We start from the raw sequence: 57,343 nt of genomic DNA, 5'->3' as shown, positions 1-57,343 counted from the left end.
AGGCAATTACACGCTGATCACCAGTCGCGCCGCGAACAGACTGTGGCTGGCATCCGGCAGCGTCTATACCGTCGGCACGGCTCCCAGTGACGTGGGAACCGGCGACCTGAACGGCGACGGGCAGCTGGACGCCTTCACCAGCAACGCGGGCAGCGGGGATGTCTCGGTCCTGCTGGGCAACGGGGACGGCACGCTGCAACCCGCCACGAGTGTCGCGGTGGGGGCCGGGCCGGAAAGTATCGACCGGGCCGACCTGAACGGCGACGGGCAGCTGGACCTGATCACCGCCAACCGCACGGCCAACACCGTGTCGGTGCTGCTGAACAGCGGCGGCACCTTCAGCGCGCAGCCTGCGGTCAGCATGGGCGCGCAGCCGTCCGATGCGGTCACGGCAGACGTGAACGGCGACGGGCGCATGGACCTGCTGGTCGCCGCGACCGGCGGGAACGCCGTGAACGTGCGCCTGGGCGCCGGGAACGGCACCTTCAGCGCGGCCGCCGACATCCCGGTCACGGCCCCGATCCGCGTGGCGAGCGGGGACTTCAATAACGACGGGCGTGAGGACGTGGCGGCCCTGAGCAGCGCCGGGGTGCACGTGGCGCTGGGGAACGGGGACGGCGCCTTCGCCGCGCCGACCACCCTGAGCGTGGGCAGCGACCCGCGCGACCTGCTGGTCGGGGACACGAACGGGGACGGCTGGCTGGACGTGCTAACCGCCGATCACGGCAGCAGTTCCCTGAGCGTGCTGCTGGGCGGCGCAGGTGGTTTCACCGCGCAGGCTCCCATGCCGCTGACGAAGGCTCCGAACCGACTGGCTCAGCTTGGAGGCTATTACTACTACGGCAATCGCCTGACCCCCTTCACGCTCGGCGACGACACGTACACGCAACTCACCCCCCAGTGACCACCGCAGTGACCGGCCCCCACCAGGGCAAAGGACCATGCATGAAACGACCCCTTCCGTTCCTGCTGACCACGGCGCTGCTGCTCGGCGCATGTGCTCAGCCCGCCCACACCAGTACTCCCCCACCGCCCACCGCCAGCAACCCCGGCGGTCCCGTGACGCCCGCCGGGGCAGCGTTCACGCTGCGCTTCAGCGGGCTGGGCACCCCGGACTTCGCAGCCAGCATTGAGCCCACGCTGGGTGCTCAGGCCCTGACCAGCGAGCAGGGTAACGTGACGCCCGTACGGGTCGTCTCGCGCGGCACCATGGACGTCCTGCCCGCAGCGGGCCGCCCCCGCACCGAGGGCTACCGGTACATCTACGCGGTCGTGTCGGTCACCAGTCCGGGCGCGCTGGAGAACGTGTCGTTCCTGGGCGTGCGGACGCCCGGCACGCTGCCCGCCGCCACGCACGACACGGCCATCAGCACCTTCGTGCGGGCGCCCGGCGGGGCCGCGTACACGGCCGCCGAACTGGACGCCCTGGCGCTGAGCGTGCGGCCCGCGCAGGCCAGCGCCCTGAACACGGGCACCCTGCGTGTTCACACCATTCCCGGCAGTGACGACAGCGTGCAGTTCCTGCCGGAAGACGAACTGACCTTCACGCCGCCCGGTTTCGTGGGTCTGCTCCCATACGGGTTCACGGTCATGAATCCGCAGGGGGGCCGCACGCTGGCGACCGGCACGGAAGCGAACCGCATGATCGTCGGGATGCGCCTGCCCCTGCAGGCCACCCCGCAGGACGACCCGTACGGGTTTGCGTTCACGGCCGTGCCCGTGCGCGACAGCACCCGCCGCGTGACGCAGACGCCCGAGGGACTGCGCAGCGGCAACAGCCTGAACGTGCGGCAACTGGCCGCCAGCCTGAACGCCACGTTGCAGGTGCAGCCGTTCAGCCCCGTGCCGGGCGACCCCATGTGCAGCGTGCGTAGCGCAGGCAGCGCCGCCGCGCCCACCGGCCTGGTGTTCACCGCGCCGCCCCTGGCCGTGCCGGGCGCGAACGGGCACGCGGTAGGCCTCACCGACACCCTGACCGCCCGTTTCTGCGGCGTGACCCTGGACTCCGCCAGCGCGCAGGCGACCAGCGTCAGCGTGCGCCCCAGCCAGAGTGCCCCGGCGGCCAGCACGCCCAGCGCCAGCGGCGACCGCCTGCTGATTCCCGCCCGGACCGGCGGGTACCACGCGGGCGAACAGGTCGAGGTGACGCTGCACAACACCCTGACAGCCGGGGGGAGCGCCGCGCCGGGAACGCCGTTCGTGTTCTCGTTCCGCGCCGCGACCGCGCCCGCCACCGCGACCTTCACCGCGCAGACCGAACGGGCTGCTGGGCAGGACGTGCGCGACCTGCTGACCGCCGACGTGAACGAGGACGGCAAACTGGACGCAATCAGTACCGACAGCAGCGCCAACACCGTCAGCGTGTTCCTCGGGAACGGCGACGGCACCCTGCAGGCCCGCACCGCGTACACCGCCGGAACAGGCCAGGCCCCGACCGACCTGGCGGCCGCCGACCTGAACGGCGACGGGCGACTGGACCTGACTGTGCGCCGCAACGACAGCACGCTGGGCATCCTGATCAACAAGGGCCTGGGCAAGTTCAACCCCATGACCAGCCTGGAGATTGAAGCAGGTGTGACGGACCTCAGCGGGTACACCCTGAAGGACGTGAACGGCGACGGGAAGCCCGATCTGGTTGCCTGGATACGCGACGCCAGTTACGCCAACTACGGTCTGCGCACACGCCTGGGGAACGGGGACGGCACGTTCGCACCTGCCATCGATGCCCTGCCCAATCTGATCAACCCGCTGTACTACTACGCCAGTAACTCAGCGCCTCCACTGGCCGACCTGAACCACGACGGTCGCCTGGACTTCGCGGCGTCTTCAGACCGGCTGTACGTCATGTCCGGCAACGGCGACGGAACGTTCGCCGCAGAGGTGGCCGCCACTGGGCCAGCAAATCTGTACTACTCCGATCTGATCCCAGCGGATGTCAACGAGGACGGGCACGTGGACCTGTACTCGCGTCAAACCTACACGCTGCTGCTCGGCAACGGGCAACTGGGCTTCACGGTCACGCAGCTGGACTCCGGCGGCTCCGCCCTGGCAGATCTGGACGGCGACGGGCACCTGGACCTGATCAACAGCGGACAACTGATGCGGGGCTTCGGGAACGGCACCTTCGACCGCACGCCAGCCAACACGAACTTCTACAGCGGTTACACCACTCCTCAGAACAAGGCCCTCGGGGATTTCAACGGAGACGGCAAGCTTGACGGTCTCAACAACTACTACTCCTACACCCTGAACAGCCCCACCGTATCGGTCGCCCTCAACCAGTAAGCCTCTCCTCTCTCTGCATGTACAGGAGCGCACCATGAAACGAACGGCACTGATCATCACCGCCCTGCTGGGCCTGTCCGCCGCCGCCCACGCGCAGGAAGTCATTCCCACGCCCGTCGGCATGACCCTGACCTCCGCCGACGAAGGCAAGATCGTGATCGTCCGCAACGGGCAACTGGTCCTGATCGACCCGCGCACCGCGCCCGAACTGAAAGTCATCCAGGGGCCAGCCGGTCCTGCTGGTCCCGCCGGTCCGAAGGGTGATACGGGCGCAGCCGGTCCCGCTGGACCTGCGGGAGCCAAGGGCGACACCGGCGCCGCAGGGGCCGCCGGACCCGCAGGCGCGAAAGGTGAGGTCGGCGCGACTGGTCCTGCCGGAGCTAAAGGTGACAAGGGCGACACCGGCGCCGCAGGTGCTGCCGGACCCGCAGGCGCGAAAGGTGAGGTCGGCGCGACTGGTCCTGCCGGAGCTAAAGGTGACAAAGGCGACACCGGCGCCGCAGGTGCTGCCGGACCCGCAGGTGCGAAAGGCGACATCGGTCCCGCTGGTCCTGCCGGAGCTAAAGGTGACAAAGGCGACACCGGCGCCGCAGGTGCTGCCGGACCCGCAGGCGCGAAAGGTGACATCGGTCCCGCTGGTCCTGCCGGAGCTAAAGGCGACAAGGGCGACACCGGCGCCGCAGGTGCTGCCGGACCCGCAGGCGCGAAAGGTGAGGTCGGCGCGACTGGCCCTATCGGCCTGACGGGACCGGCCGGACCGCAGGGCGTGAAAGGCGACAAGGGTGAAGTCGGCGCCGTTGGCCCCATCGGCCTGACTGGTCCCGCTGGTCCCATCGGTCCGCAGGGCATCAAGGGCGAGGTCGGCGCGGTCGGGCCTCAAGGGCCCATCGGCCTGACCGGCCCCGCTGGTCCCATCGGACCGCAGGGCATCAAGGGTGAAGTCGGCGCGGTCGGCCCGATCGGTCTGACTGGTCCTGCTGGTCCTATCGGTCCGCAGGGCATCAAGGGCGAGGTCGGCGCGGTCGGACCCGCCGGGGCAACCGGACCTGCCGGGGAGAAGGGTGACGCCGGACCTCAAGGGCCGCAGGGCGTAAAGGGTGAGGTCGGCGCGACCGGCCCGATCGGCCAGACGGGACCGGCCGGGCCGCAGGGCGTGAAGGGCGACAAGGGTGACACCGGATCGGTGGGACCGGCCGGGGCGACCGGACCTGCCGGGGAGAAGGGTGACGCCGGACCTCAGGGGCCGCAGGGCGCGAAGGGGGACAAGGGCGACAAGGGCGATACCGGCCCGACCGGCCCGCAGGGGCCGCAGGGACCCCAGGGACCTCAGGGGCCGGCTGGCCCGTCCGTGATTCCGCTGACGGAACGCCGTGAGCAGGAGATGACCGGCCTGATCTGAACCCACGTCCGGTCACGAACAGAGGACCGCACGCTCCGGCTGGAGGTGCGGTCCTCTGCCCTGTCAGCGCAGGACCCGTGATCGGCAGTAGCTGACCGTGCTATTTCAGGTGGGTTACTTCAGGGTGCGCAGCGCGTCCCGCATGATCTCCAGGCCCGTCGCCGCTTCCTCACGCGTGAGGATCAGGGGCGGGCTGATGCGGATGACGGCCTCGCCGCAGTCGAGGTTCAGCAGGCCGCGTTCGAACATCGCCATGCTGGCCGCGTCACGCAGCTTCCCGTCGGGGCTGCCGTCGGGCTTGATGAACTCGATGCCGATGAACATGCCCGCGCCGCGCACGTCCCCGATGAACGGGAATTCCACCTGCATGGCCTTCAGTTCGGCCATGATGAACTCACCGACCTGCGCGGCGTTCTCCATCAGGCTGTCGCCGCAGCCGGGGTGCTTGACGACGCCTTCCAGCAGGTCCAGCGTCGCGTGCGCCGCCGCCGCCGCCACGGGGTTCCCGCCGTACGTGCTGCCGTGCGACCCGACCGGCCACGTCATCACGCTCTCCTTGGCCAGCATCGCGCTGATCGGCATGCCGGACGCGATGCCCTTGGCGACCGTGATGATGTCCGGCTGGCAGTTCATGCCGTTCTGCCCGTCGAAGTGCTGGAAGGAGTACATCTTCCCGCTGCGGCCCATCCCGGCCTGCACCTCGTCGAAGATCAGCATGATGCCGTGCCGGTCGCACAGTGAGCGCAGCTTCGGCAGGAAATCGGCCGGCGGCACGATGTACCCGCCCTCGCCCTGCATCGGCTCGATGATGATCGCCGCCACCTCGTCCGCCGGAATGATCGTCTGGAACAGCCCCTCGATGTGATCGATCACGGCCTGACCGCACGTCCCGGCCGTCGCGCCCAGCGGCGGACGGAACGGGTTCGGGTACGGCACGTGCGACACGTTCGGCAGCAGCGGCCCGAACCCCCGCTTGTACTTCGTCTTGCTGCCCGTCAGCGTGATCGCCCCATACGTCCTCCCGTGGAACGACCCGATGGTGCTGATGATGTGCGACCGCCCCGTGTGATTCCGGGCCAGTTTCACGGCCGCCTCGACCGCCTCCGCGCCGCTGTTCCCGAAGAACACCCGCCACTTCTCACCGGGCTTCTCCACGTGCCTGACCATGCGCTCGGCGAGGCTGGTCGTGATCTCCTGCGGGTAGTCGGTGAGGCACACGTGCGTGAACCGCGTGACCTGCTCCTGCACGGCCCGCACCACATGCGGATGCGCGTGCCCGGTCGTGCTGACCGCAATCCCCGCGAAGAAATCCAGCATGGTGTTACCGTCCACGTCGGTCAGCCACACGCCCTCACCGTGATCCGGCACGAACGGATAAGGCCGCATGTACGAGGTCGAGAGGTGCTGCGAGTCGCGCTCCATGATCGCGGCGGTCTTCGGGCCGGGGAGCGAGGTCTTGAGTTCGGGTTGGCGGGGTTTAGGAAGGATAGTCATAGGAGTTCTCCTGGGGGAGGGACGGCAGAGTCGCGGACGACCCCTCCGCCCCTTCGGGGCACCTCCCCTCAAGGGGAGGCGTGATTTCTGGCTCCCCTTGAGGGGGAGCTGGCCGCCCAGCGGACTGGCTGGTATCCCTGCGAAGCAGGGGGGTCGCCTTTCGCTCAGTCGCCGCTGACGGGTTGCGCGGCCTGCACCATGCCGTCGGGCGCGGTGTCGGTCACGGTCACGTCCAGGCCGATGCCGTGGGCGGCCCATTTGTCTTCGCGGCTGTTGAGGCGGTGTTTGGTCGCGCCGGGGCGGTTGCGGCTTTCGCTGAATTCTTTGGGTTCGATGCTGATGCGTTCGCCTTCCATCAGGCCGTAGATGCCGCTCTGGCCGGGTTCCTTGCGTTGCCACTCCTGGGGCACGAGCATGTCGGGGCCGGTGTAGTCGGTGGGTTCGCTGTACGCGGCGATGTAGCCCTCGAAGTTCCGCAGGATGAGTTTTTCGGGGCTGTGGCTCAGGACGTAGTTGGGGGCGACGGGGATCTTGCCGCCGCCGCCGGGTGCGTCGACGACGTAGGTGGGCACCGAGTAGCCGCTGGTGTGACCGCGCAGGCTTTCCATGATTTCCAGGCCCTTGCTGACGGTGGTGCGCAGGTGCCCGGCGCCGTGGACGAGGTCGCACTGGTAGATGTAGTAGGGGCGGACGCGGATCTTGACGAGTTCCCGCACGAGCTTCTGCATGATGACGGGGTGGTCGTTCACGCCGCGCAGCAGGACGCTCTGGTTGCCCAGCGGCACGCCGGCGCGCGTCAGGCGGTCGCAGGCGTCGGCGACTTCCGGGGTGATCTCGCGGGGGTGGTTGACGTGGATGTTCATCCAGACGGGGTGGTTCTCGGCCAGCACGTCGCAGAGTTCCTGCGTGACGCGCATGGGCATGAACACGGGCACGCGGGTGCCGATGCGGATGATCTCGATGTGCTCGATCTTGCGGAGTTCCGCGAGCAGGCGGCCCAGGACTTTCGGGGCGAGCGTGAGGGGGTCGCCGCCGCTGAGGAGCACGTCGCGCACCTGGGGGGTGTTGCGCAGGTAGTTGAGTTGCGCCTCGTACTCGGCGGGCTTGAAGGTCTCGCTGGGGTCGCCGACGATGCGGCTGCGGGTGCAGTAGCGGCAGTAGCTGGCGCACTGGGTGGTGACCAGCATCAGCACCCGGTCCGGGTAGCGGTGCACGAGGCCGGGCACGGGGCTGTGCTTGTCCTCGGCGAGGCTGTCTTCCATCATGCTGGTGAACGGTTCCAGCTCGTGGTGCGTGGGGATCACCTGTCGCCGCACGGGGCAGGTGGGGTCCGTGGGGTGCATCAGGGACGCGAAGTACGGCGTGATATCCAGGCGGAAGATGCCCTTGGCGCTGGCGCCCTGGCGTTCACTGTCGGTCAGGCGGATGACCGATTCGAGTTCCTCGACGGTGTTGATGCGGTTCTTGAGCTGCCATTTCCAGTCGTACCACTGTTCGTCGGGCACGTCGGCCCAGCGGGGCGCGCGGTGGTTGCGGGGAAGCATGGTCTGGCTGTCGGTGGTAGCGTTCGGGTGAATGGGCATGGCAGCCTCCGGGGTGCTGGGGGGCGAAACGTGAATTGGGTGCCCGCCTATTGTCCTCGCCGGGCGACCCACTTTGGAATGCGCGCGCACCCCGCCTGCGGGCTGGTTTTGCCCACACAAAACTCTCAAACGCCACCCTCGACCTTCCAAATGCTAGGCTGGGGGTATGAGACAGTCCGGCGGCCACCTCGACCCCCTCGATCACAGCATCCTTCAGGAACTTCAGACCGACTCGCGCCTCAGCATGCGCGAACTCGGCCGCCGCGTCGGCCTCAGCGCCCCCGCCGTCACCGAGCGGGTCCGCCGCCTCGAGGACGCCGGCGTGATCCTCGGCTACGGCGTGCGCGTCGCCAGCAAACCCCTGGGCCGCACCATCACCGCGTTCATCGGCGTGCAGGACTCGGGGCGCAACGACCCCACCCTGGTCCGCTGGGCCACCAAACACGACGGCGTGCTGGAATGCCACAGCGTCACCGGCGACAACTCCTGCATCCTGAAAGTCGCCGTGCCGGACGTGGGCGCCCTGGAAAACATGCTGACCGAACTGATCAACATGGGCTTCACCTGCGACACCAGCATCGTCCTGAGCACCCCACTGGAAGGCAAACTGCTGCTGCCGCCCCGGTAAACGCCGGCCGCCGGGTAAGCTATTCCCATGCTGCCTGAATTGCGGGATCTGTTCGTGCGGGATCTGGAGAAGCTGACGCTGGAGCTGGAGGCGTACCCGGACGAGGCGTCGGTGTGGGCCGTGCCGGACGGCGTGACCAATTCGGGTGGGACGCTGGCGCTGCACCTGATCGGGAACCTGTCGCAGTTCGTGGGCGCGGATCTGGGGGGCGTGGCGTTCGTGCGGGACCGCCCGGCGGAGTTCGCGCGGCGGGACGTGCCGCGCGCCGAGTTGATCGCGGGTGTGCGGGGGGTATCGACGCTGGTGGCGGGTACGCTGGACGGCCTGGACCCGGCCCGGCTGGACGCGTCGCACCCGGCGCAACTGCCGGGCTTTCCAGAGGGCATGACCACCCGCTTTTTCCTGATTCACCTGTACGGGCACCTGAACTGGCACCTGGGGCAGGTGAACTACCACCGCCGACTGCTGTAACGGTCAGCGGCAGTCGGCGGTGGCGGTCGGCTCAGCGGCGGGTGTAGGTGGCGTAGCGTTCCAGGGTGCTCCAGCCGGCGCCGCTGCTCATGACCTCGCGGGCCAGTTCCACCCCGGCGCGGATGGAGTCGGCGGCGCCCGCCGTGCGCAGGGCCGCCCCGGCGTTCAGCGCCACGATGTCCCGCTGGGCGGGCGTGCCGCCGCCGGTCAGCAGGGCGCGGGTGATCTCCGCGTTCTCGGCGGGCGTGCCGCCCACGATCGCCTCTCTGGGGTGCAGGTCCACGCCGACCTCCTCGGGGTGCAGGGTCCGGTCGATGATCTGGCCGTCCCGCAGGCCGGAGACGGTGTTCACGCCGCTCACCGTGAACTCGTCCAGGCCGTCGCCGTACACGACGGTCGCACCGCCCGCGCCCAGCAGGCGCAGCACCTCGGCCAGCGTGCGCGTCAGCTCGGGTTTGAACACGCCCACCACGAGGTGCGTGGCGCCGGCCGGGTTACTGAGTGGCCCCAGGATGTTGAACACCGTCCTGGCCGCCAGGTCCGACCGGACGGCCGCCGCGTGTCGCAGGGCCGGGTGGTAGTTGCGGGCGAACATGAATCCGATCCCCAGGGTGTTCACGGCGTCCGCCACGACCTCCGGGGGGGCGTCCAGGTTCACGCCCAGCGCCTCGAGCACGTCGGCACTGCCGGCGCGGCTGCTCGCGGCGCGGTTGCCGTGCTTGGCGACCGGCACGCCCGCGCCCGCCACCACGAATGCCGTCGTGGTGCTGATGTTGAAGGTGTGCGCACCGTCGCCGCCGGTGCCGACCACGTCCAGCAGTACCGGGCGGGGCGTGACGTTCACGCGCACCGCGTTCTCCCGCATGGCCTGCGCGAAGCCCGCGATCTCCTCGGGCGTCTCGCCGCGTACCCGCAGGGCCGCCAGGGCCGCCGCGAGCCGCACGCCGCTCATGTCGCCCTCCATGACCTCGCGCATGAACGCCGCCGCGTCCCCCTGCGAGAGCCGCTCGCCGTTCATCAGTCTGGCGTGAATCATGCGCCCGCCTCCCCCACCCGCGCGGCCCGCGCCGCCTGGAAGGCCCGCACCTCCGCCAGGAAATTCCGGATCATCTCCATGCCGTCCTCCGTGGCGATGCTCTCCGGGTGGAACTGCACGCCGAACACCGGGAATTCACGGTGCCGCAGCGCCATCACGACCTCCTCGTCCGGGTCGGTCGTCCAGGCGGTCGCCACCAGTTCCGGCGGCAGGTCCCGCACCACCAGCGAGTGGTACCGCGTGACCGTCACCCCGTCCCGCAGGCCCGCGAACAGCCCGGACCCGTCATGCCGGACCGGGCTGGTCTTTCCGTGGACCGGCAGGATCGCCCGGCCCACCTGCGCCCCGAACGCCTCCCCGATACTCTGGTGGCCCAGGCACACGCCCAGCGTCGGCACGCTCGGCCCCAGCTCGCGGATCACGGCCACGCTCTGTCCCGCCTGGGTGGGCGTGCACGGCCCCGGCGACACCACGATCGCGTCCGGATTCAGGGCCCGCACCTCGTCCAGCGTGAACGCGTCGTTGCGCCACACGGTCAGGTCCGCGCCCAGTTCGCCGAAATACTGCACGAGGTTGTACGTGAACGAGTCGTAATTGTCGATCAGCAGGATGCGGGGGGTGGGTTGTGGGCTGTGGGGGGTGGTCATCGTGATTGTCCTTTCATGCGCGCAGAGCGGGTGTCCGGGTGGGCGACGGCGCTGGAGATTCGGCACTGGAGATTCGGCGGGTCGGGACGGTCAGCGCCTGAACGGCAGGGCCGGGCGGTGGGCTGCCGGGCGTGGCCGACCCACTCCCGACCGTGCATTCACAGACCGCCCGCCGCGAGTTCGACGGCGCGCATGAGGGCGGCGGCCTTGTTGCGGGTTTCGAGTTCCTCGCTGGCGGGGTCGCTGTCGGCGACGACGCCCGCGCCGGCCTGGATGTGAACCTGACCGCCCGTGATGACCATGGTGCGCAGGGTGAGGGCCATGTCCATGCTGCCGTCGTGGGCGATGTAGCCGAAAGATCCGCCGTAGGGGCCTCGGCGGGTGGGTTCGAGTTCGTCGATGATTTCCATGGCGCGGATCTTGGGGGCGCCGCTGACGGTGCCCATGGGTTGCACGCTGGCCAGCGCGTGCAGGGGCGTCTGGTCGTCCCGGAGGGTGCCGGTGACGCTGGAGACGATGTGCATGACGTGGCTGTAGCGTTCGATGGTGAAGGCGTCGTGCACGCGGACGCTTCCGTAGCGGCTGACCTTTCCGAGGTCGTTGCGGCCCAGGTCGACGAGCATGAGGTGTTCGGCGCGTTCCTTCTCGTCGGCCAGGAGTTCGGCGGCCTGCGCGTTGTCGTGTTCGGGGGTGGTGCCGCGCGTGCGGGTGCCGGCGATGGGGCGGGTGGTGACCGCGTGGCCGTCGCTGGCCAGCAGGCTCTCGGGGCTGCTGGCGACCAGCGTGACCGGCCCGAGTTGCAGGTACCCGAGGTACGGGCTGGGATTCACGCGGCGCAGCGCGCGGTACAGCGCGAAGGGGTGCAGGTCGCCCAGGGGCGCGCTGAAGCGCTGGCTGGGCACGACCTGGAAGATGTCTCCGGCGCGGATGTACTCCAGGGCGCGGTTCACGGCGTCGCGGTAGGTGTCGGGCGTGAAGTTGCTGGTGAAGGTGGGGGCGGGCGTGGGATTCTGGCCGGGCACGTAGGGCAGCGGGCCGCGCAGGCGCTGCACGAGCGCGGCGACCTCGGCGTCGGCGTCGACCTGCTGTGGAGCGGTCGCGACGGCGATCAGGCGGTGCTTGAGGTGGTCGAAGATGACCATGCCGCGCGGCGCGATGAAGCACGCGTCGGGCACGCCCAGTTCGTCGGGGTTGCTGTCGGGCAGGGTCTCGTACGCGCGGATCAGGTCGTACGCGGCGTACCCGACCGCCCCGCCGATCAGGGCGGGCAGCCCGGCCGGGACGGGGGCGGGGCGGGTGGCGGCGGCGTACAGGTGCGCGAGGGGATCGGGCACGGGGCCGTCGTGCGTGCCGAAGGTGCCGCTGCTGGTGACGTGCGTGCCGCGTGCCTCGAAGCGGCCCTGTTCGCCCACGCCGATGAACGAGTACCGGCCGAGTTTCTCGCCGGCCTCGACGCTCTCGAGCAGGAAGGCGACGGGTTCGCCCTGCGCGGCTTTCAGGTACGCGGTGACGGGCGTGTCGAGGTCGGCGTTCAGTTCCTGCGTGGCGACGGCCAGCGGGGCGCGGCTGGCCTGGGCTGTGGGGGGTGGGGTGCGCTGCGTCATGGGTCTCCTGTGGGCGGGGCATGAAAAAACGCCCGGGTGGGAAGTTCCACCTGGGCGCGTCCGGTCAGGGTACGGCGGGATCAGACCCAGGCGAGACTGGGCCACCACCACGCACCGTGAACGGTCATACCGGGCAGGATAGCGCGCGGCGGGCGGGGTGAGTGGGCGTGTCTACACAGTGCGCCGGCACGGCGCGGCTGCACGGTGCTGCACGGTGCGGGCGGGCGGGCGGGGGCGTCATACGGATTCCGTTTGTTTCGCCAACAATCCGGAACTTCACCGGATTGCCGGCTCCACGTCCGGAACCCGTTTTGCTCCAACTCGCTTCGCTCGGACCCAGCGGGCTTTGCAGCCCATTCAATCGGAGTCCGTATCATGGGGTCAGGGCCATCTCGCCCTCGGGTTCGTCTTCCAGCGGCGCGAACAGACGGTCCAGGTCGGCGGAGGTGAGCTGCGTCGCGTCACTCAGGCCCCCGTCGAGGATGCCGCGCGCCAGACTGGCCTTGCGCGCCTGGAGATCCAGGATGCGTTCCTCGACGCTGCCCGCCGCGATCAGCTTGTACACGAACACCGGTTTGTCCTGCCCGATGCGGTAGGCGCGGTCGGTGGCCTGTTCCTCGGCGGCCGGGTTCCACCAGGGGTCGTAGTGGATGACCGTGTCGGCCGCCGTGAGGTTCAGACCCACCCCCCCGGCCTTCAGGGTGATCAGGAACACGTGCGTCCGGCCGCTCTGGAAGGCGTCGATCTGACTCTGGCGGTCCTGGGTGCTGCCGGTGATCATGGAGTACGGGATGCGCTGCTCGCGCAGCCAGTCCTCGAGGTGGCCCAGCAGCGTGGCGAACCCGCTGAAGATCAGGACGCGGCGGCCCTCCTCGACCATCTGCGGCAGGTGCGTGCTGAGCCACTCGAATTTCGCGTTGCCTTCCACGCTGCGCGCCGCGTCCAGTTTCACGAGGCGCGGGTCGGTGACCGCCTGCCGGAGTTTCAGCAGGGCGTCCAGAATGGCGATGGTGCTGCGCGACAGGCCGCGCGCACGCAGCTCCTCGCGCACGCGGGTCTCGGTGGTCACGCGCACCGTCTCGTACAGGTCACGCTGATCGCCGTCCAGCGTGACGCGCACCGGGATCTCGGTCTTGGGCGGCAGTTCGCGCGCCACGTCCCGTTTCTCGCGGCGCAGGATGAACGGCCGGACCCGCGCGGCCAGGGCCTGACGGCGGCCCGCCTCGCCGCGTTTCTCGATGGGCGTGCGGTACAGCTCCCGGAAGGTCTTCTCGTCGTGCAGCAGGCCCGGCGCCAGGAAGTTGAACTGCGACCACAGCTCGCCCAGGTGGTTCTCCAGCGGCGTGCCGGTCAGCGCCAGGCGGTGGCGGGCATTCAGCGCCCCGGCGGCCTTGGCGGCGGCCGTGCGGGCGTTCTTGATGTTCTGCGCCTCGTCCAGGATCACCAGGTGGTACTCGAAGGCCCCCAGGTCATCGATGTCGCGCGGCAGCAGCGGGTACGTCGTCAGGATCAGGTCGTAACCGGGAATGCGCGGAAAGTGCGCGCGGCGGTCCTTGCCGTGCAGGGTCAGGACCCGCAGGTCCGGCGCGAACTTCGCCGCCTCCGCCTGCCAGTTCCCGATGACGCTGGTGGGCGCCACGACCAGACTGGGCCGGTCGGCGCGGCCGGATTCCTTCTCCAGCAGCAGGTGCGCCAGGGTTTGCACGGTCTTTCCCAGCCCCATGTCGTCGGCGAGGATGCCGCCCATGCCGTACTCGCGCAGGAATTGCAGCCAGGAGACGCCCTGACGCTGGTAGGGGCGCAGGTCGGCGTTCAGTCCGGCGGGGGGCGTGACGTCCTGCACGCCGCTGAAGTCGCGGAGTTTCCGGCCGAGTTCCAGCAGGCGTTCGGCGCCCAGCCAGCGGGCCTGCACGGCCTCTTCGAGTTGCGCGACGCGGGCGGCGTCCAGCAGCGGCAGGCGCAGCGGGCCGGGTGGCAGGTCGCGCAGGTTCAGTTCGACCAGCACGCCCAGGATCGCGCGGATGCGGCCGGCGGGCAGCGCGATGCGGCGGCCGTCGTCGAGGGTGGCGTGCAGCGTCTCGTCGTCTGCGAGGTCGGCCAGCGCCTCGGGCGTGAACAGGCCCGGCTGCCGGGCAATCAGGTCGGCCAGGATGGGGATCAGGCTGATGCGGGTGCCGTCCACGACGATCCCGAGGTCCAGCGTGAACCAGCCGCCGAAGGCGTCGTTCGTCTCGCCGTACCAGTCGGTGATCTCGGCGTAGTTCAGGGGGAAGTCCGGCAGGACCTGCACGGCCACGCCCTGCGCTTCGAGGTCGGCGCGGCCGTGACGCATGAACTCCATCCAGGCGTCCTCGTCGCCGAGGCTCAGCAGGGCGTCCCGGTCGGGCGCGGTGAGGTGGTACCCGTCTCCGAGGGCTTCCTCGATCAGCATGAAGCCGGCCAGGGCGACGGCGTGTTCCGCGTCGCGTTCGGCGTCCCGGTCGCGGGCCACGCGGGTCAGGACGCCGTCGCGGTACACGGTGGGACCGGCGCTGCCTTCCAGATGGGTGTCCGGGACGGTCAGGCCCGCGTAGGCGTGGCGCAGTTGCGCGGCGGGCAGCGTCACGGTTTCCGGGCGGGCGGCCCAGCCGTGGCGGGCCGCGGTGCGGGCCGTGAGTTGCAGTTGCGGGGTGTACGGCAGGCGTTCCTCGCGCACCCGGACGGTCTGCGGGATGGGGAGGTTCAGCCCCGAAGCCGTGATGGCGTGTGCCAGGGCGACGGCCTGCGCGGGCGGCAGGACCGGCCCGGTCAGGAACCGCGCGACCTGATCGGGCGGCGAGTCGGTCTGCACGCGGCTCAGCAGGGTCTGCCCGCCCGGCGCGGGGGTCTGCACCGCCCAGGGGCGCGGGGTGGGCAGCACGGTCGCGCCGGGGGCGTCGGGCAGGTGCAGGGTGGGGGCCTGCGCGCCGCGCGCGTCGGACATCCACGCGAGGTGCCCGTGCAGGTCCGGGCCGCGCGTGAGGGCCGCGTCCGGACGTTCCCAGCACAGGCGGCCGGATTCGAGCATGCTCTCGATCAGCAGGTCGGCGGCCGGGTGGTCGCCCAGGACGTGCAGTTCGTCCTGCCAGCGGCCGGGTTCGTGCGTGGCGGTCGTGGCGACGTCCAGCAGGCGCAGCAGGTGCGTGTCGCGCCGCACGAAGGCCGGGGCGCTCGCGAGGTTGCGGGGCAGCGAGTACCGTTCGGCGGCCGACAGGTCCGGCTGCTCGGCGCGCAGCGGCACGCGCGTCAGTTGTACGGCCACGCGGCGCGTGCCGCCGACGCTGGTGCCGGGCGGCAGGAACCGCAGCACGTACCGCAACTCGAACTGCCGGCCACGGGCGGCCGAGCGGGTCTCCGTGAACGACGCCAGCCACTGCTGCGTGCGGGCGTCCAGGGGTTCCTCGGTGGTCGAGTCGTCCGGCGCCGCCTCGGTCTGCGCGGGGCGGGGGCCGTCGGGCGGGTCGGTCGCCAGGACGAGCGCCGCCACGTGCCGGCAGCGGTAGCGGCCGCAGGTGCAGCTGCTGCCGCGCAGTTGCGGGTCCGGGGGGGGCAGCAGGTCCACGGTGGCGTGGTAGGCCTGCCCGGCGTCCATGACGGTCGCCTCGGCGTGCCAGCCCGCGTCGGTCCAGTGGCGCGTGACGTTCTGCACGCTCTCCTCCCGCAGCGCGAGGCCCTGCGCGGCCGTGTCGAGCGCGAAGCCCGGCGGCAGGCGGCTGAGTTTCACGCGGTCACCCGGCCGTCCGCGTGGACGCGCCATGCAGGCGTCCGGCCGGTCGAGCGGGACGGGAAGGACGGAACGCCAGTAACAAACACGCCCTGGAGTCTAGCGCGCCGCTGCCCTGAACGAAGCTGCACACCGACACGAAAGGACGTGCCTGCCGCCGGGCGGATATGGCCCACTGCCTCCCCTCGGCGGCCCGTTGCCTGCGGCCCTCAGCTTTCGAACTTGCTGAGAACCTGCTCGGTGCGGGCACTCTTGACGCGGTTGACGAGACGTTCGTACTCGTGTTTGTCGCGCAGGCTCTTACTGAGGGTCAGGGTGCTGGCGGTCAGGAACAGAGTACCCATGTACAGGTAGCCCTTGACCCACCAGTCGACGGGAATGAAGAAGATGCCCAGCAGCATCAGGCTGATGCTGACCAGGAACGCGATCCAGATGAAACTGAGCCACGCGGGGGAATCACCGACGAGATCGGGGGTGTTGAACTGCGTCATGGTTGGAACCTCCTGTGATGGTCGCGGCCGGGAACTGCGGAGTCGCTGCGGCGGTCACTGCTGCGGATTCTGCCCCGGGCGGACCGTGCCGCGCCGCGCAGTTGCCCTTGCGCCGGTCTGGCCGGGCGTGCTAGTGACCTGCCGCCCAGTTCTGCCCGGTCCACTCCAGCATAGGAGTGGGACAGACGTCCCACGCCGGCTTCTGAACGCACTCCAGAAAAACGCAACCGGCGCTGTCCTGAACGGAAAAAAGGCCGCCCCGGACTGAGGGCAGCCTCGCCGTGAGTGCCTGAGCGGGCCGCGTCAGGCGCGCGTGGCTTCCGGGTACTCGAAGCGGGCGCCCAGCTCTTCCAGATGCCGGAAGAACAGCGGGTAACTCTTGCGGATGTGGTGCGCGCCCGTGATGCGGATCGGCGCGGCCGCACTCAGGCCCAGGATGGTCAGCAGCATGATCATGCGGTGATCTCCGTGCCCGTCCGCCGTGACGCCCCCGGCCAGCGCAGACGTGCCCGTGACCGTCAGGCTGTCCTGCGTTTCACCCACCGTCAGGCCCAGCCGCTCCAGCTCACGGCGCGTGTCGCTGATGCGGTCACATTCCTTCAGGCGCAGCGTGTACACGTTCTCCCAGGTGGTCGTGCCGCCCGCCAGCGCCGCCGCCGCCGTCAGCGCCTGCACGGCGTCCGTGAAGCCGTCCCCGTCGCGCACCACGCCCTGCAGGGGCCGCCCGCCCCACACGGTCAGCACGTCCCCGTCCCGCACGATGTCCGCGCCCATCTCGCGCAGCACAGCCACCGCCTCCCGCTCGCCCTGAAGGTCCTGCTCACGCAGGTTCGACAGGCGCACCTCGCCGGGCCGCGTGACCGCCGCCGCCAGGATCGCCGCGCTCCCCGGGTAATCCCCCGGCACCAGCACCCGCCCCGCCCGGAACGCCTGCCCACCCGGAATCGAGATGCGGCTCAGGTCCTCACTCGCCGACGCCCGCACCCCGAACGCCGCCAGGGTATCCAGCGTCTGCCGCAGCGGCGCGTGACTCTTGATCTCGCCCGTCAGGCGCAACTCCAGCCCGTCCGGGAGGAGTGGCCCCAGGAACATCAGCGCGCTGGCGTACTGACTGCTGCGCTCCGCACTGACCTCCACCACCCCGCCCCGCACCGGCCCCGAGATGGACACCGGGAACATCCCATCCCGGCTCTGCACCCGCGCCCCCAGCCGCGACAGCGCCTCCAGCAGATCCCCCTGCGGCCGCCGCCCCAGCGAATCCGGGTAATCCGTCACGAACTCCGTCCCGGTCGTCAGGGCCGCCACGCCCATCAGGAACCGCGCCACCGCCCCCGCATTCCCCGGATTCAGCGTCACACCCGAGCGCGGACTGCTCCCGAACCCACGGATCACCGCGTCCCCACCCACCAGCTCCACGCCCGCACCCCAGTCCCCCAGGCACCGCAGCATCGCCCCGGCATCCTCACTGGTCGCCACACCCACCACCCGCGACTCCCCCTCCGCCAGCGCCGCCGCCAGCAGATACCGCGTCGTGTAATTCTTACTCGGCTGCGCCCGCAACTCGCCCCGCAGCTCAGGCGCAGGATGCACGATCACGTCAAACTTCTCCGGCAGGCCATCAACACTCATGGGGCCAGCGTAGCCCGCACACCCCCACGGCGCCGGGCCGCTGTACAGGAAGGGGCGCGGGTGGTGGGAAGGAAGGCTGCTGCGCAGGACCCCTCAGTCAGCTTCGCTGACAGCTCCCCTCAAGGGGAGCCTTGAACCACTGCTTCTGCCGAAGCGAAAAAAGTAGAACCTCACGGCACGCACCAGGACACCCAGCCACTCTGTTGTCACGGCAACCCGGCCCGTCGTGCGCGCAGCGCGCGGGGCGAACGGCGCGAGAGCGAAGGATGGCGTGTGAGACGTGGCCGTCCCCGCCGATGACCCGCCAAGCAGGCCAGAGAAATACCTGCCCAGTGCCAACGCAGGCTCCCCCGTCCCCCCTGGGGATGGGGGCTGGGGGGTGGGGCAGCCCGCCGCAGGCGCAGACCAGCAACCGTTACAACTCCCAGATCACCCCCCCCGCAATCAGCCCCGCGCCCGTGCCGACCAGCAGCGCCGTGTCCCCCTCATTCAGCCGCCCGGCTTCGAGTGCCTGATGCAGGGTGAGGGGGAGGCTGGCGGCGATGACGTTCCCGAGGGTGCGCAGGGTGACTTCGACCTGTTCTTCGGGCCAGCCGTAGCGGCGCATGAGGTCGAGGCCCGCCTGGCTGGCCTGATGCGGGATGACGCGGGTGATGGCGGGCAGGCCGTGACTCAAGCCGGGGCGGAGGCGTTCGAGGAAGGGGGGGACGACGCGGCTGGCGAGTTTCAGGACTTGCAGGCCCTGCATGTCGAAGGTGAAGTCGGTGGGTGTGGTGCCGGGGTGGCTGGGGTGCCGGAGGGTGCCGCCGCCGGTGATGCGGGTGTGGTCGGCTCCGGCGGGGTGGGTTTCGGTGCGGGTGGCGTGCACGCCCTGGCCGGGGCGGGTGGGGGGGCCGAGGAGGACGGCGGCGGCCCCGTCTCCGATCAGCAGGGTGCTCTCGGGCTGGTGGGGGTTCAGGCCGACGCTGCCGCCCTCACTGCTGATGATCAGGACGTGCCGCGCCTGCCCGGTGTGGATGAGCAGGGCGGCGTGCTGGAGGGCCAGCAGGAAGCTGAGGCAGGTGCCGTGCAGCGAGTAGGTGGCCTTGCCGTGCAGGCCGAGTTCGCGGGCGTACAGGGCGGCGCCGTCGGGGATGGGTTGCAGCTGGCTGCCGCTGGCGTTCAGGAGGACGTCCACGTCGCCGATCTCCAGGCCCGCGCGGTTCAGGGCTTCGCGGGCGGCCTGCGTGCCGAGGGTCAGGGCGGTCTCGGTGCCGGACAGCCAGCGGCGCTCGTGGACGCCGGTGCGTTTGATGGCGGTGGCTTCGGGCACGCCGCAGAGCCGGGCGACCTCGGCGGTGGGGACGCGTCGTTCGGGGAGGGCCTGCGCGGTGGCGAGGAGGCGCACGCCGAGGACGGGGTCGGGTGGGTTCATGCGGGCCTCCAGCTGCGGGTGACGCGGCGGCGTTTCGTGCCGGGCGGGGGCGGTTCGAGGGGTCGGGTGTCGAGGGTGAGGCGCCCTGGGTCGGCGTGGCTGCGGCGCAGGGCGTCCCGGACGGCGCTCAGGGCGTGCGCCTGCGTGTCAGGTGTGTGCGGGTCGAGGTGCAGTGTCAGCCGGGCGGGGCCGGTCTGGTCGGCGCGGTACTCGCGCAGGCCCGGCACGGCGGCCAGGGCGCCGCGCAGGAAGTCCGGCCAGACGGTCACGCTCTCCCCTGCCGCGCCGGGCAGGTGCAGGGCGTCGTCCTGGCGGCCCGCGATGCTGTGAATGCGACGCGCGGCCTGCCCGCAGGGACACGGGTCAGGGTGCAGGCGCAGGGCGTCGTCGAGGCGGTGGCGGATGAACGGCTGCGCGCGGCGGCGCAGGTCGGTGATGACGGGGCGGTGCAGGCCACCCCCCAATGATTCGAGGTCGAAGTGGACGTGCGCCTCGTTCAGGTGCAGCGATCCGTGCGGGCACGGCAGGGCCAGCAGGCCCTCGGTGGCCTGATAGACCTGCACGACGTCACCCCAGCTCCGCAGGGCGGCCTCGTCGTCGGGGTCGAGGACTTCCGCGACGCTGATCACGCGGGCATTCAGCCGGATGCCGGTGCGGTGCAGGGCACGCAGCACGCCGGGCGGCCCGACGATCAGGGTGGGCGCGTAGGACTGGGCCTCGGCGGCCAGTTCGGGGAGGGGGCGCAGCAGGTCGAAGAAGCGGAAGTCTAGCCGTCCGCGCCCGACGCTGCGGTACAGGGGGCTGTCGGCGCGCAGGAAGAACGCCACCCGTTGCGGACGCAGCAGGCCCCACAGTCCGCCGGGCAGCAGGTGGCGCAGGACGGTCCCGGCCCAGCGGGCCTGCTCGGCGCGGCTGACCAGAAAGACGCCCTGGGTGCCGCTCGTGCCGGTGGACAGGCCGACCGTGACCGGCCCGGCGGGTGTGGCGAGGGTCGGGGTGAAGTCGCGGGTGCGTTCCGCCTGCCGCCCGACCGCCAGCGCGCGGTCCAGCGTGACATCGACGGTGTTCAGCGTGTCGAACGTGGCGAGCATGGCGGCCTTGTCGGTGGGGGGCAGGTCGCGCCAGCGGCTCAGGGGGAGTCCGGCGGCGCGGAAGCGGGCAGCGACGGCGGGGCTGTGCGCGGCCACCCAGCGCAGGTGTCCGTGCGCGAGGCGCTCCTGGTGGCGGTCCAGCGCCGCGCGCGAGCGGAAGGTCAGGCGGGCGTCGTCCAGCGCGCCCAGCAGGGTCAGGACGGCGCTCAAGTCCAGCCCTCGGGCGCGTCGTGGCTGACGTGCAGCCGCGCACCGGGATTGGCGTGCAGGAAGGCGCGCAGGGCGGCGCCGCTGGTGGCCTCCAGGGCGGGGTCGTGGAACGCCACGCGGGCCAGCGGGTGCACGGGGCGTTCCTCGCGGCCCGCGCGGACGCTCCAGGCGGCGTCGGCGGCCAGGACGGTCAGGCCCGCGTCCTCCTGAGCCAGGAGGCCCACCATGCCCGGCGCGTGACCGGGAAGTGGCACGGCGCGCAGCAGGCCGTCCCCGAACACGTCGGCGACCTCCGGGAAGGGGTGCAGGTCGTCCCCGGCGCCTCCGAAGTCCAGCCACGCGCAGCGGTCCTCGAAGTCGTCAGGAAGGAGTTCCGGCAGGTACGCGCGCCGCACCGCCCGCACACCCCGCAGCGCCCGCAGGGGCTCCCAGGCGCGGCGATCCAGGTGAAAGGTCGCGTGCGGGAAGTCGCGCAGCCCGCCCACGTGATCGGCGTGCAGGTGCGAGACGATCACGTGCTGCACCTCCTCCGGGGGGAAGCCCAGGACGCGCAGTTGCTCGCGCGCCGAGTCGTGCGGGCCGAACTGCACGGGGGTGATCAGGCCGTAGATCACGCCCGGCCAGCGGCGCATGGCGGTCACGACGTCCGCGCCGTAGCCGGTGTCGAACAGCACCGGGCCGCGCGTGGGGTGCAGGATCAGCGTGAAGCCCGCCGGGTACGCCTGCACCCGCCACGGGGCGCCGCGCTCGGTGATCGCCGCGAGGTTCAGGCACGATCCGGCCCGCAGGGGAATGACCCGGACGCTCACGCCGTCCCTCCGCGCAGTCCGGCGAACACGTCCGCGAAGCCCTGCTCTGGCGTGACGACCGGCGCGTAGCCCAGCCGCTCGCGGGCGCGGGTCAGGTCCAGCGTCATGGGCCGCGTCAGCAGGCGCACACCGCTGGCGGTCAAGGGCGGCTCGGGCTGCGCGGGGTGCAGGCGCGCGCCGAGTTCCAGCGCCGCCGCGAGCCCCTCCAGCAGCCGCGCGGGCACGCGCCGCGTCGGTCTGGGGACGCCCAGCGTGTCGGCCAGCCGGTCCAGCGTCGCCCACAGCGGGATGGCCTGCCCGTCGGTGATGTTGAACACGCCGGGCGCGGGGCGGGCCAGTGCCAGCGTGATCGCGTGCGTGACGTTGCGCACGTCGGTCAGGTCCGTCCAGACCTCGCTGCCCGTCAGGCGGGGCAGGCGGCCCGCGCGCAGCGCCGCCGCCAGCCGGGGCACGATGCTGGTGTCCCCCACGCCATAAATGCCGCGTGGGCGCAGCACCGTCGCGTCGGGCAGCGCCGCCCGCACCGCCTGTTCGGCCTGCCACTTGCTGCGGGCGTACAGGCTGTCGAAGCGCGGGCCGACCAGGGTGTCCTCGCGCACCTGATCGGTCACTCCGGTGGCGTTGTACACGCTGGGCGTGCTGACATGCACCAGCCGCACGCCGCGCCGCGCGCACGCCCGGGCCAGCGCGGCGCTGGGGGTCACGTTGTCCGCGTGGAAGTCCGCCGCGTGCCCCCACAGGGTCGAGCGGGCCGCCGCGTGCACCACGCCATCCACACCGTCCAGCAGGGTGTCCCAGTCCGCGCCGCGCAGGTCGGCCGCCACGAAACGCACACCGTCCGCCTCCAGCGCCGCGCCCCGCGCCCCGTCCCGGCCCAGGCCCGTCACGGCGTGCCCGGCCCGCGCGAGTTCACGGGCCGTCACCCCACCCAGGAACCCGGTCGCGCCCGTCACCAGAATGTTCATCGCCCGTGATTATGGACGCCCGGCCCGCCCCGCACCGCCGAATCTGAACGGCGTTCAGGCCAGAGCACGTACCCACCACTGCGCCATTCGGGTGAGGGAACACCCCGGCGCCGCCCGGTACGCTGCGTCCCATGACGACTCCCCATGGTCAGGCCGACTTTCAGGCCGGTCAACGCTGGACGTACCGCACCCGCCCCGGCGAGGACACGAGCACGGCGCTGATCCTGCGCCGCGACGACGAACCGACCGGGACGGTGGTGCACGTCGCGCTGGACGGGTTGCGGCTGGGGAACCCGCACCTGCGGGGCGGCGTGCAGCCGCACCTGGCCCACGCGCCGGTCACGGCCGAGGCCCTGCTTGCCAGCGTGCTGGAGCTGATCGGGACCGGCGCTCCCCTCCCGACCGACGACAGCGGTTACCGCCAGTGGCGCGAGGCCGCCGACCGGGGCGAGGCGGGCGTGTTCACCCTGCCCCTCGCGGAGATCCTGGACCTGATCGGGCAGGTGGTGGCCCCGGCGCCCGTGGACGGCCTGTTCGGCAAGACGAACCGCCGCTGAACGCCGCGCTCAGCCGGTCAGGTAGCGCGCCGGGTCCTTCAGGAAGCGGGCCTTGCAGTGCGGGCAGCAGAAGGCGTACGTCTGCCCGTCCAGTTCGGCGGTGTGCCGGGCCGGGAGGCTGACGGTCATGCCGCAGACCGGGTCCACGGCGCTGCTTCCGTCAGCAGGGGCCGGTTCGGCATTCAGGACGGTCAGGGCAGGCAGGTCCATCACCTGGGCCAGCAGCGCGGACGGCACGGGTGACGGTTCGCCGGGAGTCGGAACGGGCGCGGCCGGTGCCTGCTCCGGAACAGCGGTGGACGGCACAAAGGCCTGCCGGTCCAGCTGCACCAGTTCTGCCAGGACGCTCAGCGCCACCTCGTGCGGGGTGCGGGCACCCACGTTCAGGCCCACGGGCGCGCGGATGCGGCCCAGGTCCGCCTCCCCGAAGCCGCTCAGCATGGCCAGCGTCTCGCGGACGTTCGCGGCGCGTTTCGGGCTGGCCAGAAGGCCCACCGGGTTCGGCTGGGCGCGCAGCAACGCCTCGATGGCCGTCTCGTCGTAGTGTCCCTGCGACGCCACCACGCTGCGCACCCGCGCGCGCTGCGCGGCAGGCAGGGCCGACAGGCGGGCGGTCAGGGCGCCCAGCGGCACGGCGTCCGGCTCGCCCGGCACCTCGTCGTCGTCCAGCACGCGCCACACGCGGTCACCCATCAGGCGGGCGTGCGCGGCGATGGCCCGCGCGACCGGCGTGCGCCCCACCACGATCAGCAGGCGCGGCGGCAGCAGCGGTTCCAGGAACACCTCGCTCTCCCCTTCCGACGCGCAGTTCATGGGCACCGTGACCCGCTCGGCGAAGGCGTGCTCGGCGTCCGGCGCGGCGCCCGGCACGATCCGCACCAGCCGCGCCTGCCCACCCTGCAACGCCAGCAGTGCCTGCCGCCGCACGATCTCGCGCGAGCACGCGCCGCCCACGAAGCCCTCCATGCGGCCGTCCGCGTGAATCAGGGCCTTGTCACCCACCTGCGCCGACACGGGCGCGCGGCGCGATACCACGGTCGCCACGACCGCCGACGCGCCCTCGCGCGCCAGCCCCGCCAGCCGCTCGGGCAGGTCCGGAATGAATTCGGTGTCCCCGGTGGGACGCTGGGGATCAGGGGTCATACGGCCTCCGATTGAATGGGCTGCAAAGCCCGTTCAATCCGAGCGAAGCGAGTGGGAGCAAAGAGGGTTCCGGGCGTGGAGTTGGCAACCCGGCGCCCTTCCGGGTTGGTGACGAAACAGACGGAATCCTCGTCATGCGGTCTCCAATGGATACACCCGCCCGGTGAGGGGCGGGGGGAGAAGGTCGATGTCGGGGGCAACTCCTGGGTCACCTGCAACCCCTCAGTCACCTGCGGTGACAGCTCCCCTTAGAGGGGAGCCACTTCAGTTTCAGCCTCCCCTCTAAGGGGAGGTGGCCCGCAGGGTCGGAGGGGTCAGGGGGTCAGTCACTCGCGGCGGCGGCCTGCGCGTTGCGGATGGCCTTCCAGACTTTCTCGCGGGTCAGGGGCATGTCGATGTGCGTGACGCCCAGGGGCGACAGGGCGTCCATGACGGCGTTCACGAACGCGGCGGGACTGCCGACGTTGGGGCTCTCGCCGACGCCCTTGGCGCCGATGGGGTGGTGGGGGCTGGGCGTGACGGTGCTGCCGGTCTCCCAGACGGGCGCCTCGACGCTGGTGGGGATCAGGTACTCCATGAAGTTCGGGGCCATGTTGTTGCCCTGTTCGTCGTAGGGGATTTCCTGCATGAAGGCGATGGCGAAGCCCTCGGTGAGGCCGCCGTGCACCTGTCCCTCGACGATCATGGGGTTGATGACGGTGCCGCAGTCGTCGATGGCGAGGAAGCGGCGGACCTTGACCTCGCCGGTCTCGGCGTCGACGTCCACGACGGCGATGTACGCGCCGTGCGGGAAGGTCATGTTGGGCGGGTCGTAGTACAGGCTGGCTTCCAGGCCGGGTTCGTTGCCCTCGCCGGGGTTGGTGTACGCGGCGAAGGCGACTTCTTTCATGGTGACGCTGCGGCTGGGGGCGCCCATCACCTGGAATCGATGCTCGACCCATTCGATGTCCTCGGCGGCGGCTTCCAGCAGGTGCGCGGCGACCTTGCGGGCCTTCTCGCGCACGCGGCGGGCGGCGAGGGCCAGCGCGGCTCCGGCGACCGGGGTGCTGCGGCTGGCGTAGGTGCCCAGGCCGTAGGGGGCGGTGTCGGTGTCGCCCTCCTCGACGAGCAGGTTCTGGGGGTCCAGGCCGAGTTCCTCGGCGACGATCTGCGCCCAGGTGGTTTCGTGGCCCTGGCCCTGGCTTTTCGTGCCGGTGCGGATGATGCCGGTCCCGGTGGGGTGAATGCGGATCTCGGCGGAGTCGAACATCTTGATGCCCAGGATGTCGAAGTGCTTGCTGGGTCCGGCGCCGACGACCTCGGTGAAGGTGCTGATGCCGATGCCCATGTACTCGCCACGGGCGCGTTTCTCGGCCTGCTCGCGCCTGAGGTCGGCGTACCCGATCTGGTTCAGGGCTTTGTCCATGGTGCCTTCGTAGTCGCCGCTGTCGTACGTGAAGCCCAGGGCGCTGTCGTAGGGGAACTGGTCCTTGCGCACGAAGTTCTTGCGGCGTAGTTCGGCGGGGTCCATGGTGAGTTTCTGCGCCAGGATGTCCATGCCGCGTTCGATAGCGTAACTGGCTTCGGTCACGCGGAACGAGCAGCGGTACGCCACGCCACCCGGCGCCTTGTTCGTGAAGTACGCGTCGAGTTCCGCGAACGCGACCGGGAACTGGTAACTGCCGGTCACGACGCCGAACATCCCGGCCGGGTACTTGCTGGGGTCGGCGGCGGCGTCGAACGCGCCGTGGTCGGCGACCGTCTTGACCTTCAGGGCGGTGACGGTGCCGTCCTTCTTCGCGCCGATGGTGACGTCCATGTGGTAGTCGCGGGCGAAGCCGGTGGTGGTGAGGTTCTCGGTGCGGGTCTCGATCCACTTGACGGGCGTCTTGAGGATCAGGGCGCCCACGATGGCGCACACGTAGCCGGGGTACACCGGGACCTTGTTGCCGAAGCCGCCGCCGATGTCCGGGGAGATCACGCGGATCTTGTCCTCGGGAATGCCGGTCACGAGCGAGATGGCGGTGCGGTACACGTGCGGCGCCTGACTGGTCACCCAGAAGTGCAGGCGGCCCATGGCGTCGAACTGCGCGACGCAGCCGCAGGGTTCCAGTGGGGCGGGGTGGCAGCGGGGCGCGTAGATGCGCTCGGTGACCACGACCTCGGAGTCGTCCAGCGCGGTCTGGGTGCCGTCCTTGTCGCCGCTGTCCCAGTGGTAGATGTGGTTGGTCTTGTCCTCGCGGTCGTCGCGCAGGATGATCTCGTCTTTCATGGAGTCGAAGGGACTGATGACCGGGTCGAGGGGTTCGTAGTCCACGTCCACCAGTTCGGCGGCGTCGCGGGCGGCCTCGCGGGTCTCGGCGAACACGGCCGCGACTTCCTGATGCTGGAACAGGACCTTGCCGACGGCCAGGACCATCTGCTTGTCGAAGCCGTGGAAGGTGGGCAGCCACGCCAGCGACGCGGCCACGAGGTCCTCGCCGGTGATGACGGCCTTCACGCCGGGTACGGCCAGCGCGGCCGTCTTGTCGATCCCCTTGATGTTCGCGTGCGGGTAGGGGCTGTGCACGATGGCCATGTACAGCATGCCGGGCAGGCGCATGTCGTCCACGTAGTTGCCGTTCCCGGTCAGGAAGCGGGGGTCTTCCTTGCGTTTCATGCTCTTGCCCATGGTCAGGGTCTGCGGGCCGGCGTTGTTCGCGGCGTCGGTTTCGATGCTCACTGCGCTCCTCCTTCGGCGGTGCCGGTGCTGGGGACCATGCCGGCCAGGGCCTGCGCCTGCGCCTCGTCGCGCATGACGCGCGCGGCCTGCTGCACGGCCTTGACGATGTTGTTGTAGCCGGTGCAGCGGCACAGGTTGCCGCTCAGGAACTCGCGGACTTCCTGGTCGGTGGGGTCCGGGTTGTGCCCCAGCATGGCCTTGGCGGTCATGAGCATGCCGGGCGTGCAGTACCCGCACTGCAGGCCGTGCTGGTCCCAGAAGGCCTGTTGCAGGGGGTGCAGGTCGCCGGGGGTGCCGAGGCCCTCGACGGTGGTGATCTGGTGGCCCTCGGCCTGCACGGCGAACATGGTGCAGGACTTGGCGGGCGTGTCGCCGTCGATCAGCACGACGCAGCAGCCGCACGAGGAGGTGTCGCAGCCCACGTGCGTGCCTTTCAGGCCGGCGTCACGCAGGGCGTAGGCGAGCAGGGTGCGGGGTTCGACTTCCTGGCGGATGGTCTGCCCGTTCACGTTCAGGGTGACGGTGCGCAGGGCGGTGTCGGTGGTTTCGGTGGCGGTCATGCGGTCACTCCCGTGCCCAGGCGGGCGGCGCTGGCGCGAAGGCCGCGCGCGACGAGCACGCGGGCCATGTCTTTCTTGTACTCCACGCTGCCGCGCGTGTCCGCAAAGGGGTCACTGACGGCGCGGGCTTCCTCGCTGGCGGCGCGGATGACGTCCTCGGTCAGCAGCTGACCCAGCAGCAGTTTCTCGGCGCTGTCCACCCGGACCGGGCGGGGGCCGGCGGCGGTCAGGGCGACCCCGGCGTGCGTGACGCGGCCGTCGTCGCCCAGCGTGATCTGCACGGCGGCGGCAGCGGTGGCGTAATCCCCGACCTTGCGTTCGATCTTCTGGTACGAGCCGTGCGTGCGGCCGTCCGGGGTGGGAAAGCGCACCTCGACGGCCAGTTCACCCTCTTCCAGCGACGTCTGGAAGGAGTCCACCAGGAACTCGTCGATGGGGATCAGGCGTTCGCCGCTGGCGCTGCGGGCGACCATCACGGCGCGCGAGGCGAGGGCCGCCGCGCCCCAGTCGCCGCTGGGGTCGCTGTGGCACAGGCTGCCGACAACCGTGCCCAGGCAGCGCACGACCGGGTCGGCCACGACGGCGCCGGTGTCGGTCAGGAGGCTGTAGCGGGCGCGGACGTTCGCGTCGCGTTCCAGGGTCACGTCGCGGGTCATGGCGCCGACGCGCAGTTCGCCGCCTTCCTCGCGCAGGTAGCCCAGGTCCTTCACGCCGCCCAGGTCGACCAGCACGGCCGGGCGGGCCAGTCGCAGGCGCATGGCGGGGATCAGGCTCTGGCCGCCGGCCAGGATGCGGGCCTCGGCGCCGTGCTGCGCGAGCGCGGCCAGGGCCTCCTCTGCGGAATGGGCGCGGATGTAATCGAATGCAGCTGGAAACACGTTCTCCCCCTCGCCGGGCGTGGCCCGGCACGTGAAACTTCCCTGGTGGGTGGTCCTGAACGCCGTTCAGGTGAGCGGATACGGGATGAATTGAACCTGATTCACCACAGTATGAAGCCTTTCTGAAGATCCGCATAGCAAGAATGACCACAGGACCAGGGACGGGGCGGCGCCTGGAGAAAGAAAAACCCGCCCACCCCGCGTGGGGAGTGGACGGGCCGCGTGAATCACGCGTTCATGGTGTCTGGGCAGGAACGTCAGTCGCTCGTGAAGGTCAGGCCACCGGGCCGTTCACCTCACGCTGGAGTTCAGTCGTCCGCACCGACCGCGACGCTCTGGCTGGGCTTCTGGTCGCCGCCGGCCGCGTGGGTGTGCGTCTCGGTGAGCAGGTCCGTGAGTTCCGGGTGACCCTCAGCCTTCTTCTGCGCGATGCCGCTGCGGACGTTCCCGGCCAGTTCGCCGGAAACCTGTTCCAGGTGCCCGATGAAGCGGTCGGCGATGAAGGCGGGCACGTCGGCCAGCGCGCCGGCGAAGTTCATGGCGAGGCGCTGACGTTCGTCGGGCTGCATCACGCGGTACAGTTCGCGCGGCTGGCCGTACAGGTCGGCGTCGTCCTCGGGCCAGCCGAAGCGGTCGGCGAGGGCGCCCAGCGGCATGGGGGGTTCCTGCGGGGTGCCCTCGGCCACGGCGGGGCCGCCGTACGAGTTGGGTTCGTACACGGGCGTGCCGCCGAAGTTGCCGTCGAAACGGGTCTGGCCGTCGCGGTGGTAGGTCATGACCGGGCAGGCGGCCTGGTTGACGGGCAGCGCGGCGTAGTTGATGCCGATGCGGTAGCGGTGGGCGTCGGCGTAGCTCATCAGGCGCGCCTGGAGCATCTTGTCGGGGCTGGCGCCGAAGCCGCGCGGCAGGTTGCTGGGCTCGAAGGCGGCCTGCTCGATCTCGGCGAAGTAGTTCTGGGGGTTCTCGTTCAGTTCGAACTCACCGACCTGCATCAGGGGGTAGTCGGCGTGCGGCCAGACCTTGGTGAGGTCGAAGGGATTGATGTGGTACGTCTCGGCGTCCTTCTCGGGCATGACCTGGATGCTGACGGTCCATTTGGGGTTCTCGCCGCGCTCGATGGCGTCGAACAGGTCCTGGAAGTGGTAGTCGGGGTTCGCGGCGGCGATCTTCGCGGCGACCTCCTCGGTCAGGTTCTGCACGCCCTGCTGGCTGTGGAAGTGCCACTTGACGTAGAAGCGTTCGCCCTGCTCGTTCCAGAGGCTGTAGGTGTGGCTGGAGTAGCCGTTCATGAAGCGGTAGGAGCGGGGCAGGCCACGGTCGCCGAACAGGTACATGACCTGATGCAGGCTCTCGGGGCGCAGGCCCCAGAAGTCGAACTGCATGGCGGCGCTGCGGCGGCCCGTGACCGGGTGGCGCTTCTGGCTGTGGATGAAGTCCTGGAACTTGATGGGGTCACGCACGAAGAAGATCGGGGTGTTGTTGCCCACCAGATCCCAGTTGCCGTCCTCGGTGTAGAACTTCAGGGCGAAGCCGCGCGGGTCGCGGACGGTGTCGGCGAAGCCCTTCTCGCCGGCGACGGTGCTGAAGCGGGCCAGCATGCGGCACTCGTTGCCTTCCTTCTGGAAGATCTTGGCGACGGTCAGTTCCGGGATGGCGCGCGTGACGCGGAAGGTTCCGAAGGCGCCGCTGCCCTTGGCGTGCACGACGCGCTCGGGGACGCGTTCACGGTTGAAGTGCGCCATGCGCTCGAGCAGGTGCCAGTCCTGCAGCAGGACGGGGCCGCGCTCGCCGGCGGTCAGGCTGTTGGTGTTGCTGGGCGCGAGGTTGCCGGAGTGGTTGGTCAGGCGTCCCTGGGGGGCCTGGGGGGCCGTGGTGGTCATGTCGGCGGATTCGGTGGGGGCGTAGGCGGTAGCTTTCTTCTCTGACATGCGGTTCTCCTGGTTAGGGCCGAACGGGGCGGAGTGACGGGAACGGAACCCCCCTACCTTAATAGGAAGGCTTCTCAATAGCGTGAGGGAAGAGTAAGCCCCAGGTCAAGAGGCCACTCATCCGCCAGCAGTACCTGCCCGGTGACGGCCCTCGCCGCTTACTCCTGCGCCCCCCGCGCCGGCAACCGGAACTGCCGCTCGCGCTCCAGCTGCATCAGCACCGACACCTGACCGCCCTCCACCTGCACGTCACACGACAGCACCCCGGACGGTAGCGCCCCCGGCAGCGCGTCCACGCACGGCTGCCCGTACGACACGTTCACGGACGGCCCGGTCGCCAGCACCGCCGACTGCACCCGCACCGCGTACTCCCGCAGCGCCCGCCCCTGCGCCGACAGGACCGCCACCATCAGCGCGATTCCCGCCACGAAGCCCAGCACCACCAACCCGAACGTGCGGGCCGTGCGCGCCCGCATCTCCGGCGTGACCTCGCGCACCCCGCCCGCCCCCGGCCCGGACGGAACGCTCCCACCGGGCCGGGCCTTCTGACCGGACTGAACTTTCGGACGGGACTGGTCTTTCTGACGGGACTGGGCTTTCTGACTGCTCTGGCCGGGATGCTTGCTCACGCCTCACACCCTACCCTGACCAGCGGGCCGCACCCGGCACGGTAAGATGCGCGCCATGAGCAAGGTCATCATTATCGGAGCGGGCGGCGTCGCCAACGTCGTCGCCAAGAAATGCGCCCAGAACGACAGCGTCTTCACGGAAGTGCTGATCGCCACGCGCACCGTCGCCAAGGCCGACAAGATCGTCGCCGAAATCAAGGAGCACATGCCTGACAGCCGGGCCGTGTTCACCACCGCCACCGTCGACGCCGACAACGTGCCGGAACTCGTCAAGCTGATCAACGACTTCGGACCCAAGATGGTCATCAACGTCGCCCTGCCCTACCAGGACCTGACCATCATGGACGCCTGCCTGGAAACCGGCGTGCACTACCTGGACACCGCCAACTACGAACCCAAGGACGTCGCCAAGTTCGAATACTCCTGGCAGTGGGCGTACCAGGACCGCTTCAAGGAAAAGGGCCTGATGGCGCTGCTCGGCTGCGGCTTCGACCCCGGCGCCACCCAGGCGTTCACCGCCTGGCACGCCAAGCACCACTTCCAGGAAATCCACTACCTGGACATCGTGGACTGCAACAACGGCAACCACGGCAAGGCGTTCGCCACCAACTTCAACCCGGAAATCAACATCCGCGAGATCACCGCCAACGGCCGCTACTACGAGAACGGCGAGTGGATCGAGACGCAGCCCCTGGAAATCAGCCAGGACATCTACTACCCCAAGGTCGCCACCCGCAAGAGCTTCGTGCTGTACCACGAGGAACTCGAATCCCTCGTCAAGCACTTCCCGACCATCAAACGCGCCCGCTTCTGGATGACCTTCGGCGAGGCGTACATCAAGCACCTGAACGTCCTCGAAGGCATCGGCATGACCAGCATCGAACCCATCGACTTCCGCGGCATGAAAGTCGCCCCGATCGAGTTCCTGAAAGCCGTGCTGCCCGCCCCCGAATCCCTGGCCGCCGGGTACAGCGGGCAGACCTGCATCGGCGTGCAGGCCAAGGGCATCGGCAAGGACGGCCAGCCCAAGGTTCACTTCGTGTACAACGTCAAGGATCACGCCGACTGCTACCGCGAAGTGCAGGCGCAGGGCGTCAGCTACACCACCGGCGTGCCCGCCATGATCGGCGCCATGCTGATGCTGAACGGCAACTGGATGCAGCCCGGCGTGTGGAACGTCGAGCAGCTCGACCCCGATCCCTTCTTCGACGCCATGAACCAGTGGGGCCTGCCCATCAGCGAACTGACCGACATCGAGCTCGTCAAGGACTGACCCTAACCGTCAGGAACGTGCGCCGCCCCATCACCGGGCGGCGCACTCTTGTTGTCACTGGTCTGATGCAGCGTTCCGGGTCGGTTCAGTCGGTGGCGACGTGCGCGGCAACCTGAGAGCCACCGACCGGCAGCGGTTGTTGCGCCAGGATGAAGTCGGCGGCCTTCTCGGCGATCATGAGGGTGGGGGCGTTCGTGTTGCCGCGCGTGATGGTGGGCATGACGCTGGCGTCAGCGACCCACAGGCGGCTGATCCCGTGGACGCGTAACTGGTCGTCCACGACCGCCAGGTCGTCGTGGCCCATGCGGCAGGTGCCGACCGGGTGGTAGATGGTCATGGCTTCCTGCCGGATGTACTCCTCCAGGTCGGCGCGCTGCGTGACATTCCCGCCGGGCATGACCTCGTCCAGTCGGTAGGGGGCCAGGGCGGCCGTGTCGCCCACCTGCCGGGCCAGTTCCACGCCGCGCACCAGGACGTCCAGGTCGTGCGGGTCCGAGAGGTAGTTGGGTTCGATGCTCGGGCGGGCCTGCGGGTCGGCGCTGGTCACGCGGATCTCCCCCCGGCTGCGGGGCGCGACCAGGGATGGCAGCAGCGTGTAGTGGTGGCCGTCCAGTTCCCGGAAACCGTGATCCACGAACAGGGCCGCGCCGTTATGGAATTGCAGGTCCGGGGCGGGCAGTGACGGGTCCGTTTTCATGAAGCCGCCCGTCTCGCCGATGTTGCTGCACAGCATGCCGCGCTGCTCGCTCATGTACAGGCTCATCTGGGCGTCGCTGGTGGCGTCTTTCAGGCCGGGCGTCTCGGTGGCGTACACGACGGGCACGAACAGGTGATCCTGCAGGTTCTTGCCGACGCCGGGCAGGTCTTGCAGGACCGGGATGCCGGCCGCTTCCAGTTGCGCCCGCTCTCCGATGCCGGACAGCATCAGCAGGTGCGGGCTGGTGATCGCGCCCGCCGCGAGAATCACGCCCCGGCTGGCCGTGACCTGCCGCGCGCCCGCGCTGTCCAGGTACTCCACGCCCGTCGCCTGCCGGCCGTCCAGCAGGATGCGGGTCACGTGCGCGCCCGTCCGGGCTTCCAGCGTGCCGGGGCCGCTGCGGGCCAGCGCGGGACGCAGGTACGCCACGGCCGCCGAGTGCCGCGCCCCGCCCTTCTGCGTGACGTGGTAGCGGCCCACGCCTTCCATCTGCGGGCCGTTGAAATCGTCGTTGGCAGGGTGCCCCAGTTCCTCGAAACCGGCGGTGATCGCGTCGCAGATCTCATGCGTGTAACGGCGGTTCTCGACGTGCAACGGGCCGCCCGCGCCGTGATACTCGCTCTGGCCGCCCTCGAAATCCTCGCCCCGCCGGAAGTACGGCAGCACGTCGTCGTACCCCCAGCCCCGGTTGCCAGCGGCGGCCCAGGCGTCGAAATCGGCGCGGTGACCGCGAATGTAGATCATCGCGTTGATGGAACTGCTGCCGCCCAGCATCTTGCCGCGCGGCCAGTACAGGCGGCGGCCGTTCAGGTGCTCCTGGGCCTCGGTCTCGTAGTTCCAGTCGAGGGGCGACTTGAACAGTTTCGGGAAGGCCGCCGGAATGTGAATCTCGGGCGTCTCGTCCGGCACTCCGGCCTCCAGCAGCAGGACCTGCGCGCCGCCTTCCTGCAACCGGGCCGCGACGGCGCACCCGCCGGAACCCGCGCCGATCACCACGTACTCGAACTGCTCTTCCCCGGCGGCATGCGCGGACTGCTCCTGACTGACACTGACCTGCTGATCGTGGGTTGACATGACTGACCTCCCTGATGCAAAGCGAGCAGCGAGCGCAGCCGGGCCTCCCGGGTGGGCCGGGCCTGGGTCGCCTGTTTGTGTGTGCAGGCCAGTATAGGACGCCGGAGGTTGGTATCAGGCTGGCGGACAGGCAGGGTCCACCTGGACAGGGCGCACACCCCAGACTTCCCCCGGCACAGACTTCCCCCGGTACACTGCCCGCATGCACTTTCTGCTGCTGTACCGCGATCTTGTTCCCGATTACGTCGCGCGGCGTGAGTCGCTGCGGGGGGCGCACCTCGCGCACGCGCAGGCGGCCGCCGACCGGGGCGAGCTGCTGCTGGGGGGCGCGCTGGCCGACCCGGTGGACGGCGCCGCACTCCTGTTTCAGGGCAACGCGCCGGACGCTGCCGAGCTGTTCGCCCGCACGGACCCGTACGTGCTGGGCGGACTGGTGGGCACCTGGGAGGTGCGCCGCTGGCACACGGTGGTCGGGGCGGGCGCCGCACACCGGCCCTGACGGTCACTCCAGTCGGTCGAGGCGTTGCCAGCCGGTGCGGAGGCTGAGGGACGTGCCGAGGACGGTGGCGAGCAGCAGGCCGATCAGACCCAGGATGCCTTCCGGGGTGGTCAGGGCGCTGTAGCCGGGGTACAGGTCGGGCCGCAGGACGCTCCCGGCGGCGGGGCGGGCGAGCAGCAGCAGGCACAGCACGGAGTAGGCGAGGCTGAGGCCCATGAAGGCGAGGCCGCCGGGGCTGACGCCGATCTCGGCGGGGTTGTCCGCGTCGAATTTGGGGGCGGCGGCGCCCAGCCCGACGCCGAGCGCGGTGATGACCAGCGCGTTGCTGACGCTGACGAGTACGCTGAGGAGCAGCAGGGTGGGGCCGAGGCTCATGCTCAGGGCGCTGGCGACGCCCATGACGAGGCCGACGGTCAGCGTGACGGGCAGCACGCCCAGGAACTTGCTGAGGACGATCTGGCGTGGGTCGATGGGCGCGGTGCGCAGCAGCCAGTACGCCTTCGCCTCGGTGGACACGGCGGGGAAGGCAAGGCGGACGGCGATGCCGGCGATGATGAACCCCTGGAAGGCCAGCTGGATGTACCCGAGGATCCCCCGGAACTGCGGCACCGGGATGGGCACCGCCTTGACGCTGACGAGGTACACGCCGGCCAGCGCGACGACGACGAGCAGCTGGCTCCACTGGGTGGGGTCGCGCAGCGTGACGCGCAGGTCCTTGGCGGCCAGTGCGCCGCCGGGGCCGAGGCGGGCCAGCAGGCGTTCGGTGCGTCCGGCGCGGCGGGGGGTGGGGTCCAGGCGGGGGGTGCTGGAGTCCAGGGCGCGTGCCCAGCCTTCCTGGTAGGCCTTCGTGGCGAGCAGGGTGGCGGACAGCAGCAGCGTGGCGGTCAGCAGCAGCAGGGGCAGCAGGGGCGCGGCGAGGTGGCCGTGCGCGGCCTGCCAGATGCCCTGCGCGGCCCAGGAGGGCGGCAGCAGCGGGCTGGACGGCCCGGCGAAGTCGCGCAGCAGGGCCTCGAAGCGGGTGGGGTCCTGCATCTTCTGGACGAGCACCTCGGGGCGCAGGGCGCGGATGGCGTACACCAGTCCGGCGCTGATCAGCACGCCCAGCGCGGTGCTGACCTCGCGGACCCGGCCGACCGGCGCGAAGCGCATCAGGGCGACGGCCAGCAACGCGCCCAGTCCGACCGGCGCGGCGAACACCAGCAGATCGGCGAGCAGCATGACCGGGTACGCCCAGACGGGTGCCTGAAAGTACGCGGCGATCGTCAGCAGCAGCGGCAGCGTCAGGAACACCGGGACGAGCGCGGCGTTCAGGAAGGTCTCGCTGACCTTCATGGCGAACACCCGCCAGGTGGGGACGGGCTGCGTGAGCAGGAAGTTCAGGTCGTCGCTGAGGTACAGGGTACTGATGGCGGCGGTGGTGGCGCTGAAGGTGACGCCGCTGGCGAGGGTGATCAGGCCGATTTCCAGGACGCGCGCGAACACGTTCGTGCCGATGTCCCCGAAGCCGCCCAGGAAGGTCAGGGCCCGCCAGGTGCCGATCACCTCGGCCACGACCAGCAGCACGGCGAGCGTGCCGACCAGCGCGTACCCCCATTTCGGGCCGCGTTGCAGGGTGTGCCGCAGGGACAGCAGTTTCACGCGCAGCAGACTGGGCCGCGCCGGTGGGTGCGCGGAAGCCGGGGCGGGAGTGGGAGCGGTGGTCACGCGCGCTCCGCCGCTCCGGTCTGGCTCCCGTCGTGGGCCTGCGCCCCGGCCTGCGCTGCGGCCTGCTCCTCCTCGATCAGGCGGAAGAAGATACGTTCCAGACTGTCGCCGTGCACACCTCCGGCCTCGGTGCCGGTGCGGGCGCGCAGGTCGTCCATGGTGCCCTGGCCCAGCACCTTCCCGCGGTCCAGCACGACCAGCCGGTCGCACACCGCCTCGGCCAGCGGCAGCGAGTGGGTGGTGAGCAGCACCGTGCGGCCCCGGTCGGCGTGCGCGCGGAACAGTTCACGCACCTGCCGCGCGGCGTGCGGGTCGAGGCCCACCATGGGTTCGTCCACGATCAGCACGGGCGGGTCGGGCAGCAGCGCGGCGATGATCGCGACCTTCTGCCGCATCCCGTGCGAGTACGTCTCGATCAATTCGTTCCCGAAGTCGCTCAGGCGGAAGAATTCCAGCCAGCGGTCGATCTCGGCGTCGGCCCCAGCAACTCTGTACAGCTGGGCCACGAAGCGCAGCAGTTCCCGCGCCGTCAGTTTGCCGTACAGGTACGGGCGGTCCGGGATGTACCCGAACGCCGCCTTGGCCTTCAGGGGGTCCTTCCAGACGTCGAACCCCTGCACGCGCACGGTGCCGCTCGTGGGGCGGGTCAGGCCGACGAGCGCGCGGATGGTGGTGGTCTTCCCCGCCCCGTTGCTGCCCAGCAGGCCGAACACCGCGCCGGGCTGCACGTTGAAACTCAGGTCGCTGACGGCCTCGTGCCGCCCGTAGCGTTTGGTGTACCCACTGACCTCGATCATGCCCGGCAGCGTACGCCCGCGCGTCTGACGGAACGGTCACGGGCCGCCGCTCAGTCCGGTGAGGCGTCCGGGTCGCGCGGGCGGGAGCCCCGGCGCCAGCGGCGGCCCGGTTCGACCTGCGTGTCGTCCCGCACGGGGGCGCTGATGTGGGCGCGCGCGCCGATCACGGCCACGCCTTTCCGGCCGTCCACGCGGGCCGCAATCACGGCCTCCTCGTCCACGATGGCGCGGCGCACGTGAGCTCCGGTGCGGATGACGGTGTCGCGCAGGATCACGGCGTCCTCGACGACCGCGCCCGCCTCGACGATCACGCCGGGCGACAGGACCGAGCGGGTCACGCGGCCCGCCACGCGGCACCCGTACGAGATCAGGCTGTCCTCCACGCGCGCCCCGGCCTCCAGGCGGGCAGGCATGCGTGGAATGCTGCTGCTCAGGACCGGCCAGTCCGGCGCGTCCAGCGGCACCGAGCGGCCCGCGAGCAGGTCCTGATGCGCCCGGAAGTACGCTCCGGGCAGGCCCACATCCAGCCAGTACCCGCCGAGCGGGTGGGCGCGCGCGGTCCTGGCCTTTACGAACTCCGGGATCAGCGCGCGCCCGAAGTCCCCCAGGCCCTTCCCCGCGGGCGTGTCGGCGCGCAGGTTATCCAGGGTGCGCAGCAGGGCGGCCGCGTCGTACACGAAGACCTCGGTGGTGATCTGCTCGCCGCGCGGGCGTTCGGGCTTGTACTCGAAGCGCTTCACACGCCCGCCGCGTGTGAGGGTCACGTTCCCGAAGCGCGAGGCGTCCTCGCCCGCCGGGAGGTCCGTGGTGACCATCGTGACCTCCGCGCCGGTCCGCAGGTGCTCGCGGATGACCCCGGCGTAATCCAGGGTGTACACGTGATCGGCCGACAGCACCACGACCACCTCGGCCCCGAACGCGCGGATCAGGTGCGCGTGCGCGTGCAAGGCGTCGGCGTTCCCGGCGCCCTCCAGGGTACCGGTCAGGGTGTCCGGGCTGGGTGGCAGCACCTCCAGGCCGCCATACGTGCGGTCCAGATCCCAGGGCCGCCCGTTCGTCAGGTGGTCGTTCAGGGAGTGCAGCTGGTATTCCTCCACCACCCACACGTCTGACAGACCGCTGTGCATGCAGTTGCTCAGGGCGAAGTCGATCAGGCGGTACGTGCCGCCGAAGGTCAGGGCGGGCTTGGCGCGTTCCTGGGTCAGCACGCCCAGCCGCTGCCCCTTGCCGCCGGCCAGGATCAGGACGAGCACCTTGCGGCCGTCCACGCGGGTGCCGCGTCCGGCCGGGCCACTGCTGAGACTGCGGGACGAGAAGCGGGCGGAGGCTCGTGTCATCTGAGCGGCAGTCTGCCCGGCCCGCCCCCCGCCCCGGCTGAGGCGACCCTGAAGGACGTTCAGAGTTCGCCCCCACCGTCAGGGCCCCGCGATCACGGCCATCCCCTCACGGCACGGGCACCGGGTCGCTGCCGCCCTCCTGGTACGTCAGGTCGCCGGTCACGCGCACGGCCAGGGCCTCCAGCGCCGCCTGCCGCGCCCCGGCGTCCGGGGTGGTCAGTAGCGCGCGCAGGTCGTGGGCGGCGTCCGGGTCGCGCTCCTGCAACGTGGGCAGCCAGCGCTGGGGCTTGACCCGCCACCAGCCGCGCAGACCGAACAGGCCTTCCAGGGCCAGTTCCGCCGCGCGGCAGGCCACCAGCACGTGCAGCGGGTCGCCCGCGGCGGCCAGGGCGCGGGCGTCCATGACCTCCTCGATCAGCCGGAAGCGTTCCTGCCCCGTCAGGGGGCGCGGCGCGGGACCGGCGGCGTGCAGGGCGCGGGCCTCGGCCACCAGGGCGTCCAGTTCCGGGTGGGGCAGCAGGACGCGCCCCTCGGCGAACATGGTGATGGTGTCCCCCTGCCCGGCGGCGAACATCGCCCGGACCTTGCGCGCCGGGTTGTGAAACACCTCGACCGGCACGCCCTCCACCACGTAATTGGCCCGCCAGCGTTCGTCACCTCTCACCAGCACATGAAAATCCAGGTCGCTGTGCGCGTTCGCCTCGCCGCGCGCGGCGCTGCCGCACCACAGCACGCCCAGCAGGCCGGGCGTCTCCCGGATACGCCTCAGCGCGGCGGGCACGGTGGCGGCCAGGCGCGCCTGGGCTTCGGACAGCGTGGGTCGGTCAGTGGGCATGGTCTGAACGATACCCGCCCCGACCTCCGCGCAGCGTGCAAATGTGTGCAGTGTTCCGCTCGGTGTTCCGCTCGGGCGGCGGGCCGGGTCAGGCCAGGGCGGCCGCGTCGCACCAGTGCAGCTGCATGTTCCGGCGGGCCATCCAGTCGGGCAGCACGTAGCGGGCGCGGCCCAGCCCGGACAGCGCCGTGTGCGCGATGGCGACGGCGCGGTGCATCTCGGTTTCGGTCAGGTACCCGGCCTCGCGCGCGGCGAGCAGTTCGTCGGTGTCGGCAATCTCGGCCATCAGGCCGTCGTGCACGATCAGGTCCAGGTACAGGTCGCGCACCTGCCACACGTCGCCGTGGCGGCTGATGTCGGCCACGTCCAGGTAGTAGTCGTGCTCGCGCCGCCCGTGAAAGTCGTAGCGGCACACCACCAGATTCAGGGCCGGAATCAGGTGCGCCTGCCAGTGCCGGATGCGGGGGTGCTCGTGGAATTCGCGGGCCACGAACAGACCGAACGGCGTCTCGCGGTAGGTGTGGACAGGGCGCGCGCCCGTGTTGGTGTAATGGCAACGTGCAGCCACGTCGTGTGTCTCCACCTTCACCGGATGCGCCTGTCGGGTCATGACCCAGCGTACAGAACCGCTGCGCCGCCGGATGAGACCCCTTATGAGAGGCCGGTCAGCCCGGACGGGAGCTGAGACAGCGCTGCGCCGCGCTCAGCGCCTGACCGGCCCATGTTCATCGTTCCTGAAGTGTTGGGCAGGGTCAGATTCACGTCATACGGACGCCGCAATGAGGGTGAGGTGACCCCTACCGTCCGGGCCGCGCGCGGCCTCCAGGACCGCGCCTTATCCGGATTCCGTTTGTTTCGCCGACAATCCGGGACTTCACCGGATTGCCAGCTCCACGTCCGGAACCCGTTTTGCTCCCACTCGCTTCGCTCGGATTGAATGGGCTTTGCAGCCCATTCAATCGGAGTCCGTATTACAGGACCGGCAGGGCGTCCAGCGTGCCGAAGTCGTGCGGGACGAACAGGCTGCCCTCGGTCACGCCGGACCCGGCGGACAGTGTGTCCAGGGTGGCCTGCAGGTCGGCCGCCGACAGGTCACCGGCCAGGAACGCGCGGTGCGCCTCGATGACGCCCGTCACCTGCTGCGGCGTCTCGTGCACGAATTCAAGGCGCAGGTCGCGGATACCGGCGCGCAGCCACGCGCCCAGGTGCGGGGCGGCCACCTGCGGGCGGCCCTCGAACACGGTGTTGCGGCAACCCACGTCCGCCATGACCGGGTGGGTGTGGCCCCGCTCGTCGCGCAGCGCGACCCGGTGCGTCTCGCAGGGGTGCCCGCAGTTGGTGTAGTCGGTGCCGCTGCTCAGGAAGCGGCAGAACACGCAGTGCTCGGTATGGAAGACCGGCAGGTGCCCGTACGCGATGACTTCCAGATGCTGCCCGCCGACCAGTCCGGCGAGTTCCGTGATCTGCTGCGCGTTCAGGTCGTGGGTGGGCGTCAGGCGGGTCAATCCCAGGTCCAGCAGGGCGCGGGTGGTCAGGACGTTCGCGGCGTTCAGGCTGAAATCGCCGGTCAGTTCCGCCCCGCCCGACTCCTGCCCCCCGACTCCGGCCCGCGCTGCTCCTGCAGGCCTTCGAGCAGGCCGCCGCTGCGGACCAGAATGCCCGCATTCAGGGATTGCAGGAACTTCTGGAGGTTCTGCTCGGTGGGTTTCAGGATGCGGGGGCTGGCGACCCGCACGGGAATACCGGCGGCCCGCACGCGTTCCACGCTGGGTTTCAGGCCGTACAGTTCCAGGTAATCCAGCGTGACCGAGTCCGGCCGCCCCTCCAGCGCGGCGTCCAGCTGTTCGGGCGTGCGGACCAGCACGTGCAGTTGCGGGATCGCCGGGGCCGGCGCACGCTCGGTGCGGGGCAGGGCGGCCAGGGTGCTGTCCAGGCGAGGCGCGGTGCGGCGCTCGGGCGCCTGGGCGCGCAGGTCGGTCAGTTGCGCGGCCGCGTCGCGGCGCAGGGCGTTCAGGGTGCTGACCGGCAGGAACCCCGCGCCGCGCAGGTCGGTGGTCAGGCTTTCCAGGTGGTACGGCGTGCCGCCCAGCTTGCCCAGCTGCTCGCGCAGGCCCGCCTCGTCCAGCGCGCGGTTGCGGGCCTCGCCCAGCGCGTCCGGCAGGGTCGCGGTGACGCTGTGGCCGTGCTCGTCGGTCAGGGTCAGGGCGGGCGGGAAGCCCACGTGCCCCATGAAGTGCGCCGTGACCGGGCGGGTGTACACCGGGTCCGCCGCCTCGACCAGCGGTCTGACGCGCGCGGCCAGCGTGGGGTCCTGGGTGCGCCAGACCGGGTCGCCCTCGCGCACGCGTCGGCCATCGACGGCGCCGCGCCCGAAGCGCAGTTCGTACACGCCGCCCGGCCGCACGCGGGCCAGCGCCGCGTCGTCCAGCTGCTGGCCTTCCTGCCACAGGCCGTACAGGAACCCGCCCTCCTCGCGGCCCTCGGGGGCGCGCCAGTTGGCCGGGTCGAACACCAGTCCGTCGCCGGGTTTCAGGGGTTCGCTCAGTTCGACCAGCACCCCGCGCTCGGTCACGCCGCGCACGGTGCCCACGCGCACGCCCCGGTGCCTGGGCGCGCGGCCCCGCACGACCGTCTGGTGGTTCGTGCCGGCCATGAAGTGCGGCGCCAGCCCACGCGAGTACACCTGCTCCAGGTCCTGCTCCTCCTGCCGGGTGACGCTCAGCGGCCGTCCCGCCCAGGCTTCATCCACGGCCTTGCGGTACGCGGCGGTCGTCAGGGCGACGAACTCGGCGTCCTTGTAGCGGCCCTCGATCTTCAGGCAGTCCACGCCGATCCGCACGAGGTCCGGCACCTGATGCAGCGCGTACAGGTCACCGGGCGACAGCAGGTAACGGGCGTCACCCAGGTCGCGTTGCAGGCCGTCCACGAACAGGTCGTACGGCAGGCGGCAGGCCTGCGCGCACTGCCCACGGTTCGCGCTGCGGCCCCCCCACGCCTCACTGGAAAAGCACTGCCCGGAGTAACTGACGCACAGCGCGCCGTGCACGAAGGTCTCCAGTTCGATGTCCGTCTGCCCCGCGATGCGTTCGATATCCCGCAGGCTCAGTTCGCGGCCCAGCACCACGCGGCTCGCCCCGAAGCGCCGCGCGAGTTCCGCGCCCTCGGCGGACGTGATGCTCATCTGCGTGCTGCCGTGAATGGGCAGGTCCGGGCAGATCTGCTGCGCCAGCCGCGCCACGCCGTGATCCTGCACGATCAGCGCGTCCACGCCCGCCTCGGCCAGCGCGATCAGTTGCGCCTCGGCCTGCCGCAGTTCCCGGTCGAACACCAGCACGTTGAACGTCACGAACCCCTGCACACCCCGCGCGTGCAGCCCGGACATGATCTCCGGCAGGGCTTCGAGCTCGAAACCTACCTTGGCGCGCGCGTGAAAGCCCGCCCCGTCGGCCCGGCCGGCGCGGCCTGCCTGATCACGGGCCGGGTTCACGCCAAAGAACACGGCGTCCGCGCCGGCCTCGACGGCGGCGCGCAACTGGGCCTCACCGCCCACGGGGCTCATCACTTCGGGTTTAACGGGGACACGCGGCATAACGCGCCAGTGTACCGAACGGCCGCGCGGGCAACGGTGAGCTGACACCGACCCGCGCGCCCCCGGCCCGCCGCCGCTTACGCGGTGGGCGTGTGCCGCGCCGCCGGGCGGTCCGGCTCCGTGGCTGCCCACACCGCCGGCACCTGCCCGGCGCGGACCAGCATCACGGGCACCGGCGCGTGGTGCGCGACCGCCTCGGCCACGCTGCCCAGCAGCGCCCGGCCCAGCCCGCCCCGCCCGTGGGTGCTCATGACGATCAGCGCGGCGTTCTCCTCGCGCGCCACATCCAGAATGGCGCGCACCAGCGTGCGTCCGGCCGCCGGTTCCACCCGCACGCGGGCTTCCGGCACGAGCGTCTGCAACTCGGTCCGCAGCGCGCTGGCCTGCGCCGCGAACACCTCGGGATCCACCGGCGGCACATACGAGAACTCACTCACCAGCACCGCCGGGTCCGCCTGCACGCACAGCACCGTCACCGCCGCGTGCGCCGCTCCCGCCAGTGCCTGCGCGTGCCCCAGCGCCGCGTGACCCAGTTCGCTGCCGTCCGTCGTGACCAGGATTCTCGTCATGATTACCGCCTCCTGCCCGCAGCGTGCGCCCCCCGCATTACCGGGGCGTTACGGGCCGGGCTGGCACGCCCGGCCTACCGGCAAAGCGCGCTAGCCTGCGCGTCATGATCAGGTTGCTGTTTGTGGGGGATGTGTTCGCTTCGCCGGGGCGGCGGGTGCTGGGGTCGCATCTGCCGTCGCTTCGTTCACGGGCGGATTTCATCGTGGTGAACATGGAGAACGCGGCGGGTGGCTTCGGGATGCACCGCGAGGCGGCGGACGGCGCGCTCAGGGCCGGGGCGCACTGCCTGACGCTGGGGAATCACGCGTGGCATCACAAGGACATCTACGTGCTGATGCAGGACGAGGGGAAGTACCCGATCGTGCGGCCCCTGAATTACAGCGATCCGGGTACGCCGGGCGTGGGCTGGCGGTCCTTCGACGTGAAGACCGCGCAGGGCACGGAGCGCCTGACGGTCGTGAACCTGCTGGGGCGGGTGTTCATGGAGGCGGTGGACAACCCGTTCCGGGCGATGGATACGCTGCTGGAACGCGATGATCTGGGCAGCGTGTTCGTGGATTTCCATGCCGAGGCGACCAGCGAGAAGCAGGGGCTCGCGCGGTACCTGGACGGGCGGGTGGCGGCCGTGATCGGCACGCACACGCACGTGCCCACGGCGGACACGCGGATTCTGCCGGGCGGCACGGCCTTCCAGGCGGACGCGGGGTTCACGGGGCCGTTCGAGTCGATCATCGGGAGTGACCCGCACGGGCCGATCGAGCGCTTCGTGACCGAGCGCCCGCACCGGTACGGCGCGGCGGACGGTCCGGCGGAGCTGAATGGCGTCTTTGTCCAGATAGAGGCGGGACGGGCGGTGGGGGTGGAACGGTACCGTTACGTGGAAGAGGCGTGAAGGCGGCCACGCTGGAACTTCTGCCGCGCGCCCACTCTCTACCGAGGTAACCGATGAGCATTCGAAGTGACGTGAACCTGCTGGGCCGCACGCTCGGTCAGGTTCTGAAGGAACAGGAAGGCGAGGCGTTCTTTGATCTGGTCGAGCGGACGCGGGCGCTGGTCCGCGAGGTCCGGGCCGGCGGTGACGACCGGGAGTTGCAGGCGATGCTCGCGGGCCTGTCCGGTGAGGACGCGGGGAATCTGGCGCGGGCGTTCACGTGGTACTTCCAGCTGGTGAACCTGGCCGAGGAGTACGAGCGGGTGCGGGTCCTGCAGGGCGCGACGGGCGTGCGCCCGCAGAGTCTGGAGCAGGCGCTGCTGGACCTCAAGGCGCAGGGCCTGAGTGCCGATGAGGTCGAATCTCTCCTGGCGCGGCTGGATCTGGGCCTGACGTTCACGGCGCACCCGACCGAGATGCGCCGCCGCACGATCCGCAACCATCTGGTGCAGGTGGCGCAGGCGATTCCGGACCTGAGTACGGGCGGCGTGGACGGCCCGCAGGCGGCGCGGATCGCGGCGCACGTGGAGGCCATGTGGAGCACGCCGGAGTTGCGGCGGCTGAAACCGACCGTGCTGGACGAGGTCAAGGGTGGCCTGAACTACATCACGAACATCGCGCGGGCGCTGCCGGAATTGCAGCGGGACCTGCGCGGAGCGTTCCAGGCGGCGTTCGGGCGGGATACGGACGCCACGTTGCCGCTGAGTTTCTCGTCCTGGATGGGCGGGGACCGGGACGGCAACCCGTTCGTGACGCCGGACGCGACCCGTGAGGCGCTGACCCTGCACCGTGAGCGGGCGCGTGAGGTGCTGCTGGGCGGCATCCGCGCGGCGTTCGCGGATCTCAGCCAGGAGCGGGGCGGGCAGGAGACGTACCGCGCGGAACTGCAGGCGCTGCACAACGCCGTGCGGGACGGGGAGCGCGTGGACCTCGTGCCGCGCCTGGAGGCGCTGTCGGCGCGGCTGGTCGCAGACGGGCAGCGCCGCACCGCCGAGCAGCTGCTCTCGCCGCTGCTGACGGTCGCGCGGGTGTTCGGGCAGCATCTGGTGAGCCTGGATGTCCGTGAGCACAGCGGGCAGACCGGCGCGGCCGTCGAGGAACTGCTGCGCGCGGCGGGCGTGGAGGCCGATTACCTGGGCCTGCCCGAGCACGCCCGTCTGGAACTGCTGACCCGTGAGCTGCGGTCGCGCCGCCCGCTGTGGCCGGCCGGAGCGGCCCTCACCGACACGCTGGAAACGGCGATCGGGCCGCTGCGCGAGGTGCAGAGCGCCGTGGCGCTGGCCGGGCCGCGCGCCTTCGGGCGGTACGTGATCAGCATGGCCGAGTCGGTCAGTGACGTGCTCGAGCCGCTGCTGCTGGCGCGGGAGGTGGGGCTGGCGATCCTGCCGGTGCCGCTGTTCGAGACGCTGGACGACCTGACCCGCGCGCCGCAGGTCGTGTGGGAACTGCTGTCGCTGCCCGAGTACCGCGCGGTGCTGGGGGACAGCGTGCAGGAGATCATGCTGGGCTACAGCGACAGCAACAAGGACGCCGGGTTCCTCGCGGCGAACTGGGCGCTGCACGAGGCGCAGCGGAACATCAGTGACGTGTGCCGCCGCGCGGGCGTGCGCTGGCGGTTCTTCCACGGGCGCGGCACCAGCATCGGGCGCGGGGGCGGCCCGGCCAGCCGCGCCATCCTGGGCCAGCCGGCCGGGACCATCGACGCGGGCCTGCGCATCACCGAGCAGGGCGAGGCGCTGGCCGACAAGTACAGCCACCCGGTCCTGGCCCGCCGGAACCTGGAACAGGCGCTGTACGGCCTGCTGATGTCCGCCGCGCGCCCGGCCGCGCCGCTGCCGGAGGAGTGGACGGACGCCATGGCCCGCGCCGCGCGTCGCAGCGCCCAGGCGTACCGGGAGCTGGTGGACAGTGAGGATTTCCTGCCTTTCTTCGAGCAGGTCACGCCCATTCACGAGATCGCGCGGCTGAACATCGCCTCGCGCCCGGTGCGCCGTCCCGGCGCGCCCACCCTGGGGAACCTGCGCGCCATTCCCTGGGTGATGAGCTGGACGCAGAACCGCGCGAACCTGCCCGGCTGGTTCGGCCTGAAAGACGGCCTGAACGAGATCGGAGTGGAAAGCGCCCGTGAGATGTACGCCGCGTGGCCGTTCTTCCGGACCGTGCTGGACAACGCGCAGATGAGTCTCGCCAAGAGTGACCCGCTGATTTTCGACGAGTACCTGCGCCTAAACGGCCAGGGCGACCACCGCCTGGCGCGGATGCTGCGTCAGGAGTACCAGGACACGGTGGCGCTCGTGCAGGACATCGTCGGCGCGGAACTGCTGGCGAACGAACCGCGCCTGAAGGAAAGCATCAGCCTGCGTAACCCGTACATCGATCCCATTCACCGCATTCAGGTGGAACTGCTGCGCCGCAGCCGCGCCACCGAGGGCGGCCTGGACGAGTTCGAGCGTCCCCTGCTGCTGAGCATCCAGGGCATCGCGGCGGGCGTGCGCAACACCGGCTGAAGCTGAGTGGCGGGTTGTGGGGGAGGGGGCGACCTCTCCCCTTCTCCGTGCGTGGGACCGGGGAGACATCCTCCATCAACCATCACCTATCCTCCATCTCCCCCATCGCTGGAAGCGATACCATGCAGCCATGCGACACCTCGCCCTGCTGGGCGCGCTGCTGACCTCCCTGGCGGGCGGGTCGGGCGCGCAGACGGCCCTTCCCCTGTCCTCGTTCGAGGGGCAGGTGATCTATCAGGTCATGCCGGACCGCTTCTTCGACGGGAACGCCGGAAACAACGCCGGGGTGAACCGCGCCGATCCGCGCGCGTGGCACGGCGGGGACCTCGCGGGCCTCACGCAGAAACTGCCGTACATCCAGCGGCTGGGCGCGACTGCCGTGTGGCTGACGCCCGTGTACGCGCAGCAGACCGTGAACTCGTTCGGGACCGCGCCGTACCACGGGTACTGGCCCGCAGATTTCCGGGCGGTGGACCCGCACTTCGGGACGCTGGCGGACTTCCGGGCGTTCGTGGATGGCGCGCAGGGCGCCGGGATGCGCGTGGTGCTCGATCAGGTCATCAATCATTACGGGTACGAGGCGGCCGCCGTGAAGCTCCGCCCGGCGTGGTTCAACACCCAGGCCCAGTGCGACGCCAGCAGGGACAAGGACGTGGACTGCGCCCTGGCGGGCCTGCCGGACCTGCGGCAGAGCAATCCGCAGGTGAGCGAGTTGCTGCTGGACAATGCGGACTTCTGGCGCGAGCAGGGCGTGAACGCCTTCCGGTACGACGCCATCAAGCACGTCGAGGGGCCGTTCCTGCGGAACCTGCTGGACCGCGACCGGCAGGCGGGCACCTGGACGCTCGGCGAGTGGTTCGACGCGGACACCGGCACCGTCGCCGACTGGCAGAAGGCGGGCTTCGACAGTCTGTTCCTGTTCAGTCTGCAGGACGCCATGAAACGCAGCGTGATGGGCGGCCAGAGCCTCGGCGCGGTGCGGGCCGTGCTGGAACGCCAGGGCGAGCTGCCGCGTCCCGGCGAGGTCGCGCTGTTCCTGGATAACCACGACGTGCCCCGGTTCGCGCAGGGCAGCCTGTTCGAGGATGAGGGGCGCGCCCGCACCCGCTACGGCCTGCGCGCCCTGATGACGCTGCGCGGCGTGCCCGTCGTCTGGCAGGGCACCGAGATCGCCATGCGCGGCGGTCCCGACCCCGACAACCGCCGCGACATGCGCTTCGAGGACCAGTGGACGCCCGAGGAACGCGAGATCTTCGAGGCCACCCGCGCCGCCATCGCCGCCCGCAAGGCCAGCCCCGCCCTGAGTCGCGGCTCGCAGACGCTGCTGCCAACCCCCGACCGCCTCAGCGGCGACCTGCTGCTGTTCACCCGCCAGCTGAACGGCCAGACCGTCCTGGCCGCGTGGCACGGCGGCCGCGAACGCCGCACGTACTCCCTGAAACTCACCTCGCTGGGCGTGAATTGGAAGGCGCTGGCCGCCACGCCCTCCCTGTTCGCCGGGCAGGACGCCCGCGTCAGCGTCAGCGGCGGCTACCTGCACCTGAGCCTCCCCGCGCGGGACGCCGCCGCCTTCCGGGTCGAGTAGGGAGCAGGAAGCAGGCAGCCGGGCGAGTCACGCAGACTCGCCCGGCCACACTGTCCGGTCAGGCCCGCAGGGGGCGGGGCACGGGCAGGGCGTACGTCGCGAACGGCTTCCACACGCCGCCCTCGTGGTGACGGGCGATGGGCTGGTCTTGCTCGTTCACGTACACCATGCGGTAGCGCACCCGCCCCAGTTCCAGACCGCCGCGCTGCCGCCAGAGCATCTGCACGTCGATGTTCGTGGCGGCCGGATCGGTATCACGCGCCGCGAGGATACTGAACTCACGCAGGCTGCCGGGGTACGCGCGGCGCACCTGCCGCACGCTGCGCCGCCCACCCGGAAACACCCGCGCGGGCATGAACAGCGCCATGGCGCGGTACTCCTGACCCTGCCAGTGCGTCAGGAACGCCTGGAGCGCCTGCTGGGGCGAAGGGTTCACCACGCTGGTCAGCATGTCGTTCATGCCACGCAGCATGGCACGCGCCGGCCCCCCGCACCACTGCCCGAATGGCGCAGCCCGCCGGGGGCGACCCCTCCCCCATCTGGCGGATGCAGACGAGCAGCCGACGGAATCCGGATCAGTTCAGGGTGAACACGATGGCCGACAGGACGCCCGCCCCGATCAGGGGGATCATGATCTGCGGCCAGGGCAGGCCCGGCGCGCTGTAGCCTTCGCCCAGGCGGGCGCGCATCTCGCCCTCGATGCGGCCCTGACCGGCCTGCGAGTACGCGACCGCGCCGGACAGGAACCCCAGGATCAGCGCGCCCCAGCCGAGCGCGTCGGCGGCCCCGGCGCGGGTCAGCCCGCCGTTCAGGACGGCGCTGACGATCAGGGTCAGCAGCCCGGCCACAGCGGCGGCCGCCACGCCGTACAGCGCGATCTGGGCGAGGCGGGCCGGGACGGACTGGGGCGCACGGGCTGGGTTCATGCCGTGACTGTAGCGGGCCTGACGGGGGCTTTCCAGCAGAGTTGCCCGTGCTGACGGCTCCGCTTAACCGGCCCGGACCTCGCCGGGCTGCTTGATGCTCAGGACGCGACTGGCGCCGGTCTGGTCGGTGGTGACGCCCCACAGGGCGTGCGCGATCTCCATGGTGGCCTTCTGGTGCGTGACCAGCAGGAACTGCGCGCCGCGTTCGCTGAACAGTTTCAGGAAGGCGGTGAAGCGGCGGATGTTCGCCTCGTCCAGCGGGGCGTCCACCTCGTCCAGCACGGCCAGTGGGAGGCCACCCGCACTGCCCTCCCCGCCGGCGTGGTTCAGGGCGAACAGGAAGCCCAGGCCCGCCATGGTGCGTTCCCCGGCCGAGAGCAGCGTCATGGAGCGGGTGCGTTTCCCGCGTGGTTGCACGGCGAGGCGCAGGCCGCGCAGGCGGCCCTGGTCGTCGAGTTCGCGTTCCAGTTCGCCGGTCCCGCCGAGCAGTTCGGCGCTGTACTCGCGGAAGGCGGTGTTCACACGGTCGAAGGCGGCGGCGGTGGCGAGTCCCTCGGCGGTTTCGAGGTCGTGCAGGTGCGCGCGCAGTTCGGCGGCGGCGCTGTCGGCGTCGTTCAGTTCGGCCTGCTGGGCATCCAGCGCGGCCTGTTCGGCGTGCAGGTCGGCCTCGGCGCGGGCGTTCACGGGTCCCAGGGCGTCCAGCGCGGCGCGGGCGGCGTTCAGTTCGGCGGTCCATTCGCGGGGCGTGCCGGGCGGCAGGCAGCCGTCGGGAATGGGTTCCAGGCTGCCCTCGCGCCGGGCGATCAGCACGCGCAGGTCTTCCAGGCGGGTGCGGGCGCGGTTCTGCGTGGCGATCAGGTTGCTGTACGTCTGCGCGGCCTGTTCGCGGGCGTAGTCGGCGCGGGCGGCCTCATGTTCGTCGAGCGTGCCGAGCGCAGCCTCGCGGCGGGCGACCTCGGCGGCGGCGGCGTGCAGGTGGGCGTCCTGCGCGGCGATGGCCTGCGTGCTGGCGTTCAGGCGCTCGCGGAGTTCGCCGGCGCGGGCGCGGCCGGTGCGGTAGGCGCGCCACGCGGCGTCCGTCTCGCGGGCCAGGGCGAGGGCCTCGGCGGCCCCGCGTTCGGCGGCGCGCTGCGTCTCGGCGGCGGCGCGTTCGGTGTGCAGGTCGGCTTCCAGGGCGATCAGGTCCGGCAGGGGCGCGCCGGGGGGCGGCAGATCAGCGGGGGCGGGGTCGGCGTCCGGGCCGAGGCGTGCGGCGAGGCGGTCGCGGTTGGCTTCCAAGCTGCGTTCCTGCGCGGCGAGTTCCGTGACGCGCCGCTCGGCGGCCTGCTCCTCGCGGGCGGCGTCGTCCAGCGCGCGGCGCAGCGTGGCGTGGCGTTCGTCGCTGCCGGTCAGCGTGGCCTGCACCTTCTTCAGTTCGGCGTTCAGGCGTGCGCCCTGGCGGCCTGCGTCCTCCAGTTCCGCGTCGAGTTCCTGGAATCTGCGCTGGTCGGCCAGAACGCCGCTGCCGGTATCGCGCGCGCGGCCGCCGGTGATGGCCCCGCCGGGTTCGACGAGTTCGCCGTCCAGCGTCACGAGGCGCGGGCGGCTGGCGTGCGTGCGGGCGATGCGGTTCGCGGCACGCAGGTCACGCACGATCAGCGTGTCGGCCAGGATGCTCTCGGCGACCAGGGGCGGGTCGCTGGGGCACAGGTCCGCGAGGTTGCCGATCACGCCGTCCTCGCGCAGCAGGGCCGCGTCGCGGCGGGGGCGGGCGCGGATCAGGTCCAGCGGCAGGAAGGTGGCGCGGCCGCCCGTGCGTTTCAGTTCGTCGATGATCTCGCGGGCGTCGTCCGCCCGGTTCACGACGACCTGTTCCAGGCGGCGGCCCAGGGCGGCGCCCACCGCGACCTCGTACTCGGCGGGGACGGTCAGCAGGTCCGCGACCGATCCCACGATGCCCGGATGGTCGAGGCGCAGGGCGTTGCGGGCGCCCTCGCCGTAGCGGGCGTAGGAGTTCAGGGCCGCTTCCAGGCGTTCGCGTTCGCGGCGCAGCGGGGCGACGCTGGCGTTCACGCGGGCCAGTTCGGCGTTCAGGTACCGTTCGTGCGCCGTGGCGGCCTCACGCTCGGTGTGCAGCGCGGCGTACCCCTGCGCGGCGTGCGCGTGGGCGGTGCGGGCGGCCTCCAGGCGTTCGCGGGCCGCCGCGAGGTTCTCCAGCGTGACTTCCAGGTTGCCCTGCGCGCGGTCCAGTTCGGCGCGCAGCGTCTCGCGGCTGGCGTCCTGGCGGGCGTGCGCCTCGGCGGCGCGGGCGACCAGGGTGCGGGCGCGGGTCAGGTCGGCGTCCAGGCGGCGGGCGCGGGCCTCGGCGGCGGTGGCGGCCTCGCGGGCGGCGTGCAGCGCGGCGTCCAGCGCGCCCAGGTCCGGGGCGGGCTGGTCGGGCATGCGGGTGGGCAGCGCGGCCAGTTCGGCGTTCAGGCTGGCCTGCTCGCGGTCCAGGTGGTCGCGGTAACGGGCGGCCTGTTCGTGCGCGGCGCGGGCGGCCCGCAGGGTCTCCAGCGCTCCGGCGTGCGCGTCGCGGCGGGCGCGGGCGGCCTGCGCGGCCTCGCGGGCGGCCTCGACGGCGGCGGCGGCGGCCTGCACCTCGCCGCCCAGCGCGGCGCTGCGGGCCTCCAGTTCGGCGGCCTCGGCGCGGGCGGCGGCGATCTCGCGGGCCAGCGCGGCCTGCCGCTCGCGTTTCAGGGCGTCCTGGAGGGTCAGGGTGCGCAGGGTCAGGTCGTGCCAGCGGCGGGCGTCCTGCGCGGCCCGTTCCAGGCGGGCCAGGGTCGCGGCGCGTTCCTGCAGCACCAGCCGCAGCGCGTCCAGATGGGTGTCGGCCTCGCGCAGCCGCGCCTCGGTGTCCTGGCGGGCGGTGACGGCGCGGGACAGTCCGGCGGCCTCCTGCACGTAGCCCAGCAGGGTCTTCCCTTCGGCCTGCACGACGCCGCTGACCTCGCCCTGCCCGATCACGGCCAGTCCGCCCGGTCCCAGGCCGGTGCCGCGCAACGCCCCGTGAACGTCACGCACGCGGGCGGGGCGGCCGTTCAGGTCCTGTTCGGCCGTGCCGTCGCGGTAGATGCGCCGCGCGAGGTTCACGCGTTCCCCGCCGGGCGTGCGGAGTTCCAGCTGCACTTCCGCCAGTCCCAGCGGGGCCTTGCCGCCGCTGCCGTGGAAGATCAGTTCCTGGGCGCGCGCCGCCCGCAGTTCACGCGCGCGGGCCTGATGGGTGGCCCAGCGGATCGCCTCGACCACGTTGCTCTTGCCGCTGCCGTTCGGGCCGATGACGGCGCTCACGCCGGGACCGAAGTCCAGGCGGGTGCGGTCAGCGAAGGATTTGAACCCCTGAAGGGTGACGCTCTGAAGCATAGTCGGGAACCGGCGCGGAGGCACTCGGGCGGGGGCCGAGGCTCAGGCCGCACCTCTGGGGGTGACGGGACGGGCGGCGCGGGTCACTGGTCGGCGCAGTCCTGCCGCGTGAACGGCTCGCGCAGGTCGATGTGGCCCAGGCTGTCCACGTTCTGCCCGGCCAGCAGGAACGTGACGTCCTGACCGCGTTCCTCCAGCAGCGTGCGGGTGATGGTGCAGGCCAGCATGCGTTCGCCGCTGCTGCCGTAGCGCAGGTTCTCGTACGAGGCCGGCAGATCCACGAAGAAATGCTGCCCGCGCAGGTACACCTTCGGCGCGGCGGTCTTCGCGGGCACCACACCCAGCAGCGCCCGGTCGAAGGGACCCTGCGCCCAGACGTTCAGCGCGGCCTGCGCGACCACGCGGGCGTTCGTCTGCGTGACCTGCAGGGTCCGCGTTTCGGGTTTCAGGGTCTGCACCTGCGCGTCCGTGAAGTACACCTTGACCTTCACGGCGGTGCGTTCCGCCAGTTGCAGCTGCGGCGGCGTGGGCGCCTCCGGGGGTTTCTGCACCGCCTGCAGGGCCAGGAATGCCGCGGCCAGCAGCGCCGCCGAGACGACGTTGAACAGCGACATCAGGCGGCGCAGGACGTTCACTGGGCCGCTCCCTGCGCCGAGATGTTGGCGTTGTTGTTCGCGCGGGCGGTCAGGTACGTGGCGACCGAGCGGGCCACGGCGACGGCCATGACCTGCAGGCGGTCGTCGACGGTCAGGTTCGCGAGGTCCTTGGCGTTGCTGCTCCAGCCGAGTTCCAGCAGCAGCGCCGCCTGCGGGGCCTCGCCGAGCGTCAGCAGGCGCGAGGTCGTCTCCTGCCGGGCCGTCACGCCGCCCCCCTTGAGTTCCCCGCGCAGCAGTTCGCTCAGGCGGCGGGTGCTGCCGGTGCCGGCCACGACCAGCCCGCCGTAGGGGGCGGCCGTGCCGGTCCGCAGGGCGTTCACGATCTGCGTGGCCGAGCGGCCCGTCTGCTCGTACACGGTCACGCCGCCGCGCGGCGAGCCGGGGAAGCGGCCCAGGTCCAGGCCCAGGTACACGTCGCTCTGGCGGGTCAGTTGCAGCGCCTGCTCGCGGGGCAGGGCGGCCGCGCTGTCCCGCGTGACCCGCACCTGCCACCCGGCCTTGCTGAGCAGCTCCGCCGAGCGGCGCGCGACTTCCAGCGTCACGTCGCGGCCCACCCCGCTGACCTTCATGGGGTCCAGCACGATCAGCGGGCGAGTCACGCGCTCCAGCAGCTGGGGGCTGCGGCGAGACACACCGGGGCCGGCGTCCACGACGACGCGCACGCTGCCGGGCCGCACGACCTTGAACACCCGGTAACCGCTGCTGGCGTTCACGGGGATCGTCAGGGTCAGGTCGCTGCCCGTGCGGGTCACCTCGGCGCTCGCCACGAACGCGCCGCGGGTGGTGTAGCGGCGGGCGTCGCCGCTCAGGCCGCGCAACGTGATGACCACGCGGTCGCCGCGCTGCTCGTCGATGATCTCCACATCGCGGCTCAGGTCCAGCACCAGGCGGTCACTGTCACTTCCGGCGCGGCTGCTGACCGACAGCAGGGCCGGGGCCGGCACCCGGAAGTCACCCTTCTGGTACTGCGCGCCCAGTCCGCTGGCCAGGGTGTCCAGCGGCAGGTACAGGTTGCCGTTCACCAGGGTCGCGGCGCGGGCGTTCAGGCGGCGCGTGTCGAGCTGCACGGTGTTGAAGTTGGTCGTGGCCCGCTGCTGGTCCTCGTCGATGGGCAGCAGCAGCGTGTGTCCCAGGCCGGTCACGCGCACCAGTCCGCCGTCCCGCGCGACGGTCAGCAGGCCGCTCAGCGCCGACTGGCTGGCGTACTCCGCGCCGTACAGCTGGATGCTCTCCACCTGCTTGCCCGCCAGGTTCAGGCGGCTGAAGGCGATCTGCGCGCCGGCCAGCCCCACCAGCAGCAGGCTGCCGGCCAGGACCGTCCAGGCGGCGCGGGTGCGGGTGCCGGCCTTCACAGTTCGCGCAGCTCCCGGCGCACGGTCTTGTCGGCCTCGGCGCGGCGTTTGTCGTGCAGCTTCTTGCCGCGCGCCAGAGCCAGTTCCACCTTGAAGTACCGGCCCTTCTGGTACAGGCGGGTGGGCACCAGCGTCAGGCCCTTCTGTTCCAGGCCGCGTTTCATCTTGCTGATCTCCTCGCGGTTCAGCAGCAGGCGGCGGGTGCGGCGCGGCTCGTGGTTGTTGTAGGTCGCTTCCTTGTACGTGGGGATGTACAGGCCTTCCAGGTCCACGTTCCCGCCGCTCAGCCGCGCGAACGCGTCGCGGAAATCCACGCCACCGGCACGGATGCTCTTGACTTCACTGCCGGTCAGGCTGATGCCTGCCTCGAAGCGCTCCAGTAGTTCGTACTCGTAATGAGCGCGGCGGTTCGTGTACACCCGCGCATTCTAGCAGCACGGGGAAAAGCTGTTGATGGTCAAAAGGTGATGGTTGATGGACCGGGCTCTCCCCTGTCCATCAACCATCAACCGTCACCCATTTACTTCTTCGGGGGTCGGCTGGGGCGCACCTCGACGCGGCTGGGCAGGGTGCGTTCCGGCATGTGCAGCAGGTCCACGGTCAGCTGCGCGAGGTCCTCGGGCTGGATCTTCCAGGCGTCCTTCTCGGCGTCCGGGGTGTGCCCGGCGAAGTGCGTGGCGACACTGCCGGGCATGATCTGCGTGACCTTGATGCCCCGGTCGCGCAGGTCGAGGTTCATCACTTCCGACAGGCCGTTCAGGCCGAACTTGCTGGCGTTGTAGGCGCCGCCGCCCGGCAGGGGGTTCTTCCCGGCGAGGCTGGACAGCGTGAAGATGTACCCGCCGCGCTGCGACAGGGCCGGAATGGCGGCCTTGACGGTGTAGAACGCGCCGCTGAGGTTGGTGTCGATCACGTCCTGCCACTCCTGGATGCTCAGGTCCGCGATGTTCCCGAAGTGCCCCACACCCGCGTTCACGAACAGCACGTCCAGCCCCCCGAAGGCCTGCACGTGGGCGTCCACCTCGGCCTGCACGGCGGCCGGGTCCTTCACGTCGCAGGCCACACCACGCGCGCCCGCGCCCAGCTCGGTGGCGACCTGCGCGATCTCGGCGGCGTTGCGGCTGGTGATGGTCACGGCGTACCCGTCGGCGATCAGGGCGCGCGCGACCGACAGGCCGATGCCCTTGCTGGCGCCGGTGATGAAGGCGCTTTTCTTCGTGCTGCTTGTGGAATTACTGGAATCCGTCATGTCCGGACGTTAACACGCCCCCGCGGGGCCACCCTGTGAGCGAGCTTCCGAATGAAGGTTCTCTCAGGGCGTGGATCAGGACGGATGGGCGGTGTCGCCCAGCGTGACCGTGTCGGGCAGCATGACGGGGCCCGGCAGCACGTCGTCGGCGTGCCGCCGCCAGGACTGCGCGGCGATCCAGGCGGCCGCCGTGACCATGCCCAGCAGCAGTCCGGCGGCGGCCAGCACGACCGGCAGGCCGAGCGCGGCGATCACGGCTCCCAGCAGCAGACCGCTGAGGACCACGCGGCCCAGTCGGCGTCGGACGCTGATCAGTACGCAACGGGTCAGATATTCTTTTCGGTTCATCCTGGCCTTCACCTCCACATCCTGCACAGTGCGCCCGGTCGTTCAGTCGCGTGTCATGGATCGTTGCCGTGGGTGTCGGTGCGGCCGGGGCGGTGGGCGGCCCGCTCCGGCCTCCCCCGCTCTGTGACCCGGCGGTCAAATGAGAGGCTCTGCGGCCAGCGTACAGCAAAACGCCCGCCCGTTCCAGACGGGCAGGCGCGGCCCAACAGGGCGACCCGGACGAGGCAGCCCTTCAGGTGGCAGGGACGTTCAGGGCAGGCGCTGGGCCAGCACGTCGTACATGTAGTTGGCCGCCTCGGACTGCTTCTGCCAGAGGGTCAGTACGCCAAAATCCTGCTTGAGGATCACGTTGTTCCCGGCCGGCATGCGGAACTCCAGCTGCGCGGTCAGTTTGTTCCAGGGGGCCAGCACGGACGGCGTGACCAGCACGGGCCGGACCTGCACCGCGCCGGGCGTGGCGGGATCGGTGGCGATCACCGCCTTCGGGTAGCGGCGCTTGATCGCTCCGGCCGAGTCGCGCTTCATGGCTTCCAGCACACCCTGACGCTGCTGGGCGCTCACGGCGTTCGGGTTGCCCTGAATCTGGGGGTCCAGGATCACGTAGGTGGCCGACGACAGCGAGCTGCCCCAGTTGACCGGCACGCTCTGCGCGCCGCCCACCTGCAGGCCGGCCGCGAGAAGCAGAGCGGCGGGCAGGAGGATGCGGGGGGAGGTGATGGTCGGGGTGATAGTCATGGCAGCAGTGCACCACACTCCACCTGACGCGGCGTGAAGTGAACGTGAGGGGCGGCCTCCCCGACCCCGCCGGGCCTCATGTGGCCGGACGCACGGACGCACGGACGGACCCGCAGGCGTGGGCGCTACAGTGACGGTATGCAGGACCTGCTGACGATCATGCGCCGCCTGCGCGCCCCGGACGGCTGCCCCTGGGATCAGGAGCAGACCCACGACTCCCTGCGCCCCTACCTGCTGGAAGAGGCGGCCGAGGCGGCCGACGCGGCGGGCAGCGGCGACCCGGCCGCCCTGAGTGACGAGCTGGGCGACGTGCTGCTTCAGGTGGCGTTTCACAGCGTGATTGCCGAGGAGGCCGGCACCTTCGACTACGCGGCGGTCGAGCGGGGCATCGTGGAGAAACTGGT

At 70.9% G+C, this 57,343-nt stretch carries 48 protein-coding genes (2 of these 48 running past the window's edge); 12 read left to right on the top strand and 36 right to left on the bottom strand.

What is annotated here, in order from left to right; genetic code table 11:
• The 3 genes in view from BXU09_RS10385 to BXU09_RS21910 are tightly spaced (at most 41 nt apart) and all read left to right on the top strand, a layout consistent with a single transcriptional unit that may run on beyond the window.
• Positions 1-904 carry the final stretch of a VCBS repeat-containing protein gene (locus BXU09_RS10385; RefSeq protein ID WP_078302272.1) on the top strand. The gene continues 1,484 nt to the left of window position 1, outside the view, so 904 of the gene's 2,388 nt are visible here — the last part of the coding sequence; its start codon lies off the left edge, out of view; the stop codon is at positions 902-904.
• Between the two features lie 41 nt (positions 905-945).
• Positions 946-3,285, top strand: coding sequence for a VCBS repeat-containing protein (locus BXU09_RS10380; protein ID WP_078302271.1), 2,340 nt, complete (start codon positions 946-948; stop codon positions 3,283-3,285).
• Between the two features lie 34 nt (positions 3,286-3,319).
• Positions 3,320-4,684 carry a collagen-like protein gene (locus BXU09_RS21910; protein ID WP_078302269.1) on the top strand — a complete coding sequence of 455 codons (1,365 nt, stop codon included), beginning with the start codon at positions 3,320-3,322 and terminating at the stop codon, positions 4,682-4,684.
• A gap of 114 nt (positions 4,685-4,798) precedes the next feature.
• Here BXU09_RS21910 and BXU09_RS10370 read toward each other — a convergent pair whose 3' ends face one another.
• Together BXU09_RS10370 and ablA are read right to left on the bottom strand one after the other, a co-directional pair.
• Positions 4,799-6,178, bottom strand: coding sequence for an acetyl ornithine aminotransferase family protein (locus BXU09_RS10370; protein ID WP_078302267.1), 1,380 nt, complete (start codon positions 6,176-6,178; stop codon positions 4,799-4,801).
• Between the two features lie 164 nt (positions 6,179-6,342).
• Positions 6,343-7,761, bottom strand: a complete 1,419-nt coding sequence (gene ablA, locus BXU09_RS10365) for a lysine 2,3-aminomutase (RefSeq protein WP_078302266.1) — start codon at positions 7,759-7,761, stop codon at positions 6,343-6,345.
• A gap of 166 nt (positions 7,762-7,927) precedes the next feature.
• Here ablA and BXU09_RS10360 point away from each other — a divergent pair, with 166 nt between their 5' ends.
• Together BXU09_RS10360 and BXU09_RS10355 are read left to right on the top strand one after the other, a co-directional pair.
• Positions 7,928-8,389: an Lrp/AsnC family transcriptional regulator gene (locus BXU09_RS10360; RefSeq protein WP_055362353.1), complete on the top strand. Its 462-nt coding sequence runs from the start codon at positions 7,928-7,930 to the stop codon at positions 8,387-8,389.
• 27 nt (positions 8,390-8,416) lie between these two features.
• Positions 8,417-8,860 carry a DinB family protein gene (locus BXU09_RS10355; RefSeq protein WP_078302264.1) on the top strand — a complete coding sequence of 148 codons (444 nt, stop codon included), beginning with the start codon at positions 8,417-8,419 and terminating at the stop codon, positions 8,858-8,860.
• Between the two features lie 31 nt (positions 8,861-8,891).
• Here the strand turns inward: BXU09_RS10355 and trpD are convergent, their stop codons facing one another.
• The 10 genes from trpD to BXU09_RS10305 all read right to left on the bottom strand — a co-directional run bounded on the left by trpD (position 8,892) and on the right by BXU09_RS10305 (position 22,498).
• The gene (gene trpD, locus BXU09_RS10350; RefSeq protein WP_078302262.1) at positions 8,892-9,896 is read right to left on the bottom strand and encodes an anthranilate phosphoribosyltransferase; all 1,005 of its coding nucleotides are present in this window, start codon (positions 9,894-9,896) and stop codon (positions 8,892-8,894) included.
• Positions 9,893-10,543: an aminodeoxychorismate/anthranilate synthase component II gene (locus BXU09_RS10345; protein WP_078302261.1), complete on the bottom strand. Its 651-nt coding sequence runs from the start codon at positions 10,541-10,543 to the stop codon at positions 9,893-9,895. Before BXU09_RS10345 ends, trpD begins: the two co-directional genes overlap by 4 nt.
• 158 nt (positions 10,544-10,701) lie before the next feature.
• Positions 10,702-12,147 (bottom strand): anthranilate synthase component I, encoded by a 1,446-nt coding sequence (trpE, locus tag BXU09_RS10340; RefSeq protein WP_078302259.1) that lies wholly within the window; start codon positions 12,145-12,147, stop codon positions 10,702-10,704.
• 373 nt (positions 12,148-12,520) lie between these two features.
• A complete protein-coding gene (locus tag BXU09_RS10335; RefSeq protein ID WP_078304941.1) occupies positions 12,521-15,889 on the bottom strand; it encodes a DEAD/DEAH box helicase in 3,369 nt (1,122 codons plus the stop codon).
• 209 nt (positions 15,890-16,098) lie between these two features.
• On the bottom strand, positions 16,099-16,380 hold the full coding sequence (locus tag BXU09_RS10330) for a YiaA/YiaB family inner membrane protein (RefSeq protein ID WP_055362347.1): 282 nt from the start codon (positions 16,378-16,380) through the stop codon (positions 16,099-16,101).
• Positions 16,381-16,683: 303 nt separating this feature from the next.
• Complete coding sequence (gene aroA / locus BXU09_RS10325; protein WP_078302258.1) at positions 16,684-18,009, bottom strand: 3-phosphoshikimate 1-carboxyvinyltransferase; 1,326 nt, start codon at positions 18,007-18,009, stop codon at positions 16,684-16,686.
• Positions 18,010-18,424: 415 nt separating this feature from the next.
• Complete coding sequence (locus BXU09_RS10320) at positions 18,425-19,423, bottom strand: 3-oxoacyl-[acyl-carrier-protein] synthase III C-terminal domain-containing protein (RefSeq protein ID WP_078302256.1); 999 nt, start codon at positions 19,421-19,423, stop codon at positions 18,425-18,427.
• A complete protein-coding gene (locus BXU09_RS10315) occupies positions 19,420-20,724 on the bottom strand; it encodes a F390 synthetase-related protein (protein ID WP_078302254.1) in 1,305 nt (434 codons plus the stop codon). The genes BXU09_RS10320 and BXU09_RS10315 overlap by 4 nt, the downstream gene beginning before the upstream one ends.
• A complete protein-coding gene (locus BXU09_RS10310; protein ID WP_078302252.1) occupies positions 20,721-21,533 on the bottom strand; it encodes an MBL fold metallo-hydrolase in 813 nt (270 codons plus the stop codon). Before BXU09_RS10310 ends, BXU09_RS10315 begins: the two co-directional genes overlap by 4 nt.
• Entirely contained in the window at positions 21,530-22,498 is a 969-nt protein-coding gene (locus BXU09_RS10305) for an NAD-dependent epimerase/dehydratase family protein (RefSeq protein ID WP_078302251.1), read from the bottom strand. The genes BXU09_RS10310 and BXU09_RS10305 overlap by 4 nt, the downstream gene beginning before the upstream one ends.
• Before the next feature lie 131 nt (positions 22,499-22,629).
• Between BXU09_RS10305 and BXU09_RS10300 the strand changes: the two genes are divergently transcribed.
• Positions 22,630-23,055, top strand: coding sequence for a hypothetical protein (locus tag BXU09_RS10300; RefSeq protein ID WP_078302249.1), 426 nt, complete (start codon positions 22,630-22,632; stop codon positions 23,053-23,055).
• 9 nt (positions 23,056-23,064) lie between these two features.
• Here BXU09_RS10300 and BXU09_RS10295 read toward each other — a convergent pair whose 3' ends face one another.
• The 6 genes from BXU09_RS10295 to BXU09_RS10270 all read right to left on the bottom strand — a co-directional run bounded on the left by BXU09_RS10295 (position 23,065) and on the right by BXU09_RS10270 (position 30,894).
• Positions 23,065-24,198 carry an XdhC family protein gene (locus BXU09_RS10295; RefSeq protein WP_078302247.1) on the bottom strand — a complete coding sequence of 378 codons (1,134 nt, stop codon included), beginning with the start codon at positions 24,196-24,198 and terminating at the stop codon, positions 23,065-23,067.
• Positions 24,199-24,520: 322 nt separating this feature from the next.
• Positions 24,521-26,899 (bottom strand): aerobic carbon-monoxide dehydrogenase large subunit, encoded by a 2,379-nt coding sequence (locus BXU09_RS10290; protein ID WP_205684142.1) that lies wholly within the window; start codon positions 26,897-26,899, stop codon positions 24,521-24,523.
• Positions 26,896-27,459 (bottom strand): (2Fe-2S)-binding protein, encoded by a 564-nt coding sequence (locus BXU09_RS10285; protein WP_078302245.1) that lies wholly within the window; start codon positions 27,457-27,459, stop codon positions 26,896-26,898. The genes BXU09_RS10290 and BXU09_RS10285 overlap by 4 nt, the downstream gene beginning before the upstream one ends.
• Positions 27,456-28,337 (bottom strand): xanthine dehydrogenase family protein subunit M, encoded by an 882-nt coding sequence (locus BXU09_RS10280; protein WP_078302244.1) that lies wholly within the window; start codon positions 28,335-28,337, stop codon positions 27,456-27,458. The genes BXU09_RS10285 and BXU09_RS10280 overlap by 4 nt, the downstream gene beginning before the upstream one ends.
• A gap of 308 nt (positions 28,338-28,645) precedes the next feature.
• A complete protein-coding gene (locus BXU09_RS10275; RefSeq protein WP_078302242.1) occupies positions 28,646-30,265 on the bottom strand; it encodes a catalase in 1,620 nt (539 codons plus the stop codon).
• Positions 30,266-30,423: 158 nt separating this feature from the next.
• Positions 30,424-30,894, bottom strand: a complete 471-nt coding sequence (locus BXU09_RS10270; RefSeq protein WP_240501170.1) for a DUF389 domain-containing protein — start codon at positions 30,892-30,894, stop codon at positions 30,424-30,426.
• A gap of 55 nt (positions 30,895-30,949) precedes the next feature.
• Between BXU09_RS10270 and BXU09_RS10265 the strand changes: the two genes are divergently transcribed.
• Positions 30,950-32,167, top strand: a complete 1,218-nt coding sequence (locus BXU09_RS10265; protein ID WP_078304938.1) for a saccharopine dehydrogenase family protein — start codon at positions 30,950-30,952, stop codon at positions 32,165-32,167.
• A gap of 85 nt (positions 32,168-32,252) precedes the next feature.
• Here BXU09_RS10265 and BXU09_RS10260 read toward each other — a convergent pair whose 3' ends face one another.
• Complete coding sequence (locus tag BXU09_RS10260; RefSeq protein ID WP_078302241.1) at positions 32,253-33,938, bottom strand: GMC family oxidoreductase N-terminal domain-containing protein; 1,686 nt, start codon at positions 33,936-33,938, stop codon at positions 32,253-32,255.
• 202 nt (positions 33,939-34,140) lie between these two features.
• Here BXU09_RS10260 and BXU09_RS10255 point away from each other — a divergent pair, with 202 nt between their 5' ends.
• Positions 34,141-34,437 carry a YciI-like protein gene (locus BXU09_RS10255; RefSeq protein ID WP_078302239.1) on the top strand — a complete coding sequence of 99 codons (297 nt, stop codon included), beginning with the start codon at positions 34,141-34,143 and terminating at the stop codon, positions 34,435-34,437.
• Between the two features lie 3 nt (positions 34,438-34,440).
• Here BXU09_RS10255 and BXU09_RS10250 read toward each other — a convergent pair whose 3' ends face one another.
• From BXU09_RS10250 to BXU09_RS10220, 8 genes are all read right to left on the bottom strand, one after another.
• A complete protein-coding gene (locus BXU09_RS10250) occupies positions 34,441-36,141 on the bottom strand; it encodes a hypothetical protein (protein WP_240501168.1) in 1,701 nt (566 codons plus the stop codon).
• Positions 36,138-36,938 carry an ABC transporter ATP-binding protein gene (locus BXU09_RS10245; protein ID WP_078302237.1) on the bottom strand — a complete coding sequence of 267 codons (801 nt, stop codon included), beginning with the start codon at positions 36,936-36,938 and terminating at the stop codon, positions 36,138-36,140. Before BXU09_RS10245 ends, BXU09_RS10250 begins: the two co-directional genes overlap by 4 nt.
• A 50-nt stretch (positions 36,939-36,988) precedes the next feature.
• Entirely contained in the window at positions 36,989-38,275 is a 1,287-nt protein-coding gene (locus BXU09_RS10240) for a sugar phosphate nucleotidyltransferase (protein WP_078302236.1), read from the bottom strand.
• A gap of 106 nt (positions 38,276-38,381) precedes the next feature.
• Complete coding sequence (locus BXU09_RS21455; RefSeq protein WP_240501167.1) at positions 38,382-39,110, bottom strand: nucleotidyltransferase domain-containing protein; 729 nt, start codon at positions 39,108-39,110, stop codon at positions 38,382-38,384.
• 88 nt (positions 39,111-39,198) lie between these two features.
• Positions 39,199-39,720: a DUF402 domain-containing protein gene (locus BXU09_RS10230; RefSeq protein ID WP_078302234.1), complete on the bottom strand. Its 522-nt coding sequence runs from the start codon at positions 39,718-39,720 to the stop codon at positions 39,199-39,201.
• Positions 39,721-40,081: 361 nt separating this feature from the next.
• Complete coding sequence (locus BXU09_RS21450) at positions 40,082-40,621, bottom strand: U32 family peptidase (RefSeq protein ID WP_346417587.1); 540 nt, start codon at positions 40,619-40,621, stop codon at positions 40,082-40,084.
• A 56-nt stretch (positions 40,622-40,677) separates the two neighbouring features.
• On the bottom strand, positions 40,678-42,699 hold the full coding sequence (locus BXU09_RS10225; RefSeq protein WP_240501163.1) for a DUF3656 domain-containing protein: 2,022 nt from the start codon (positions 42,697-42,699) through the stop codon (positions 40,678-40,680).
• A 77-nt stretch (positions 42,700-42,776) separates the two neighbouring features.
• On the bottom strand, positions 42,777-43,268 hold the full coding sequence (locus BXU09_RS10220; protein WP_078302232.1) for a universal stress protein: 492 nt from the start codon (positions 43,266-43,268) through the stop codon (positions 42,777-42,779).
• A gap of 104 nt (positions 43,269-43,372) precedes the next feature.
• Between BXU09_RS10220 and BXU09_RS10215 the strand changes: the two genes are divergently transcribed.
• The 3 genes from BXU09_RS10215 (at position 43,373) to BXU09_RS10205 (ending at position 48,292) form a co-directional block, all read left to right on the top strand.
• A complete protein-coding gene (locus BXU09_RS10215) occupies positions 43,373-44,161 on the top strand; it encodes a TIGR00282 family metallophosphoesterase (protein WP_055363142.1) in 789 nt (262 codons plus the stop codon).
• A 53-nt stretch (positions 44,162-44,214) separates the two neighbouring features.
• Positions 44,215-46,707 (top strand): phosphoenolpyruvate carboxylase, encoded by a 2,493-nt coding sequence (locus tag BXU09_RS10210; RefSeq protein WP_078302231.1) that lies wholly within the window; start codon positions 44,215-44,217, stop codon positions 46,705-46,707.
• Positions 46,708-46,837: 130 nt separating this feature from the next.
• Entirely contained in the window at positions 46,838-48,292 is a 1,455-nt protein-coding gene (locus tag BXU09_RS10205; RefSeq protein ID WP_078302229.1) for an alpha-amylase family glycosyl hydrolase, read from the top strand.
• Between the two features lie 58 nt (positions 48,293-48,350).
• Here the strand turns inward: BXU09_RS10205 and BXU09_RS10200 are convergent, their stop codons facing one another.
• From BXU09_RS10200 to BXU09_RS10160, 9 genes are all read right to left on the bottom strand, one after another.
• The gene (locus BXU09_RS10200) at positions 48,351-48,752 is read right to left on the bottom strand and encodes a hypothetical protein (protein WP_144012066.1); all 402 of its coding nucleotides are present in this window, start codon (positions 48,750-48,752) and stop codon (positions 48,351-48,353) included.
• Between the two features lie 115 nt (positions 48,753-48,867).
• A complete protein-coding gene (locus tag BXU09_RS10195; protein ID WP_078302226.1) occupies positions 48,868-49,218 on the bottom strand; it encodes a hypothetical protein in 351 nt (116 codons plus the stop codon).
• 63 nt (positions 49,219-49,281) lie between these two features.
• Positions 49,282-52,599 (bottom strand): chromosome segregation SMC family protein, encoded by a 3,318-nt coding sequence (locus BXU09_RS10190; RefSeq protein ID WP_078302224.1) that lies wholly within the window; start codon positions 52,597-52,599, stop codon positions 49,282-49,284.
• A gap of 83 nt (positions 52,600-52,682) precedes the next feature.
• On the bottom strand, positions 52,683-53,225 hold the full coding sequence (locus BXU09_RS10185; protein ID WP_078304934.1) for a GerMN domain-containing protein: 543 nt from the start codon (positions 53,223-53,225) through the stop codon (positions 52,683-52,685).
• A gap of 5 nt (positions 53,226-53,230) precedes the next feature.
• Positions 53,231-54,607 carry an N-acetylmuramoyl-L-alanine amidase gene (locus BXU09_RS10180; protein ID WP_078302223.1) on the bottom strand — a complete coding sequence of 459 codons (1,377 nt, stop codon included), beginning with the start codon at positions 54,605-54,607 and terminating at the stop codon, positions 53,231-53,233.
• Positions 54,604-55,026, bottom strand: a complete 423-nt coding sequence (smpB, locus tag BXU09_RS10175) for an SsrA-binding protein SmpB (RefSeq protein WP_055363100.1) — start codon at positions 55,024-55,026, stop codon at positions 54,604-54,606. Before smpB ends, BXU09_RS10180 begins: the two co-directional genes overlap by 4 nt.
• Before the next feature lie 101 nt (positions 55,027-55,127).
• Positions 55,128-55,856 (bottom strand): SDR family oxidoreductase, encoded by a 729-nt coding sequence (locus BXU09_RS10170; protein WP_078302221.1) that lies wholly within the window; start codon positions 55,854-55,856, stop codon positions 55,128-55,130.
• A 75-nt stretch (positions 55,857-55,931) separates the two neighbouring features.
• Positions 55,932-56,204 (bottom strand): hypothetical protein, encoded by a 273-nt coding sequence (locus BXU09_RS10165; protein WP_144012065.1) that lies wholly within the window; start codon positions 56,202-56,204, stop codon positions 55,932-55,934.
• A 249-nt stretch (positions 56,205-56,453) separates the two neighbouring features.
• On the bottom strand, positions 56,454-56,939 hold the full coding sequence (locus BXU09_RS10160; RefSeq protein ID WP_240501161.1) for a hypothetical protein: 486 nt from the start codon (positions 56,937-56,939) through the stop codon (positions 56,454-56,456).
• Positions 56,940-57,077: 138 nt separating this feature from the next.
• Here BXU09_RS10160 and BXU09_RS10155 point away from each other — a divergent pair, with 138 nt between their 5' ends.
• Positions 57,078-57,343: the beginning of a MazG family protein gene (locus BXU09_RS10155; protein ID WP_078302218.1), read on the top strand. It continues 382 nt past the right edge of the window; the window shows 266 of its 648 coding nt (coding positions 1-266); the start codon lies at positions 57,078-57,080; its stop codon lies beyond the right edge, outside the window.

This window comes from Deinococcus sp. LM3 (assembly GCF_002017875.1).
Taxonomy (GTDB): Bacteria; Deinococcota; Deinococci; order Deinococcales; family Deinococcaceae; genus Deinococcus.
This window is presented reverse-complemented; position numbering and strand designations above follow the sequence as displayed.

Excerpts from the sequence above, each read along its gene's own strand:
- BXU09_RS10225 (WP_240501163.1), bottom strand. The coding sequence starts at position 42,699 with ATGCCGCGTGTCCCCGTTAAACCCGAAGTGATGAGCCCCGTGGGCGGT.
- aroA (WP_078302258.1), bottom strand. The coding sequence starts at position 18,009 with ATGAGTGTTGATGGCCTGCCGGAGAAGTTTGACGTGATCGTGCATCCT.
- BXU09_RS10285 (WP_078302245.1), bottom strand. The coding sequence starts at position 27,459 with ATGACCGCCACCGAAACCACCGACACCGCCCTGCGCACCGTCACCCTG.
- BXU09_RS10300 (WP_078302249.1), top strand. The coding sequence starts at position 22,630 with ATGACGACTCCCCATGGTCAGGCCGACTTTCAGGCCGGTCAACGCTGG.
- BXU09_RS10320 (WP_078302256.1), bottom strand. The coding sequence starts at position 19,423 with ATGAACCCACCCGACCCCGTCCTCGGCGTGCGCCTCCTCGCCACCGCG.
- BXU09_RS10215 (WP_055363142.1), top strand. The coding sequence starts at position 43,373 with ATGATCAGGTTGCTGTTTGTGGGGGATGTGTTCGCTTCGCCGGGGCGG.
- BXU09_RS10170 (WP_078302221.1), bottom strand. The coding sequence starts at position 55,856 with ATGACGGATTCCAGTAATTCCACAAGCAGCACGAAGAAAAGCGCCTTC.
- BXU09_RS10275 (WP_078302242.1), bottom strand. The coding sequence starts at position 30,265 with ATGTCAGAGAAGAAAGCTACCGCCTACGCCCCCACCGAATCCGCCGAC.
- BXU09_RS10190 (WP_078302224.1), bottom strand. The coding sequence starts at position 52,599 with ATGCTTCAGAGCGTCACCCTTCAGGGGTTCAAATCCTTCGCTGACCGC.
- BXU09_RS21910 (WP_078302269.1), top strand. The coding sequence starts at position 3,320 with ATGAAACGAACGGCACTGATCATCACCGCCCTGCTGGGCCTGTCCGCC.
- BXU09_RS10370 (WP_078302267.1), bottom strand. The coding sequence starts at position 6,178 with ATGACTATCCTTCCTAAACCCCGCCAACCCGAACTCAAGACCTCGCTC.
- BXU09_RS10240 (WP_078302236.1), bottom strand. The coding sequence starts at position 38,275 with ATGACACGAGCCTCCGCCCGCTTCTCGTCCCGCAGTCTCAGCAGTGGC.
- BXU09_RS10200 (WP_144012066.1), bottom strand. The coding sequence starts at position 48,752 with ATGAACGACATGCTGACCAGCGTGGTGAACCCTTCGCCCCAGCAGGCG.
- BXU09_RS10380 (WP_078302271.1), top strand. The coding sequence starts at position 946 with ATGAAACGACCCCTTCCGTTCCTGCTGACCACGGCGCTGCTGCTCGGC.
- BXU09_RS10360 (WP_055362353.1), top strand. The coding sequence starts at position 7,928 with ATGAGACAGTCCGGCGGCCACCTCGACCCCCTCGATCACAGCATCCTT.
- BXU09_RS10255 (WP_078302239.1), top strand. The coding sequence starts at position 34,141 with ATGCACTTTCTGCTGCTGTACCGCGATCTTGTTCCCGATTACGTCGCG.
- BXU09_RS10345 (WP_078302261.1), bottom strand. The coding sequence starts at position 10,543 with ATGACCACCCCCCACAGCCCACAACCCACCCCCCGCATCCTGCTGATC.
- BXU09_RS10210 (WP_078302231.1), top strand. The coding sequence starts at position 44,215 with ATGAGCATTCGAAGTGACGTGAACCTGCTGGGCCGCACGCTCGGTCAG.
- BXU09_RS10160 (WP_240501161.1), bottom strand. The coding sequence starts at position 56,939 with ATGACTATCACCCCGACCATCACCTCCCCCCGCATCCTCCTGCCCGCC.
- BXU09_RS10260 (WP_078302241.1), bottom strand. The coding sequence starts at position 33,938 with ATGTCAACCCACGATCAGCAGGTCAGTGTCAGTCAGGAGCAGTCCGCG.
- BXU09_RS10195 (WP_078302226.1), bottom strand. The coding sequence starts at position 49,218 with ATGAACCCAGCCCGTGCGCCCCAGTCCGTCCCGGCCCGCCTCGCCCAG.
- BXU09_RS10330 (WP_055362347.1), bottom strand. The coding sequence starts at position 16,380 with ATGACGCAGTTCAACACCCCCGATCTCGTCGGTGATTCCCCCGCGTGG.
- BXU09_RS10245 (WP_078302237.1), bottom strand. The coding sequence starts at position 36,938 with ATGATCGAGGTCAGTGGGTACACCAAACGCTACGGGCGGCACGAGGCC.
- BXU09_RS10165 (WP_144012065.1), bottom strand. The coding sequence starts at position 56,204 with ATGAACCGAAAAGAATATCTGACCCGTTGCGTACTGATCAGCGTCCGA.
- BXU09_RS21455 (WP_240501167.1), bottom strand. The coding sequence starts at position 39,110 with ATGCCCACTGACCGACCCACGCTGTCCGAAGCCCAGGCGCGCCTGGCC.
- BXU09_RS10230 (WP_078302234.1), bottom strand. The coding sequence starts at position 39,720 with ATGACCCGACAGGCGCATCCGGTGAAGGTGGAGACACACGACGTGGCT.
- trpE (WP_078302259.1), bottom strand. The coding sequence starts at position 12,147 with ATGACGCAGCGCACCCCACCCCCCACAGCCCAGGCCAGCCGCGCCCCG.
- BXU09_RS10220 (WP_078302232.1), bottom strand. The coding sequence starts at position 43,268 with ATGACGAGAATCCTGGTCACGACGGACGGCAGCGAACTGGGTCACGCG.
- BXU09_RS10205 (WP_078302229.1), top strand. The coding sequence starts at position 46,838 with ATGCGACACCTCGCCCTGCTGGGCGCGCTGCTGACCTCCCTGGCGGGC.
- BXU09_RS10295 (WP_078302247.1), bottom strand. The coding sequence starts at position 24,198 with ATGACCCCTGATCCCCAGCGTCCCACCGGGGACACCGAATTCATTCCG.
- trpD (WP_078302262.1), bottom strand. The coding sequence starts at position 9,896 with ATGATTCACGCCAGACTGATGAACGGCGAGCGGCTCTCGCAGGGGGAC.
- BXU09_RS10305 (WP_078302251.1), bottom strand. The coding sequence starts at position 22,498 with ATGAACATTCTGGTGACGGGCGCGACCGGGTTCCTGGGTGGGGTGACG.
- BXU09_RS10265 (WP_078304938.1), top strand. The coding sequence starts at position 30,950 with ATGAGCAAGGTCATCATTATCGGAGCGGGCGGCGTCGCCAACGTCGTC.
- BXU09_RS10355 (WP_078302264.1), top strand. The coding sequence starts at position 8,417 with ATGCTGCCTGAATTGCGGGATCTGTTCGTGCGGGATCTGGAGAAGCTG.
- ablA (WP_078302266.1), bottom strand. The coding sequence starts at position 7,761 with ATGCCCATTCACCCGAACGCTACCACCGACAGCCAGACCATGCTTCCC.